Here is a 56,787-nt window from a genome sequence, read left to right as displayed (position 1 = left end):
TCCAGATTACTGATAATGACGCAGATGCTGCTGGTCAAGTCGAGATTAGCGAGATTTCCGCTCCTGTGGAAGAGGGAGAGCTTGCAGAGTTTACTATTAATCTTGACACTGTTCCAGCCGGGGCAGTCGAAATCACTATCAAAGCTGATGACAACAGTGAAATCAGTCTCGATGGAGAGAGCTTCTCAAACCAAGTGGTGGTCAGTCTCACCAATACTAGCCAGGAAACCATTAAGGTCAAGGCAGTGGATGACGATTTACCGGAAGGTGAGCAGACCAGCACCATCAGCTACGAGATTACTAACACCGAGGATTCCGAGACATATCCATTGACTCTCGAGATCCCATCCACCGAGATCACCATTACTGATAATGACGCAGTTGTTCCTGGTAAAGTTGAGATTAGCGAGATTTCCGCTCCTGTGGAAGAGGGAGAGCTTGCAGAGTTTACCATTAATCTCGACACTGTTCCAGCTGGGGCAGTCGAAATCACTATCAAAGCTGATGACAACAGTGAAATCAGTGTCGATGGAGAGAGCTTCTCAAACCAAGTGGTGGTCAGTCTCATCAATACTAGCCAGGAAACCATTAAGGTCAAGGCAGTGGATGACGATTTACCCGAAGGTGAGCAGACCAGCACCATCAGCTACGAGATTACTAACACCGAGGATTCCGAGACATATCCATTGACTCTCGAGATCCCATCCACCGAGATCACCATTACTGATAATGACCCAGTCACCCCTGGTAAAGTTGAGATTAGCGAGATTTCCGCTCCTGTGGAAGAGGGAGAGCTTGCAGAGTTTACCATTAATCTCGACACTGTTCCAGCCGGGGCAGTAGAGATCAAGATTACTGCCGATGATGACAGTGAAATCAGTCTCGATGGGGAGACCTTCGAGACTGAACTGATGGTCAGTCTCACCAATACCAGCCAACAAACCATTAAGGTCAAGGCGGCGGATGATACCCTTGTCGAAGGTGACCACAGCAGCACAATCAGCTACGAGATTACCAACACTGAGGATTCCGAGACATATCCATTGGATCTCGATATCCCATCCACCGAGATCCAGATTACTGATAATGATGCAGATGATGTTGGTCAAGTTCTGATCAGCGAGATTTCTGGTCTCACGGAAGGGGGAGAGCCTGGCACTTATACCATTGCTCTTGACACTGTTCCAGCCGGACCAGTAGAAATCAAGATTATGGCGGATGAGGACAGTGAAATCAGTCTCGATGGGCAGAGCTTCGAGAACGAAGTGATGGTGAGCCTGAGCGATCTCACCCCCAAAACCATTACGGTAATGGCGGTGGATGACAATTTCCTCGAAGGTGACCATAATACCACGATCAGTTATACCATTACCAACACCGGGGATGAGGTCAAATATCCTGATACTCTCAATATCCCATCCACCGAGATTACTATTACTGATAATGAGAGTGTTACCACAACCCCAGAGATTATTATCAGTGAGAGCCCGATACTATTTGAGGGTGGTACTGGTATCTACACTGTTGCGTTAACTAAGACTCCCACCGGTGAAGTAGAAATTACTATCAAAGCTGATGATCAAACTGAAATCAGTTTAGATGGAACTACCTTTGCTTCAGAGCAAGTGCTTACCTTCAATGAGGCAAAAGTTCAAACTATCACAGTGCGAGGGCTGGATGATCAAGAGGTTGAAGGGGATCACGAAAGTACCATCAGCCACGAGATTACCAAATCCGAGGACACTGTGAACTATCCCCTGGGGGATGTTGGGTTAGTCACTGCCAGTATTTTTGATAATGACATCCCGATTGTCACGATCAGTGCTAGCGACCTTGAGGCAGCGGAAAAAGACCAAGACCCAGGCAGCATCACCATCACTCGTTCCGGGGACACTACTGAAGAACTCACTGTCAGTTACATGACCTTTGGTAGCACTGCTACCGCAGATGACTACAGTGAAACCCTGAATGGATCAGTCACTATTGCCGCTGGTGAGTCCTCCGTCGAGTTGAAAATCACTCCAGAAATCGATTCCCGAATCGACGAAGGTGATGAAACGGTTAACTTGGTCTTAAACACCAGCGAAGATTATAACTTAGTTGGCAAAACTTTTGCTCAGATTACCATTGCTGATGACATCTCGTCAGTTCCTGACAATAGTACCAGGTTTGTCTGGCGTAATCCACTGACAGGAGATAATATCCTGTGGAAAATAGATGATACTCAGCAAGTAAATACAGTTACCCTTCCTGCGGAAACCGATCTCAATTTCGAAATCCAAGGTACTGGAGACTTTGATGGCGACGGTGAAAACGATGATGTATTCTGGTTTAACAAAGTAACCGGAGCCATTCAATACTGGCAAGGGCAAGGTGAAGAGATCAAGGAGATGGTGCTTGATGCCGGTGAGGTCAACCTCCTGGAATGGGAACTAACGGAGTTTGCTGACTTTAACGGTGATCTCAAAGATGATATTCTCGCCTACAAGCCAGATACTGGAGAGCTTGCTATCTTGACAATAGATGGTGAGACACTGGTGAATCAGGGGATCATTGAACGGAATGGTCAGCCTTTACTGATAACCGAAGACAGTGGATGGCAAATCGAGGGTTCAGGGAACTTCAGTGGTGGAGATCAACATCAGATTCTCTGGCGCGAGCAGAATACTGGAGAGGTTGGCATATGGGAGATAGATGGCAACGAACTAGTGGATGCTGCATCTGTCACACGAGACGATCAGCTTGTACTAGCACCATCATCAACTGGATGGCAAATCGAAGGTGTGGCGGACTTCAGTGGCGATGGCCAAGAGCAGATTCTGTGGTACAACTCGGATAATGGATACATTGCCACATGGCAGATGTCTAATAAGGAACTAGTCCAAGGTAATATCATTACACGGGATGGTCAGCCCTTATCAATACTACCTTCAGATGAATGGACCATTCAGGGTGTTGCAGACGTAAATCAGGACGGCCAGTATGATATCGTCTGGAACAACAATAATACTATTGCTGTTTGGGAGTTGGATGGCCCTGAATTGACCAATGCAATGCTCATCGACCAGCCACCCGAGGCTGGTTTCAACCCTACGCTTATCTAAGGTATACTGCACAGGGTCATAACCTGAGCTGATTAAACATCAGAACTACCACCCTGAAACAGCGGAATTGGTATCAGTAGTTCCAGTGAGCTGAGCCGAAAAAACCCCTTACTTCAGTAAGGGGTTTTTCTATGTTTCTCAACCTTCCTGTTGATCAAGCCTTCTTGGGTGTGTTTCCCGTTTTAGAATTGCTGAAAAGGATTTGGATTAAACGCGATCGCCAATTTCTGCCAACTCACGTCCACCAAAAATTGCTGAACTATCAGAGTAAAACTTAAACTCCATTAAGTTATAAAATGGATCTTGGAGGAAGAAGGTGCGATGCTCTGTCAGTTGACCAGGAAAGCGGGTCTTGGGTTGCTCGTAAAAGGGTAATTGTTTTTGTTGAGCACTCGACAGTAAGGCTTCCCAATCACCCAGGGATGTAAAAACTAACCCGAAATGTCTAGGATAAATACCCCGCTGAGGTGTCAGAGGTTCTTTGGTTAGGTGAGCTACGAGTTGATGACCGTATAAATTCAGAATCACCGCATGGCGCGATTCTCTACCGATTGCGCAACCAAGTCCATCACCGTAGTAAACTTTAGTTTGCTCAATGTCGGTAACGGGAAATGCGAGATGAAATAGGACTGGTTTCATAAGTTTTGCTTTGAAGGTTGAACGCGATTGCGTGGCCTTTTGGCCAAGGTTGAAGGTTTAAGGTTTTGAAGGTTTTGAAGGTTGAAGGTTGAAGGTTTTGACTGTTGAAGGTTTTGACTGTTGGAGGTTTTGACTGTTGAAGGTTTTGACTGTTGAAGGGTTTTTTTGCCCAGGAATCTCTTTTAGGGTAGGTTGAACGCCATGGACGTTCGCGTAGCGGAGGCCGTAGGCCAGAGTCCCGCTTTCAGCGAACGCATGGCCTTTTGGCCAAGGTTTTAAATAAATTCAACTTTATTTGGCTCTACCGAACCTAGTATGCATAAAAACGCGCTTATTTACCACTAAATCTGATTGGGAAGTCTATTTATAAAAAATCATTCTATCAAAAACTAAAACTCTTACCCCATAAGGATTAGACTAATTATTTTTTAAAAGTTTTACATAGCAAGTTCGATAGAGCCCTTTATTTAAGGATAATCTGAGGTAATCTGGTATCCGGTTGCTTCAGTAGTGTGCTTTGTGATTGGTTTTTTGGATAATGGGGAATGGGGAATAGGCAATGAGTAGTGGGGTAATGGGTCAGAAACAATCACAATTACCAATTACCACTTACCAATTACCACTTACCACTTCTATCAATTCTCATAATGATGAGGTACACATGTTTGTTTAGCACTACCTACCTAACAGCTTTATAAATTGCTAATCCCTACTCCCTAACACCCAGTATTGTACCTCACAAATTTGATAATTGATAGAGAAATTATCAATTACCAATTACCCATATAACTATTTTGCTATGCTTTATGATAGTCTTTCTTTAAATCCTTGGCTAGTTGCTGTTGGAGTAAACACAGTTTTCCTCGCCATGGTATGGATTGCTCCCAAAAAGTTACTCACCCCTGCTGGGATCGTCCACGCTTGGATATTAGGGGTACTGATTTGGGGTACTCTGAACTGGCCGGGTTACACAGTAGTCGGATTTTACTTTTTGGTAGGGTCTGGTGTCACCCGCATTGGCATGGCGCAAAAGGAAGCGGCAGGAATTGCGGAAAAGCGTTCCGGTGCTAGGGGACCAGAGAATGTTTGGGGTTCAGCACTGACTGGAGCGATTTGTGCCTTGGGTACACTACTACTTGATGCTCCTTATCAGCAGTTATTGTTACTAGGTTATGTCGCTAGTTTTGCTACTAAGCTGTCCGATACCACTGCCAGTGAGGTGGGTAAGGCTTACGGCAAACGGACTTTCCTGATTACTACTTTACAGCCAGTAGCTCGGGGAACAGAAGGAGCTGTAAGTCTGGAGGGAACCCTAGCTGGAGTAATTGCATCAGCTGCGATCGCATTTGTGGGTTGGGGCGTTGGTTTGGTTAACTTGACAGGAGTATTTTTCTGTGTTATTGCTGCCTTCATCGCCACCAATCTGGAGAGTGTAATTGGTGCGACACTACAATCTAAATTAGAATGGCTGACCAATGAAGTCGTGAATATTATTAATACGATGATTGGTGCGATCGCTGTTGTGCTGTTAGCTCTAGCATGGCAGTGGATCAGCCAGGTATGAAGCATGAAGCATGAAGCATGAAGTATGAAGTGTTAATTGCGAAGCATGAAGTGTTAAGTGTTCAGTCTGAAACATTAAGGATGAAAACATACAACAAGCTCAAGCAACTAATAGATTTAATAAATTGAGATAGGGTGAGACTTCCTACTTCCAAGTTTCCACTTCATAGCTTCATAATTCATACTTTATAATTTATTCAGATAGTGGTCCAAAGACCATCTGTAGAACCATTGGTTCACCACCTTCCCGGTGATACCTATCTGCCCACTGGCGGATAATTTCATCTAACTCTTCCATGGCCTGATTGATTTTCTCTGGCGGGATATCTAGTTCCTCCAACCCTCGCATGACTTGCGGCTGACGCTCTGCCCAGTTTCTCATTAACCGGAAGTATCGCGCTGTTTCGTCAATCATGGTGTAGGTGCGGGCTTTGTCATCTACTGGTGAGTAATATGAACTGGTTAGAGCGTAGTAGGGTAAGCCACCGGTGTGATCGATTCTGGTGACAGTTCCTGAATAGGTTAAGCGACGCTTGATGTGTTCAGCTAGAGCTTCACTCAAGGGCAGACGTCGCTTTGGTGGTAAGTCTTCTTGGGATCTCCGGTGGAGAAATTCTATTAATTCAAAGAATTGTAAGGAATTAATGATCTGGGCATCCGGCAGGTGATCTGGCAGCTTGATCTCAAGATTGCGCTTTTCTTCCAGGTCAAGGCTGGTGCCATTGATACGAGATTGCCCTGGTTGCCAGGGATAGTGTTCCATCCAGACATAGGGAAACTGAATCAGATAGCGAGGTTCCTGAGACCCCAGCATCTTGAGCAGTTTCCCTTCTGTTAACGCTTGTCGAACTTCCTCAACAATGACCTTTACCCGCTTTGGCTCAATGTGATGCAAATGCCCAGTCATGCGGATATTGCCATCTTGCTCCAGATAGGTCATGTAAATGGCACATTTGGCAGCGGTTGCTGCTGCATCTAAAAACGCCCCATGTCGGTGTCCACTCGTCCGCAGGGCGCTGAAAGCCAGGTATAGCATGATCTGATCCATTGCACTGGGGCTTAGGGTTTTGATCAGATCGGATTGGTTGATCATCTTAGGGGCAATCACATCTACTTCCGTTGGTTATCAAGCTTATTTAGTTTCATTTTTCCACACTAGAACAATCTCACTGTCATCGAAGAAAGCGAGCTGAGGTTGCTTGGCAGAAAATTGACGAATTAAGAGGCACCCTAATCATGTCTTTTCCAATATATTATATAAAATAAGTCAACTACAAGTAAACTATATTGAATTAGCACTTTCCCACTGTAGCCCGCTACTCGTACCCAACAGTGGGATTGAAATGCAGCCAGATATGCCCTCAAACTGAATCCAGTCAGTTGACTCTCACACAAGAGACAGACGTCCGCTACCACGATGGGCGATCAGGGTAGTTGGAATTACTGGTGATGAGACAAATTTGTGGTTTTCTTTTCTTCCATAAGAAAAAATTTGTCCTGTTTGCTCTACTAAACTGGGACAATCATTACTATAGTTTAGTGGTGCATTTGAGCCATGGGCAATCATCGGTAAATTAACCCCAAACCAGATGGTTAAAACAGTAATTAAAGCAATAGGAGTGTAAATTCGCATAACCGATATCCGTATCAATGTTCCTCTAATTACTGATACATATTGCTCGGTAATGGTTCAGGAAAAAATATAAACTATAAGCGAACTTTAAAAAAAGACCGATATTTTAAATTTATAGTTAAATTCTTTATTCAAAAAAAATATAGTTGAATAAATTATGTCAAGCTAGCGAATCTAAGGCGGGGGCGCGGGTATTGTGGGGCGGGGGCGCGGGTATTGTGGGAATTATGGAGATTTTATTAGAATTTTTGCCTAATTGCATATTGATATGCACCCAATGTAATCCTTATCATATAAAGATTATTCTAATCTTAATAAGTTATTTATTTCCCGCCATGAATCTTATTGAGCGAATTATGATGGCAATTACCTTTCCTAAAAATAAAGATAGGTAATCCTGCTGATTATAGGTCTTTAAATAACTGCAAACTTGCTAAGTAGGCAAAGGCGATTACCTAGCCACTATTCACATTGCCAACCGCTTATGTAGCAATCCTAAATTGTTTGTTAAAAATTCCCAATGGTGATCTATTCGATTCTCTTCTGCTACTGCCGGTCTCTCACCTTGTTTGGAAGTTTTACAACTCAAATGGAAGGCTGTATAAAGGAGCAGGTTTTTCTTGAATCCGTTCGGCAATCGGTCTTACCTTCTGAACCACATCAATTAAGTAATCATAATCAGGTGCTTTAGCATTGGGGATGTATCCTACTGATGCTGCCATGCTGCTGGAGGCAGATTCTAGTGCCTTGTGGATCTCCTGTTGTAGATTTCTCTCGACTGTTGGTCCGATCAGGATAGAACCACTGGGAATTTTATGAGAATCTATATATAAAATCCGGAACCTAGTCTGACTAAAGCCTAGGCGGTAGCGTTCCAACTCTTCTAAAGACAACGCTCCAGCGACTACCTCCTCAGAGGCAATCCACTCTAAGACTTGTTTTGGTGTGGGGGCAAAACGCACTTCTGCTAGGGTCAGACCATAGAGATTGTAGATTGGCAGATAATATCCTGTGGCAGAACCAGGTTGACCTAAAGCAATGACTTTACCCACTAGTTCAGTCAAGTCTTGGATTGGGCTGTCGAGTTTTACTACGATGACTGAGCGTGACTTTGTCACTCCTTCGAGAGGTAGCACTGGTATGTACTGTGCCTCAGCAATGGCGATGGCTGCTAAACCAGGAGGAGCAAACACGATAGACAACTTGCTCTGGTTAATCAAAGTTATTGCTCTGCGCTCGTTGTAAATCGGTTCTAATTCTATAATCATCTTAAGTCGAGCACCAAGATATTCGATTAGCTTTGAGTATTGCTCTATAAAGCGATCGCTTTCCCCGTAACTTACGATCCCAATACTTAATTTCCCTAGCATAGGGGTATCGGGTGAGTTACAAGCTGTCAAAATAAATATAAGATTCAAGCAGAATAGACGGCGGGAAAACATAATTTATTACCTTAAAAACTAAAACAGCTGTGGCACTCATGATACTATGGGAGATGGCTAATGTTAAAAAAACTTAATTTAGGAATCAAGCTCAACTTACTACTGGTATTCATTTTTATAGGACTTGTACTGACTGGTGGCTTAGTTTTGTCTCAACTTTTAAAAGGCTATGCGGAAAAAGTCGTAACTGACCAAGCCCTAATTCTGATCGAAACCATGGGTTCGGTGCGGGAGTATACCAATAATCAAGTGAATCCAGAATTAGCTGATCGACTGGAAAATGAAGACCAATTTTTACCTCAAACAGTACCTGCTTATTCAGCTCGGGAAGTTTTTGAAAATTTACGTAAACGTGATAAATATGGTGATTTTTTCTATAAAGAAGCGACGCTAAATCCAACTAATCTCAGAGATAAAGCTGATAGTTTCGAGACCAAAATTGTGGAGAGTTTTCGACAGCAGCCAGAGCTAACAGAAACAACCGGTTTTCGCTCTCTTCCTAGTGGAAGAATTTTTTATGTTGCCCGTCCTCTGGCCATTTCTGAAAAAAGCTGTTTACGATGCCATAGTACTCCTGAAGCTGCCCCTGCTAGCCAAATTGCTAGCTATGGTGATGACCATGGTTTTGGTTGGAAGCTCAATGAAATTGTTGGTGCCAAAATTGTATCAGTTCCAGCGTTTAAAATCTTTAATTCTGCTAAGCAGTTACAGCGATTGGTGATTGGGATTATTAGTGTTTTTTTCCTGGTAGGCATCTTGCTGATTAATGGTTTCCTCAAGGTATCGGTGACCACACCTCTTAAGCAGATGGCTCAATTAGCTAAGGAAGTTAGTACTGGCAATATGGCTGGAGAATTTGACCATGATTCAGAGGACGAAATCGGTATACTAGCTAAATCTCTGAATCGGATGAAAGTTAGTTTAGAAATGGCGATGAATATGCTGAATTCAGAAACTAATTATTAGTCATCTAAAATTAGTAATTTATTGCTCCGTTGATGGCTGAAGGATTACTAATGATTACTTATAAATGACCTGATGACAGTAAACGCCGTTTAAAGTCTTGGGCATATTTTTGATTGGGAATTTGTTGAGATAAAGCTTTTACAAATTCTTGGGCGGAAGAGTTAGGATTCTGAATAAGAGTACGCTGGCAGACAATGGTAGCCATCGGACCAATTAACTCAGCGAGTTCCTGTTGGCAAAGAGCTACAAAATTGGGGTCTAGTAAATTACTATTCCGATTAGGGGCAGAAGAAATTGGCAGTGGTGTAGTACTAACCCAGGGTTGAGTTGTACTGGCTGGCCGTCTTGGAGAAGAACCATTACTGATTCTTGACTGATGGCTTTTTGTTTCTTTGGAGGCTTGGCTAGTTTTGGGGTGGAAAGGTATCTTGGTGGGATACAACGAATTGTTAATATCCACTAATTGCTGATAAATTTCTTTAGCAGTTTGGGGACGCTGATTAGGTAAACGAGCCATCAGATAGTCGAGGAAATCTGCCAGTTGTGGCACAATATTGGGAACAGTGTCACGCCAGCTTAAGTGATCAGTATAGGTTTCATAAAATTGACTCGGGTCTTGACCAGTGAGTAGATAAACAAAGGTGCGCCCCAAAGCAAAAAAGTCTGATTGGGGGACTGCCTGACCGTTAAGCTGCTCTAATGGGGTATACCCTGCGGAAACTACCCCTGTTACCATGCTAGTGGCTTTTTTGGCCACAAAGGTACCGGTGATTTCCCGGGCAGTGCCAAAGTCAATTAACACCAGTTGTCCATCTGTCCTGAGCATAATGTTAGAGGGCTTGATATCCCGATGGAAAAAGTGATGACTGTGTACTGCCTGTAAGATGGTAGCTAGCTGGATCAGCCACCGAATGGCAATTTTTTGGTCAATGGGAGCACCCCGCTTTTGGATGTATTGCTTTAGATTCAATCCTTCAATTTTTTCCATCACCAGACAATGAACTGGCTCGTCGCTATCTCTGGGGTAGACTGTGAAGTAGGCATCAGGTTCTACTTTGGGAATGCCACTATTCTCTAGTCGGGCAAGGACTTCGGCTTCTCTTTGGAATAGTTCAATATACTTGGGACTATTTTTAATCAGAACTTTCAGAACTCTAGGGTTGCCTTGACGATCAACAATTTCATAGGTTTTGCCAAAACCACCACTTCCCAGTTGACTTATCACTCGATAGCGCCCTTCCAGCAACAACTCAGAATCACAACTCTGACAGAATAGTTCACTGTCAGGGTTGCGGGGATTTGAGCAGTTGGGATTAATGCACAGACTCATCTGAAGCACGCTGGTACAGGAGCAAGGTAGGAGCAGGTAAAGCACTTAGGCATCTAGTCAATAGAGTTCTAGCAACAGTCAATTTTGGCTAGGTATCTATATTTACTTATCGGCTGAGCCGTGCCAATTTATGCACCAACCATGACACAACAAGTTATACACATGATATTTTAAAGGGCTATTTGGATTTTGGGTTTCCAACTTGACCAGATGGTGGTTTGGTGGTTTGGTTGAAGGTTGTTTGGTTGAAGGTTGTTTGGTTGAAGGTTGAAGGTTGAAGGTTGTTTGGTTGAAGGTTGTTTGGTTGAAGGTTGTTTGGTTGAAGGTTGTTTGGTTGAAGGTTTAATCACCTGTAACCTTCAACCTGTAACCTTCAACCTGTAACCTTCAACCTGTAACCTGTAACCTGTAACCTTCAACCTGTAACCTTCAACCTGTAACCTGTAACCTGTAACCTTCAACCTGTAACCTTCAACCTGTAACCTTTAACCTGTAACCTTCAACCTGTAACCTTCAACCTGTAACCTTCAACCTGCAATTTTCAACCTGCAACCTTCAACCTGCAACCTTCAACCTGCAACCTTCAACCTGTAACCTTCAACCTGTAACCTTCAACCTGTAACCTGTAACCTGTAACCTGTAACCTTCAACCTGTAACCTTTAACTTTTATAGCTTCCCCGGAATTAAGTATCCCACCGTAGGCGATACAGTTGGAGGGGCTGGTCTTTACCTTTAACCTTAACCGGGGACATTTTTTCCAACGGTAGAGTTTTATTCCTCAGCTTGTCTAAGGTGCTTTGGGAAATTAGAATCTCTCCCTCCTGAGCGGCACTACAGATGCGGCTAGTAACATTGGTAGTGTCACCGATAGTAGCGTATTGAATCAGCTTCTGTGAACCGATATTACCTGCTGCTACTTTCCCAGTATTGAGTCCAATGTGGATTTGAATCTCTAAATTGCGCCGCTTGAACCAATCCTGATTTAGGTGAATAACTGCTCGTTGCATTGCGATCGCAGCTTGAACGGCTCGGTCAGCATCGTCTGGTTGGCAATAGGGGGCTCCCCACACAGCCAGTAAGGCATCCCCAATATATTTTTCTAAAGTGCCTTCGTATTCAAACACAATATCCTCTACCATCACCTGGAAGTACTCATTGAGCATCTCAATCACTTGGCGTGGCTTCATCCGAGAGGACATTTCGGTAAATTTACTGATGTCGGCAAACAGGGCGGTTACTTCGGTATCTATAATTTCTAAGTGGCCTTCTTCCTTGAGCTTTTTACTCACAGCTTCCGGAAAGAAAAGCTCAAATTTACTCCGCATTACTGCTTCTTCCTGCATCTTATGGTAAAGTTGAGCATTGTCAATTGCGATCGCAGCTTGGTTAGCCAGAGCCGTCAAAAATTCCAAGTCTTCTTGAGAATAAATATTGGCTCTAGAGAGATTATCCGCATACAAGACCCCAATCACTTCCTCTCTGGGTTTTAGGGGTACGCACATGGAGGCATGGATTTCTTGCTGGAGTACTGACTGGGAATTGCTGAATCGTTGGTCAATGGCAGCATCAGCAATTAAAACCCCATCCCCCTTCTGGTGTACGAAATTGGTGATTCGTTTGCTATAAAATCGCTCATGGGTGGGTATGCCTGTTCGGGAGTTGACAGCTTTTTCCTCTAGCATTCCCGTTTCTTGATTAACCATGAGGATGATTGCCCGGTCTACATTCATAATCTCGAACAGCAGGTCAAGAATTTTTCTCAACAAGTGATCCGGCTCATCGGGAGAGGAAAGTTGCTTACTCACCTCCAATAAGATTTTTAACTTGTCTACTGAGCGTTGACCTGTCTCTTGCTCTCGCAGCTTCAGGGCTGAGCCTTGATAAGCTAAACTGTCATGGTGCAGTAATTCCTGAATTTCGACACGGGTTTGTTCTGGGGATAACCGGCTGACAATCGAAAAGTTTGAATCATTATCCTTGAGAATATTTGGGGTTATTCTGTCATCATCACTCACAAATTCAAAGATTACACTGCCCAGACGTATTAAGTCTCCGTCTTTGAGTTCACACTGGTCAATTTTGGCGTCATTAACAAACGTGTGATTTAGGCTACCTAAGTCTTTTAGGATAACCCGATCATTCGTGATTGTAACCTGAGCATGATGACGGGAAAGACTTTTATGAATTACGGTAATACTATTATTTATTTCCCGTCCTATGGTATTGGATCCACTGCTCAATTTATAACTTTCTTGGTTATTCGGCTCTGATTTAGCAATTAAATAAGGCACAATTTAGCTCTCGTCATTAGTTCTTATCTCAGACAAGTATAATCGACTAAATTATCAAACTACTAATTTAAGGGTCTAGGTTAATGGTTGAATGGCTCTAGGTTGAATGGCTAAGGGGGTTATGACAAGCCTATGCTCGCAAGGAGGTTATCAAATGCCCCTGTTGTAACTAATACCTAATACCTATCAGCTAATACCTAGATTTTCGAGTCTGACCTAGTTTCCTAGCTCCGTGTCAAGCAGTGAGGCTGTCAAATGCTTGTATTGTAGCTAATGCCGAATCCCTAAGCCCTAACCTCTAATCCCTAGAATTGGGTTGATAACTGTTTTAAAAACTGGTGAGATAAATTTCGTGGTAGTAGGATAAAACTTGATATTAGGTTAACACTTGCAAGACTGGTAGTTTCCCTCGGCAATGGGTTGACGCTTTTTAAAAGTGTATCAAACTATTAAGCCATTTTGGCCAAAATAAGTCATAGTGAAAATACTTAGTTATAATCAAAGAATTGGAAGTACTATCCCCATTGGGGGGAGGAGGAAGCCATGGGGATCGCTACAGTTAACCCAGCAACCGGGGAAACCATCAAAACCTTTGAGCCAGAGAGTCCGTCGTCGATTGCGACCAAGCTAACAGTTGCCCAAGAGGCGTTTGAGCAATACTGCCAAACATCAATGGAGCAAAGAGCAGAGTGGCTAAACGCAGCGGCGGAGATTGTAGAGCGGGATCGATTAAAATTCGGCCAGCTGATGACCACGGAGATGGGAAAACCCCTCAAAAGTGCGATCGCAGAAGCGCAAAAATGTGCTTTGGTTTGTCGGTACTACGCTGAACACGCAGCTGAATTCTTGGCAGATGTCCCAGCCTCTACCGATGCCACCCAAAGCTTTGTGCGCTACCAACCTCTAGGAGTAATTCTAGCAGTCATGCCCTGGAATTTTCCATTTTGGCAAGTCTTCCGTTTTGCTGCTCCAGCATTGATGGCGGGAAATGTGGGGTTGCTCAAACATGCCTCTAATGTGCCTCAATGCGCCTTAGCCATTGAGCAAATCTTTGCTGAAGCAGGATTTCCGGAAGGGGTGTTTCAGACCTTACTGATTGGTGCTGACCAAGTAGAGGCAGTAATTCAGGATCCACGGGTCAAAGCTGCCACCCTAACTGGTAGTGAGCTAGCAGGAGCCGCTTTAGCCGCTGCGGCTGGGACACAAATCAAGAAAACTGTCCTGGAACTAGGGGGAAGTGACCCGTTTATTGTCCTAGAAAGTGCCGATTTAGAAGCAGCAGCTACTACGGGTGTGACTGCTAGGATGCTCAATAACGGTCAATCGTGTATTGCAGCGAAACGGTTTATTGTGGTGGACGCAGTAGCCGATGAATTTCAGCAACGCCTACTGGAAAAATTCCAAGCCCTGAAAGTGGGAGATCCCATGGCGGAAGATACGGATATTGGCCCGTTGGCAACCCCTGGTATTCTTAGAGATTTAGACCAACAGGTACAAGCCTGCATTGAACAAGGGGCAAAGGTTCTTACCGGTGGCCATCCTTTAAGCGATCGCGCTGGTAACTTCTACCCCCCCACAATTCTAACTGACTTCCCACCAGGCACTCCAGCCGATAACGAAGAATTTTTTGGCCCTGTTGCTCTATTGTTTAGAGTTCCGGATATTGATGCTGCTATTAAGCTGGCCAATTCCACAGTATTTGGATTAGGAGCCAGTGCCTGGACCACCAATGAGGAGCAAATCCCCAGGCTGATTGATGAACTTGAAGCTGGAGCAGTGTTTATCAATGGCTTAGTCAAATCCGACCCCCGTTTACCCTTCGGTGGGATCAAACGTTCTGGGTATGGGCGAGAACTAAGCATTCAAGGGATACATGAGTTCGTAAACATCAAAACTGTTTGGGTGAAGTAAAAATTCTAGGTATTAGGCTAAAACCATTAGTAAGCATATGCGCTATGCGCACGCTGCTTGAGGTGCTATCAGCTATCAGCTATCAGCCTATGCGCTACGCGCACGCTACTTGAGGTGCTATCAGCCGTGCTTATGGGTCAAGTCCCAGCGTCGAAGCCTGTGCCACACTAGTTGAGGTACTTTTGAATAAAATAAGCTGACAGCTGACGGCTGACTGCTGAATGCTTACAACCATTAGCCTATAGCAATTCTATTTAAATCCTGAACAGTGACAGTTACTACTGACGGATTCTCCGACTCAGGAATCAGGAATCAGGACTCAGAACTATTCTTAAAATTAACCTTGTTGGTGAAGCTATCTGTGTATCCGTCTCTATCCCTGTGGTGCTGGTGAAGGGGAAAATAAAAAGTTTTTATGTAACATTTTTAACTTTTTTATATCAACTTTTTACTGTTAACTTTTATTAAAGTTACCCAGATAGAAGCCAGAATTGCCATACAACTCAGTACTCTGCTTCTTTCATGGTTATCAAAAGCTTATCAAAAGCTACTTTAACATTGCCCCAACCCCACTTAACTTCTGATAAATTGGCATACACCGGATATCAAATGCTAAATCTTTGTCTTGATGCAGTCGCTCATGGGGGAAACCCCCAAGACCGCGCTGCATCGCTTGTCATGAAATAATAACAAATATGGACGAAAGCTAATAGAAAAAGCTAAAAAGGAATCTCAAAATAAATCTAAAAATTATTTTTTACAATCAAAGATTATTTTGATACCAAAAACCTATATACCAGGGATGATTAGATATGGGTGACATGAATACCGCTGAACTATTGGTACATTGCTTAGAAAACGAAGGAGTCGAGTACGTTTTTGGACTACCTGGAGAAGAAAATCTCCATGTTCTAGAAGCTCTCAGACATTCTTCAATTAAATTTATTACCACTCGTCATGAACAGGGAGCAGCCTTTATGGCAGACGTTTACGGACGGCTGACAGGAAAGGCTGGAGTTTGCCTGTCTACCCTTGGTCCAGGGGCAACTAACTTAATGACTGGGGTTGCTGATGCCAATTTGGATGGAGCACCCCTAGTGGCAATCACTGGTCAGGTGGGAACGGACCGGATGCATATTGAGTCCCACCAGTACTTGGATTTGGTGGCAATGTTTGCTCCAGTGACTAAGTGGAACCGGCAAATTGTTCGCCCTGATACGACAGCAGAAATTGTCCGTAAAGCCTTTAAAATCGCTCAGACCGAAAAACCAGGAGCGGTACACATAGATTTGCCAGAAAACATTGCGGCTATGTCAGTCAATAGCCAACCCCTAGGCAAAGATGGTCGGGAAAAAACCTTTGCGTCTTTCCGTAGTTTGGGTAAGGCAGCTGTGGCAATTTCTAAGGCGAAAAATCCCCTAATCTTGGCGGGTAATGGCACAATTCGTGCTGGTGCTGCTGAAGCCTTAACCGAATTTGCCACCCGGATGAATATTCCAGTGGTCAATAGCTTCATGGGTAAAGGGTGTATTCCTTACACTCATCCCCTGGCCTTGTGGACTTTGGGATTACAACAACGAGACCACATCACCTGTGCTTTTGAGCAATCGGATTTGGTGATTGCGGTGGGATATGATTTGATTGAATATTCTCCGAAAAAGTGGAATCCAGAGGGCAAGATTCCTATTATTCATATCGGTGCCAGTCCAGCAGAAATTGATAAAAGCTACATTCCTTTAGTGGAGGTAGTAGGGGATATTTCTGACTCTCTCAAGGAAATTATGAAGCAGGGAGACCGGGAAGGTAAACCGATACCATCCGCTGCTGAACTTCGGTCGGAAATCCGAGAGGACTACGAACAGTATGCTAATGATGAAGGCTTTCCGATCAAGCCGCAAAAACTGATCTATGACCTACGCCAAGTCATGGAACCAGAAGATATTGTGATCTCTGATGTAGGAGCTCACAAGATGTGGATTGCTCGTCATTACCATTGTGATTGTCCCAATACCTGTATCATTTCTAATGGTTTCGCAGCGATGGGGATTGCTTTGCCAGGAGCAGTAGCGGCTAAGCTGGTTTATCCGGATCGGAATATCGTGGCAGTCACTGGTGATGGGGGCTTTATGATGAATTGCCAGGAACTTGAAACAGCACTCAGAGTAGGGACTGCCTTTGTGACACTGATTTTCAATGATGGTGGCTATGGCTTGATTGATTGGAAGCAACAAAATCACTTTGGTGAGTCGGCTTTCGTGAATTTTGGCAATCCAGATTTTGTCAAATTTGCTGAAAGTATGGGACTAAAAGGCTATCGTGTCAATTCAGTGGATGAGTTGATTCCTATCCTAGAAGAAGCATTAGCTCAAGATGTGCCTGCGGTGATTGATTGTCCGGTGGATTATGGCGAAAACCTGCGCTTTAGTCAAAAGACTGGTGATTTAACTTGCAAGATTTAAGGTTATTTGGGTTGGAGGTTGGAGGTTGGAGGTTGAAGGTTGTTGAAGGTTGAAGGTTGGAGGTTGAAGGTTGAAGGTTGAAGGTTGGAGGTTGTTGAAGGTTGTTCGCGTAGCGTGGCCTTTTGGCCAAGGTTGAAGGTTGCATGTTGAAGGTTGCAGGTTGCAGGTTGCAGGTTGTTCGCGTAGCGTGGCCTTTTGGCCAAGGTTGCAGGTTGCAGGTTCTAATCTTCCAGTTGTGAACCCTCTGTTCCCTGTTCCCTGTTCCCTGTTCCCTGTTCCCTGTTCCCTCAACAGTGAATAATTTTAAACCTACCCTACAAGGGATGCCAAGGGCAAACAACCGGTTAACTTTCAACCGGTTAATCTTCAACAGTGAAGAACCTTCAACCGGTTAACCTTCAACTTGTTAACCTTCAACTTGTTAACCTTCAACTTGTTAACCTTCAACCTATTAACCTTCAACTTGTTAACCTTCAACCTATTAACCTTCAACCGGTTAACCTTGGCCAAAAGGCCACGCTACGCGAACAACAAACCTTTGCGCCACAATGGCGAGACAGCAGCAATTTATATAGTTATCTTAAATTACATACAACTAGGTTGGTTTCAACAACCAATCATTGCATCAATGAATTTGGCACTAGAGAGTTGATCCAGGAAGAATAGGTGAAGGATTTTACTCTGGATTGGCAAAGTCTACTTTATCCTTCGCCAAACCTCTAGGGCTTAGAAAAAAACTCTTCCTAACTGGGAAGGAAAACTGCTTTACTGGCTGCGGAAGGAATAACTAAACTTTGGGCGATATATATATGATTGCCCTGATGTTTAATGCCTATCCATAATGGTCATTACTGGCTCGATTCTCTAGAGCAAGTTTAACCCAAATTAAACCTTTTGAAAAGGGAGAGTACTCAATATGGATGAGATGGAAATTTATAATTAGCGTCCTGCTGGTTCTGCTCTGTTTTCAACTTCGGAAAGCTTTATGGATTCCATCAAAGATTTGGACTTCATGACAGATGTGTCAGAAGATCAGCTCGACAAGATTGAAGGAGGCAGCGACAGCGGACGCCGCCGCGTTGTTGACCCCAAAGGCTTTGTCGGCGGAGGCCAGCCTATTATCATTAGTAATGACGTGGACTTGCAAGGACTTGCGATCGCTCAGGACGGTGGTACTGCAGTCGTTAACCAAAACGTTATTATCAAGCAATTTTTCGTATTATTTCCAGGCTTATTTAAAAAGCGTGCTGGTACCACTACCTGATCGCAATTTACGCTTTTAGTTGCTACAAATACGTCCTGGTTGGGAATGGGTAATGGGTGATTTAGTTTAAAATGCCCATTGCCTTCTTAAAACTTACCATCTCATAAAACTAGGATTATCTTGGATTTAGTTATGATAGGTTAGTTGGAAATCGTAGTTTTTAATGACTTTTTTATTAAGCTATAAAAACGTTTTTCAGTATCTAGTCGAAGAGGAAATTTGTGAAGCAAATCAGGAATCTCTGCTCCAGATTGAACCAAAATCTGGTAAAAACTTTAATTTGCTCGTGAGTTTGACTGAGGATCGCTATTTTCTGATTAAGCAAGAGCGTCACGATCATGAAGGGAAAACTAATGGTGATTTTTGGTACGAATGGCTTTTTTATGAGTTTTTACAAGAGTTTCCAGAGCTAAGCTCTATTCGCCCACTAATATCAGAGGCGATTCATTTTGATTTAAGTCGCTCAATTCTGGTTTTTAACTATCTTAATGACTATTGTGATTTAGCGTATTTTTATAGTAAAGAGCCGGTTTTTCCCACTAATATCGCTAGCCAGATCGGAGCTACTATAGCCACAATCCATCGCACGACTCTATACTGTCAGCAATATAAAGACTTCTTGAACTCTAATTATAAACAGCTACCGATTGACGAAGAGGTTGACTTTCTTGAAAGGCTAGAACGAATTGAACCAGACGTTTTTGGGATCTATTCTGAAGATTCTCTTGAATTCTTTAGACTTTATCAGCGCTACGAGAGTTTAGGGCAAGCGCTCGCAGAACTTAACGAAACTTGGGACCCTTGCTGTCTGATCCACAATGACCTAAAACTGAAAAACATATTACTGCACCTTGAGTGGGAGCAATGCCTCTCTAAAAATAAACTAGAAGCGAGAAGCATTGTTAGAGTAATTGATTGGGAGAAATTCACTTGGGGAGATCCAACCTTAGATTTAGGAACCATTATTGCTAGCTATCTACAAATTTGGCTGAGTAGCTTGGTGATCAGTACAGCAATCGATGTTGAAACTGCTTTGCGTCTAGCCACAACTCCCCTTGAGGTAATTCAACCTAGCCTTGTTGCTCTAACTCAAGCTTATTTGGCTCACTTTCCAGAAATTATTGAGCGACGTCAGAATTTTTTGAGACGAGCTATGCAATTTGCTGGGTTTGTGTTGATTCGCAAAATTCATATAAAGATCAATAACCTCAAACCCTTTGACAACAGAGGTATCTGTATGCTTCAGGTTGCTAAGACCTTGTTATGCCATCCAGAGCAATCAATCGAGATTGTTTTTGGCATCACAGAATCTGAACTCATTTGTCCTAGCCGTATTCCTGCCTAAATCCTAAGGTGTTGATTATGCAATTACTGGATGCTTTACGAACTCAACGACTGGATTCTTCTATACCTGGATTGCTTGATGTTTTTTCTGACATTCTTAACAATGTTCAGATTGAATCTAATTTCTATATTACTCATCCAGAGTACAAACCCCTGGAACTTCCTGATGAAGTGGTAGCTCGTTTTCAGCAACTACCCTTAAAGATCCAGAATAGGTATCTGAGCCTGCAACTGCGAACGTTTCTCTACCGTATCTACTACAACGGCTCTTATCAAACTACTCTTGCAGCGGATCACAATTCAAATGGTTGGGCAGTTGACGAGGATTTAGAGAACAATACCGTAAGGGGGCTTAACCTAGAGTTTTGCCAGCGATTGTGCGAAAGTAATCGCTCTCAAGGCTACTTTGATCCAGGGTGGTTAGTGGTAAGGCAGGAAAGTGATGGTAGTCTGGCTGTGGAAAAGAAGGGTCTAATTCTGCACATTAGGCCAGATTTCCATTTACAACCGATTGATAGGGCTGCTACTATAGGGAGCTTAGTGGCAATCCGGATGCCCCCTAATTTAGTTCAAAACGGATTCTATGTAGCGGTTGGGAATGCTGGTCGAGTTAATCCTTGTCATTCAGATGGTGACCACCAGACAGTAAATGTCTATTTTAATCTCAGTCCTGAAGGTGCAGTTGCTGTTATGAAAGCTATCACTGAGGGATTGAACCGAGTCAAAATTCCGTTCACGTTTAAGGTGCTATACAATCCTTCTGACTACGGGCGTTATGATTCAGGGATTCTGTGCTTTGAAAAGGCTAATTATAAAACAGTCAAACCCATGCTTAAGACTGTTTATGCTCAACACAAATCCCATTTTATGCAAGGGGTGCCTCTGTTTACCAAGCAGCTGTTACCAGGACTGGCTCTATCAGAAGAACCGGATTATAAATTTACAGCTAAAGAAGATTTTGGGATGAATCGCTGCCAAATTGTTGCTAATGCGTTACTAGAAGCTTGGCTACAAGGTCACGACTCCCCAGAAGGTCGGATGAATTTTATCCTCCACAACTTTTCTTTGCTTGGAATTGATATCAAGCGTCCTTACTTGAATGCTAACTCGAAAGATATTTATAGCGCTACGCGCAAGTGAGAAGTCAGAAGTCAGAAGTCAGAAGTAAGCTATGATTAAGTTTCGGAGTTTAGTAATGTCCTAATCTTAATGGGTAGTGCTATACTAAAGCCTAATCGCACACAAGTAGTAATTTTAGCTTCCGTTACCTTTACCAGACCGTAGCCAAACCACTACATGTTGACCAATACCAAGGCTATATCATCTGCTCGATCGCAAGAAAATCCTGTTCTATCTGAGCACACAGAGACTTATTGTAGGGGTCAGTCTTGAGGGCTTTTCTGAGATAATTTCTAGCTTTATCGAGCTTGTGCTGTTTAAGCAAGTGTCTTGCCCAACTTTGATAAGCGATCGCTTGCCACTGGCGCACTTCTGGGTCTTGGGGCATTCTTTGGGCCAAGGCTTCGACTAATGCGATCGCTCTCATCAACCGTCGCTCTCGAAGCAATTGCTGGAGTTGATGATAGGAATCCCACTTCAGCTGTTGTTCAACTGCTGAGAGGGGTTGATTGAATTCAACGGATGGTGGCTTAGGCGTGACCCAAGTTGAGGTTGCCGGATGTGAGTCCTCAGGCTGATTAGTGTGATTACCAAAGCTAGTGGCGGAGGTTAAGACTGGTTCACGGTCAGACTCATCAATAGCAGTGAGGAGAAGCTTATAAGCCTCCGTAAACCGAATAAACTTTTCTTGGGCAAGCTTGTCTCCAGGGTTAATATCAGGATGATACCGACGTGCCAGACGCCGATAAGACTCCTTTACTTCAACCTGCTTTGCTCCTGGACCGACACCCAATAAGCGATAGCAATCAGCCAGATTCATCAATGGGATAAGTAATCAATAAGCGTTGAGACAGATTTACCTGTTTTCTATATATAGATTACCCTGTTCAATAATGTCACTACTTTTCCCTTTATAATACTTGATCAGCTGATCATCAAACAGCCATTACCCACCAAGACGGTTACAACCCAGTTTCTGGTTATAAATCAAAGTGTAATTACGGTTAATAACCGGCTTGGGGGCGTAAGTACTGATCAAATTTACCAGACCAAAACTCTAGAGAGCTCTCTGGTCAATGACTTGGTCAATCAAGCCATACTCCTTGGCTTCATCGGCTGACATGAAAAAGTCCCGATCCATGTCTTTTTCAATTTTCTCTAGGGCTTGACCAGTATTTTGGGCGTAGATTTCATTGAGTTGATGGCGGATCCGCAAAATTTCTCTAGCTTCAATCTCAATATCCGTAGCTTGTCCACGGGTTCCCCCAGAGGGTTGGTGAATCATAATCCTGGAGTGAGGCAAAGCTATCCGTTTTCCTTTCTTACCTGCAGCTAGCAGGAAAGACCCCATGGAGGCAGCTAGACCAACACAAACGGTTACTACATCGGATTTGATATGCTGCATGGTGTCATAAATAGCCATGCCTGCGGTGACTGAACCACCAGGAGAGTTTATGTAGAGGATAATATCTTTGCTATTATCTTCAGAGTCGAGATATAGCATCACCGCAATGATCTGGTTGGTGATTTCGTCATCAACCTCTTTGCCTAGAAAAATAATCCGTTCCCGGTAGAGACGGTTGTAGATGTCAATCCATTCAGTATACTGACTTCCTGGCATCTGGTAGGGAACTTTGGGCACACCAATTGGCATAATTTGCTCCGAGTTATTAATAGATTATGGGAAGCTGATAGCTAATAGCTGATACGCGACACGCTGATAGCTGATAGCTGAATGCTTACAACTTAAGTAATACCAGCAGGAATTGGAGTATCAAGCTCTTGAGGTTCTAACACCCTGTCGATCAGACCATACTCTTGGGCTTGGTGAGGTGTCATGTAAAGGAACCGATCCATATCCTTGGCAATTTTTTCTTGGGCTTGACCGGTATTGCGAGACAAGATATCCAGCATCGTCTTCTTATTGGTCAGAACTTCTTGAGCACGAATTTGGATATCCGTGGCTTGACCCTGGGCATAACTCCTGGGCTGATGTAGGACAATAGTGGCATTGGGTAAACTTGCCCGACAGCCTTTAGTTCCTGCGGAGAGTAGCATCGCTGCCATCCCGAGGGCTGAACCAATACAAATGGTGTGGATAGGGGGCTTGATGTAATTGATGGTGTCACAGATGGCAAACGCTTCGGTTTCAAAACCCACAGGTTGGCCATCGTAACGGGATGTGCCGGTGGAATTGATGTAAATTTTAATGGGCTTGTCTGGGTCGTCGTACTGTAAATACAGCAGTTCGGCAATAATTAATTCAGTTACCGCACTCACCAAGGGCATACCCAAATATACAATCCGCTCACTTAACAACAGCGAGGGTAAGTCTGGTGGCGGTGTGCGGTAGGCAGGTCTACCATAGTAGGTAGATTGAACAGCCTGGATGGGTCGTTTCATGATATTTGGGGCTGCAATAATGGCACTATCTTTAACCAGTGTAGCTTGCCATACTTTCTTCGTGATTTTCTTCGTGTCGGTTAGCCCCCTAAAGGTTAAAACTGTAACATAGGGGAAAACTTCCTTATTTGGGGCTTATTGTAAGCAGCTCAATGGCTACAGCCATGCTGAGCGATAGCCTCTACACCCATTATCAATTACCCTTGCTGCCTGAGGAGCTATCTAAAATGAAAGTTGGTTTGCACCCAGCCCTTAACGATACTAATATTGATGCTAATCAACCGAGTAGTCAGCGTCAATTATCCGTGGCGATTTCTGCGATCGCTGCTTCCTCTAGTCGAAGTGTACCCTTGAATTTGTGTCTGGTACTCGACCACAGTGGCTCCATGCATGGGCAGCCCCTGGAAACTGTCAAGCAAGCAGCAGTGGGGTTAATTGAGCGCCTGCAACCGGATGACCGCCTCTCGATTGTGGCCTTTGACCACAGAGCCAAAGTGCTAGTTCGCAATCAACCGATGGGCAACCTAGACCAAATCAAACGAAAGATTAACCGACTTGCGGCTGATGGGGGTACCGCCATTGATGAAGGTCTAAAGCTAGGGGTTAAAGAATTAATTAAAGCTAAACAAGACACGGTATCTCAGGTGTTTCTGCTCACTGATGGGGAAAACGAACATGGAAATAATGAAAGCTGCATAAAATTAGCTGAACTGGCTGCTGAAAATAACTTGACTATCAACAGTCTGGGATTCGGTTCCAACTGGAACCAAGATATTTTGGAAAAAATTTCGGATATTGCTACTGGTAGCTTGTCTTACATTGAAGAACCAGAGCAAGCCCTGAGTGAGTTTGCACGTTTGTTCAACCGCATGCAGTCTGTGGGCTTAACTAATGCTTATCTGTTGTTGGATTTAATGCCAAAAGTGCGGTTAGCAGAACTCAAACCCATCGCCCAAGTAGAACCAGATGCGATTGAACTGCCAGCACAATCACAAGGCGATCGCTTCATGGTACGTTTGGGAGACTTGATGACTGATTCAAAACGGGTGATTCTCGCTAACTTGTATGTTGGTAAAATGCCAGAGGGTCGTCAAACCATTGCCCATGTACAAGTCAAATATGATGACCCATCCAGTGGTGCCCAAGAGTTACTCTCGGAAATCGTGCCAGTTCAGGCGAATTTCCAGGAGGCTTATCAACCAGTTCCCAATCCTGAGGTACAGAAGCATATTCTAGCTTTAGCTAAATACCGTCAGACTCAAATTGCGGAAACAAAATTACAGCAGGGCGATCGCGCTGGGGCTGCCACCATGTTACAAACTGCGGCAAAAACCGCTATCCAGATGGGGGATAAAGGAGCTGCAACGGTACTGCAAACCAATGCTACGATTTTGCAAACTGGGGAAGAGCTCTCAGAAGCTGATCGTAAGAAAACCAGAATTGTGTCTAAGACTCTGTTACAAGAGTGATCAATTGCAGGAGTAATCAAAAGGGTAGGGCATGATGGTTGCCCCCCTTTGCCAAAATATTTGCTTATACCAACAGGAATTACCCAGTCAGTCCTGTCCAAATATCTTGCTACACATCGGATCAGCCTATAAACTCCTCATCTAAAGGCTGACTAGGATCGGGCTGGGGGGATGCCATCTATGCCTAAAGATATAGGCCGAAAGTAATAACTTAAACAATCACACTTAAACCCTTAGACGTAAACACTTAGATTTAAACACTTATAAATAAGGATTATCAGCCATTATTTGGTTTTATAGGCGTAATTAGGATTAATTACGCCTATTTACTGCTGTTTACTATTCACACCTTAGGCTTTTTACCTTTTTGTCGGGTTTTTACACCTGAACCTGTACGGTCAACCCTACAGCCAGTCCCTGTCAAGCTATTGCAACAAAAATTTACAAAGTGTTATATTTATTTACAGAAAGACGAAAGGAGAAAAAAAGCAAATGACTTTCAGCACTAACACCATGACCAAGTCCACTATGTACACCACCGTTGATGAAACTGGAGTGCTCAATAACTACGCTCCTGAAACCGAGATTTACTACGCAGATTTCCCTTCACCAGAACAGCAACGTAATTATATTTCCCAAGGTGCTATAGCTAGCTTCTTAGTCAGCTTGTTAATTTTGACCGCCTTCGGTATCAGCTAAGACCATTCCTTACTTGTTAGACCCAAAGCTTGTAAAACACAAAGACGAAAGGAGAAAAAACCAAATGACTTTCAGCACTAACACCATTACCAAGTCCACTATGTACACCACCGTTGATGAAACTGGAGTGCTCAACAACTACGCCCCTGAAACCGAGATTTACTACGCAGATTTCCCTTCAGTAGAACAGCAGCGTAATTATATTTCCCAAGGTGCTATTGCTAGCTTCTTAGTCAGCTTGTTAATTTTGACCGCCTTCGGTATCAGCTAAACCATTCGTTACTTATTTGACCACTACCTCGTAAAACACAAAGGAGAAAATGATGACTATTGTAATTGCACTGTTAATTGTGGGTTGGACTGCTGCAGCTCTAATTGGTACTCAAGCTTACTTCCGTGGTGAGCAAACCAAACCCATCCATGAGCGCAACTGGCGTAGTGAGTCTTTCAACAAACTGGCCAAATCCGTGACTGGTCAAGAAACTGACTATAGCGATCGCACTCCGGCCTATGCCATGGATGCTTTTGCTAGCAACTCTCTGCCCAATTCCTAATAACAAAGCATTTGACACTTTAATCAAGCAATGCTTTAAGGGTTTGACCCAAACCTCGTAAAACATAGACGAAAGGAGAAAAAACCAAATGACTTTCAGCACTGACACCATTACCAAGTCCACTATGTACACCACCGTTGATGAAACCGGAGTGCTCAACAACTACGCTCCTGAAACCGAGATTTACTACGCAGATTTCCCTTCAGTAGAACAGCAGCGTAATTATATTTCCCAAGGTGCTATAGCTAGCTTGTTAGTCAGCTTGTTAATTTTGACCGCCTTCGGTATCAGCTAAACCATTCGTTACTTATTTGACCACTACCTCGTAAAACACAAAGGAGAAAATGATGACTATTGTAATTTCACTGTTAATTGTTGGTTGGACTGCTGCGGCGCTAATTGGTACTCAAGCTTACTTCCGTGGTGAGCAAACCAAGCCCATCCATGAGCGCAACTGGCGTAGTAAGTCTTTCAACAAACTGGCTAAATCCGTCACTGGTCAAGAAACTGACTATAGCGATCGCACTCCGGCCTATGCCATGGATGCTTTTGCTAGCAACTCTCTGCCCAATTCCTAATCTTGAAGCATTTGACAGATTAAGCAATGCTTTAACGGTTTGACCCAAAGCTTGTAAAAAACACAAAGGAGAAAATGATGACTATTGTAATTGCACTGTTAATTGTTGGTTGGACTGCTGGGGCGCTAATTGGTACTCAAGCTTACTTCCGTGGTGAGCAAACCAAGCCCATCCATGAGCGCAACTGGCGTAGTAAGTCTTTCAACAAACTGGCCAAATCCTTCACTGGTCAAGACACTGACTATAGCGATCGCACTCCGGCCTATGCCATGGATGCTTTTGCTAGCAACTCTCTGCCCAATTCCTAAACCAGAGGTCGATGCAGTCTTCAGTGCTCACTAAATTGATTCGCTGGTTACAGGAAGAGTTACAGATTCCTGGGGCTTCCATTGCCCTGGCCCTACGCCAGGGCGAACCAAGCCCAAACTTTTTACCCATGATTCTTTGGCAATACGGACTAATTACATTAGATCAATTAGATCAAATCTTTGATTGGTTGGAAGCCGTCTAAGTCTATTTCTGAATAGAAAGCTTTGCCTAGAGTTGACCATATGATCACTCTATGATCAACTCATCTAAATTTTAGAAGCCTTACTAACAAAAGATTGCATAACTAGTAAGCATAAATACTTATCTAATCCATCTAAATTTTAGAAGCCTTACTAAGAAAAGATTTCACAACTAGTAAGCAAAAATACTTATCGTAGGTATTTCAAAATAAGATGGGAATACCGCTGAGCAAGTAAGTCACGGATTTTAGAGTTAATACCAATTCTCAGGGCTGACACCGCTACACGTCAATTTCATATCCCCATCACCCCATCTGAATCTGTAGTCCTGCTTTGAACAATTTGTATAACTTTTAACCCTACCCTGGTAGGCTAAGAATGAGGGCTTTCACCCTCTATAAGAAAAAGATTTTAAACAAAGACTACGTTGCATCTATGAGTATTAAAGACAAACCTCAACCCCCTCGATCTCGCCTAATTGGCAATATTCTCTTGTTTTTAGGGGGTTTATTTCTCGTAGCTAACTTATTCTTGCCTGGGTTTTTTGGACCGAAAATCCCTCGGGTACCCTACAGCTTGTTTATTGACCAAGTCCAAGATGGAAAGGTAGCGCGGGTTTATGTTGGGCAAGACCAAATCCAATATCAGCTCAAAGCTGATACTGAACAGCAAGGACAAATTCTGATCACGACCCCAATCTATGACCTAGAGTTACCCCAACGGTTAGAAGATAAAGGAGTAGAATTTGCTGCTGCTCCTCCCCCTAAACGAAGCTGGTTTACCATCGTGCTCAGCTGGGTGATACCTCCACTAATTTTTGTTGGCATTTTGCAGTTTTTTGCAGGGCGTTTTGGTGGTGGTGGACCCCAAGGTGCTTTGTCTATTAGCAAGAGTAAAGCTAAGGTTTATGTGCAAGATGATACCACTAAAGTTACCTTTAATGATGTGGCTGGGGTAGAAGAAGCCAAGACTGAATTACAGGAAATTGTGGATTTTCTTAAAACGCCCCAACGGTTTACTAACATAGGAGCACGAATTCCAAAAGGAGTGCTATTAGTTGGACCTCCTGGAACGGGTAAAACCCTAATGGCTAAAGCAGTAGCTGGGGAAGCTGGTGTACCATTCTTTAGTATTTCTGGATCTGAGTTTGTAGAACTGTTTGTTGGTGCTGGTGCTGCCAGAGTCCGGGATTTATTTGAACAGGCCAAAAAGAAAGCTCCCTGTATTATTTTCATTGATGAGTTGGATGCTATTGGTAAATCCCGTGCTAGTGGTTCTGGTTTTGTTGGTGGGAACGATGAGCGGGAACAAACCCTCAACCAGTTGCTAACGGAAATGGATGGGTTTGCTGCTGGTGATGCTACGGTAATTGTGCTAGCAGCCACTAACCGCCCTGAAACCCTAGATCCAGCTCTGTTACGACCAGGACGATTCGATCGACAAGTGTTAGTAGACCGTCCCGATTTATCCGGTCGCTTGAAAATTCTAGAAATCTATGCTAAGAAAGTGAAGCTGGGGGAGGATGTGGATCTAAAAGCGATCGCAACTCGTACTCCTGGTTTTGCTGGTGCTGACCTTGCTAATCTGGTTAATGAAGCAGCGCTGTTAGCTGCCCGCAACCGCAAAGAAAAAGTAACCCAGGCAGACTTTGCGGAAGCGATTGAGCGAGTAGTGGCTGGTCTAGAGAAGAAAAGCCGGGTACTCAATGACAAAGAGAAAACCATCGTTGCTTACCATGAAGTCGGTCATGCTCTAGTTGGTGCTTTGATGCCTGGTGGAAGTAAAGTCGCTAAAATCTCGATTGTGCCACGGGGGATGGCAGCACTAGGCTACACCTTGCAAATGCCTACAGAAGACCGCTTCTTAATGGACGAGAAAGAACTCCAAGGTCAGATTGCTACCTTACTTGGTGGACGGGCAGCAGAAGAGATTGTGTTTAATAGCATTACCACTGGCGCTTCCAATGACCTCCAACGAGCTACGGATTTAGCGGAGCAGATGGTAACCACCTATGGCATGAGTAAAGTTCTCGGACCGTTAGCTTACCAGAAAGGTCAGCAGTCAAGCTTTCTCGGAGATGGGATGATGAATCCCCGCCGCAATGTCAGCGATGAAACTGCTAAGGCGATTGATGATGAAGTCAAAGAGATTGTCGAAACAGGTCATCAACAAGCATTAGCGATTCTGAACGAGAATCGGGAGTTGCTCGAAACCATTGCTAAAGAAATATTGGACACGGAAGTAATTGAGGGTGACAAATTGCAAGAGCTTTTGAGTAAAGTTAAGTCTGCCGAGCAGGAGCCTGCTGTCGTTTAATCGCAATTTTCAATTGCAAGGATTACAAGGGTTGGGTGCGGAGTTTCCCCGTGCCCAACCCTTGTTTATTCAAGTAATATGGGATATTAGGCAAAATTAAAAGGATAATATGACGATCACAGGTGAGATGAAATCCAAGGTTGATAAGCTTTGGACAACTTTCTGGAATAATGGCATTAGCAACCCTCTTTCTGTGATCGAACAGATTTCCTATTTACTGTTTATCAAACGTCTGGATGACCTGGAACTGCTGAAGGAAAAGAAGAAAGCAAGGGGTTTGGGAGAGCGAGACAACGATCCAATTTTCCCAGAGGACAAACAGCGATCGCGTTGGTCCCATTTTAAGAACAAGAGCGATGCAGAGGAAATGTTGGCCATTGTTCGGGATGAAGCATTCCCCTTTATCAAGAATCTGGGGACTACTGGGGGCGGTAATGCTTACACTCGCCACATGAAGGATGCGGTGTTTTTAATTGCTAGTCCGGCATTGTTGGCTAATGTAGTGACTCAGATCGATAGTATTCCGATGGAGGATCGGGATACCAAGGGCGACCTCTATGAGTATATGCTGTCTAAGCTGACTACAGCAGGAACTAACGGACAGTTTCGCACTCCCCGCCACATTATTAAGATGATGGTGGAACTGATGGAGCCAGGAGCAAAGGGAATAATTAAGGAAATAATTTGTGACCCTGCTTGTGGTACTGGGGGGTTTTTGGTTGCTGCTGCTGAGTACTTACAGCAGTTGAAAGATGATGGTAAGTTGCTTCTTAATGCCCCAGGAAACAGGGAACACTTTAATAGGGAGATGTTCCACGGGTTTGATTTTGATGGGACAATGCTGCGCATCGGTAGCATGAACCTGATGTTACACGGTATTGAAGACCCGTCTATTGAAGCGCGGGATTCTCTATCAGAGGATTATGCTGATCGTAAAGAAGCGTTTACGTTGATTTTAGCTAATCCACCCTTTAAGGGTTCGGTAGAGAAGTCTACTATTGCTAAAGATTTAACTAAAGTTATTTCTACTACTAAGACAGAGTTACTGTTTTTACCTTTGTTTTTGCGGCTGTTGAAAATCGGGGGACGTGCTGCTGTAATTGTACCTGATGGGGTATTGTTTGGTTCATCTAAGGCTCATAAGAAGATTCGCAGTATTTTAATAGAGAATCATGAGCTAGAAGGGGTGATATCTATGCCTTCTGGGGTGTTCAAACCCTATGCAGGTGTTTCAACAGCGGTGATTATTTTTACTAAGGTTGGAGTAGAGGCGGATGGCACGGATTTTGTTTGGTTCTATGACATGAAGGCTGATGGGTTGTCATTAGATGATAAACGTCAGCCCGTGGAAGAGAATGATATCCCGGATCTGTTGGAGAAGTGGAAGCAGCGGGACAGTAGTCAAGAGTCGGATCGGAAGGCTAAGGCATTCTTTGTACCCAAGGATGAGATTAAAGCAAATGGGTATGATTTATCTATCAATCGCTACAAGGAAATTGAGTATGAAGAGGTGGAGTATGAACCACCCAAGGTTATTTTAGAAAAATTGCGGACGCTTGAGGATGAAATTCGGGCAGATCTTGATGAACTGGAGGGGATGTTGGGATAAGTTGCAACACAGTTGAATTCTTTTATCATTGAAACCAAAATGTAATTAATATCTGAGGAATGAAAACAAAAGAGGAAATTTGGCAAGGTGTTAGTCAAATTGTAGCGGGTTATCCTCTGCTAGAGTGCGATCGTTGTGCTATGTCGGTGATGGAGTGGTTAAGACAGAATGGAGTAGAAGGCAAAATTATCAGGTTAAGAACAAAAAGACGAAATGAAGTCTTTATCATCAGCGATCGCTATGGAACAGGGGAGTCAATTACAGAAAATGGAATTCATTATGGTGTAGAGGTTTTCGGAAAAGTGTTTGATAATTTATCTAGGGAGGGTTTATCGAGAGAAGCTTGGTTGAATGACTTTCATTGTCCTAGTGGCAAGTTTATTGTGGACGAATTAACATCGTTATAACTTAAATAGGTGAATAGTAGTGTTGTTATGAATGGATTATTTGATGTTCTAGAAAAAATCGAAAAATGCCCTGGTATGTATATTGGTCGTCCTTCGGTAACCGATTTATTTATGTTTTTAGTTGGCTATGAATTTGCTCGCAGTGAGATGGATATTGAGTTGACTGAAGCAGAAGCAAAATTTTATGAGGACTTTCAACCTTGGCTACAGGAAAAACTGGGGGTTAAGTCGGTTACCTCATGGGCTAAGTTAATTATGCTTTCTTGTCATGATGAAAAAGTAGGTTTTGAATATTTTTTTCGGTTGTTGGCTGAATTTAAACAAAACCATGGCTTGTTAGCTACAGAATCAAGTTCTGAATTTGTTCGTCAATCATGATTATTGCTGAAGGTCAAAAAAAATTAGAAACTTGGCACCAGGCATCAGCAGTTTCAGTACCTGCATATAGCCCTTCGCATCAGTAGGGTTCTCGAACCGAGCGAAAAGCACTGGTGGCATCGGTCGTAACAACCTAACAACCACCCATGTCTTGATGCAGTCGCTCATGGGGGAAACCACGCCAGTTGCTCATGGGGAGGGGCTGTGTGCGGAACTTGCTTCCGCACCTTGTAAGCCCCGTGGGAACCCCCAAGACCGCACTGGCTCCCCAAGACCGCGCTGCATCGCTGGGTATAGGCGTCTATGGGACATAATATTAAGTTATCTCCTGTAAAGGGGACCCAGAGCCAGCCTGTGGCCTTGGAAAACTCTAAGGCTGGCTCTTCCCGTGGATTTTATTTTCCACAATTTCATTTTAGCACAAAAATTTTAATATTGTAGCATATTTTGAAAATTTTTGTAACAAACTTTTTTTTAGGGAGTAGGGAGCAGGGAGTGTGGTTAATATGGTGAGTGTCCCCCTCTTTTTAAAGACCAACGGGGGATCGTTATCACTTAAATAGGTTAAGAGTATAGCGGTTTTTATCATAATGAGGTACACAAAAATTTTTGCCCTGCTCCCTGCTCCATAAAACCGATAACTTTGTCCCTCAACCAATTGAAAACTGCTATAGGAGATAGCAATGTTAGTTAAGTACAAATTAATCATTTATTGGAATGAATCAGATCAAGCTTTTATTGTAGAAGTGCCAGAATTACCTGGATGTATGGCAGATGGTCAAACTTATCTAGAAGCAGTGAGTAATGCTGAGGTGGTAATTCAAGAATGGATCCAAACGGCTCAGGAGTTGGGGCGTGATATTCCTAATCCTAAAGGACGGTTAATTTATGCTTAGTAGATTGATGTTAGATGAGATTCGGGCGGATCTTGATGCGCTAGAGGGGATGTTGGGGTGAAAAATTGGTCATCAGTCGCATTAGGAGATATATTTGATATCTCTCGTGGTGGTTCACCTAGACCTATTCAAAATTTTATTACGGATGATCCAGATGGAATTAACTGGATCATGATTGGGGATACTTCTGATAGTTCAAGATATATCACCAGTACAAAGAAACGTATTATGAAGAGTGGTGTCAGTAAGTCACGGATGGTTCATCCAGGAGATTTTTTACTTACCAACTCAATGAGTTTTGGTCATCCCTACATCATGAAAATATCTGGTTGCATTCATGACGGTTGGCTAGTTCTTTCTGCTAAGAAGAATAATATAGATCAAAATTACTTTTATCACTTATTAGGCTCTAATAATTTATATTCAGAATTTTCCCGACGTGCAGCAGGTACAACAGTCAAGAACTTAAACATTAACTTGGTCAGTGGTGTAAAAGTTAACCTACCGCCCCTAGAAGAACAAAAGCGGATAGCTGCCATACTGGATAAAGCTGATTCAATCCGACGCAAGCGAAAAGATGCGATCGCACTAACTGAAGAACTCTTGCGCTCGACTTTCCTCGATATGTTCGGCGATCCTGTAACTAATCCGAAGGGGTGGGAAATAAAACAATTAGAAAACTTGCTGGCTGAACCATTCCAAAACGGAGCTTATTTTCCAAAAGAAAAATACAGCACAAGCAACAATAGCGTTGAGATGGTTCATATGTCTGATGCTTTTTATGGTGTTGTCAAAACTGGTCATCTTAAAAGAGTTTTAGCTACTGCTGAAGAGATAAAAAAATATGAAGTTATAACTAATGATGTACTAATTAACAGACGATCTTTAAATTACGAAGGTGCTGCCAAGCCTTGTTTGATTTCTACTTTGAATGGACCATTAATTTTTGAATCAAGTTTAATAAGAGTCAGAGTCAATCAAAAAGTTATGGATCCAATTTTTTTCTTTTCCTATATGCTACAACCTCAAGCAAGAGCAGCTTTTGTTTTTCCTTTTGTCACTCAATCAACAATCTCAGGAATAAATCAAGCAGGATTAAAAAAAATTAAAGTAATAGTTCCGCCTATCGATTTACAGCTTAAGTATAAGCAAATCTATCAAAAAACTACATCTAGTATATCCAATTATAAAAACAATTTTGATCGTACAGACAACCTTTTCAACTCACTGCTCCAAAAAGCCTTCCGAGGTGAACTATAACCATGAATAAACTTAATTTTAATGAAATTAACCAAATCAGTCAACTATTTAAACAAGCAGTAGACAAAGCCATCGAAAACCACCGTCAAAAAGGGGAATCTATTGCTATCAGTGACAAACAAGGGAACGTAAAAGTTATTCCTGCCAGCGAAATACCCAAATTACAACAAAAACAAGATATTGTTTGATTCGATTTCGGGAACTCTAAGAATAAAACAACAAGAACAAAACAATGACATCTAACTTTGACTTTCTCAGCAACCAATTCCCCCAACTCCACAACTACGCCAAAGAAGCCGAAAGCCTAACTTACTCAGCCCCCCGTGCCAGTTGCTTCTATACTCGCTTCACCCTAGAACAAGCAGTGATTTGGCTCTACGATAACGATGCTTATCTCAAACCGCCCTATGAAAATAACCTGGGCGCACTTATCCACGAGCAAACCTTTAAAGACAATCTCAAACCCGGACTATTTCCCAAAGTTCGCCTGATCCAGAAAATAGGTAACTTAGCCGCCCATAGTTCCAGTAAAATAACCAAAAAGGATTCCCTTAGGGTTGTTGAAGACCTGTTTCATTTCCTTTACTGGCTATGTCGCTACTACTCTGGATCCCCCCTAGCCCCCCTTAATAAGGGGGGAACTGGATCCCCCCCTTGTCAAGGGGGGTTAGGGGGGATCATCTTCGATCCTACTCTCATCCCTGACCCCAAAACTCAACAAGACTTATCCATTGCGCAGCTTCAAGAACTAGAAACGAAGCTAAACCAAGCTTCGGAAATGCGCAGCATTGCAGAAAAGCGGCAAAAACAAACAGAGGAAGAACTTGAAACCCTTAAAGCAGAAATAAAAAAACTCAAGCAGCAAAATCAAACAGTTCCAGATAAGCACAACTACAACGAAGCTGATACACGGCGCTACACTATCGATGTATTGCTGAAAGAAGCAGGATGGGACATTGATCAACCTGAGTGGAAAGAGTACCCAGTTCAAGGAATGCCCAATGATACGGGTAAAGGTTATGTTGATTATGTACTCTGGGGGGATGATGGCAAACCCTTGGCTTTAGTTGAAGCAAAACGCAGCAGTGTCAGCCCCAAAACAGGGAAACATCAAGCGGAGTTATACGCCGAATGCTTAGAGAAACAGTTTAACCAGCGTCCAGTCATATTTTATTCCAACGGTTACGAACATTGGATCTGGGACGATTGCACTTATCCCCCTCGTAAAATTCAGGGCTTTCTAAAAAAGGATGAATTAGAAAGAATCATCTTTCGCCGTAGCCATCGCAAAAGCCTTAATGTAGTCATACCTAATAAAGATATTGCTGGGCGCTGTTATCAACGAGAAGCCATTCGCCGCATTACGGAAACCTTTGACCAAGACAAAAAGCGCAAAGCACTGTTAGTGATGGCGACTGGTACGGGTAAAACCAGAGTTGCTATCTCCCTAGTTGACTTGCTGATGCGAGGGGAATGGGTGAAACGAGTGCTATTTTTAGCGGATCGTACACCACTGCTAACCCAAGCCTTTCGTAACTTCAAGAAGCACTTACCCAATGTTACTGCTGTGGACATAACCAAGAATAAGAAAGATGCAGATAGCGCTAATGTAGTGCTTTCCACTTATCCGACTATGTTCAACTGCATTAGTGGTAATAAAAGCTCCAACTTACAGTTTAGTCCGGGATATTTCGATCTAGTAATTGTCGATGAAGCCCATAGGAGTATCTATAAAAAATATCGAGCTTTATTCGACTATTTTGATAGTCTGCTAGTGGGACTTACTGCTACTCCTAGGAATGAAATCCATAGAGACACTTATGGTATATTTGACCTAGAGGCTGGTGTTCCCACTTTCGCTTATGAATTAAATGATGCGATCGCGGATAACTATCTAGTGCCACCCCAAGGTATTAAAGTCCCTTTCAAGTTCCTGCGCCAAGGAATAAACTATAACCAACTTTCGGAAGCTGAACGGGAAGACTATGAGGAAAAATTCAGGGATGAGGAAACAGGAGAAATTCCCGACCAGGTCAACGCAGCAGCTATAAACAAATGGCTGTTTAATAGTAATACAATAGACCAAGCTCTAGAGTTATTAATGGAGAAAGGTCTAAAAGTAGAAGGAGGCGATCGCTTAGGTAAAACTATCATCTTTGCCCGCAACCACAGCCATGCCGAGTTTATTGTGGAACGCTTCGATCAGAATTACCCCCATTATAAAGGTAAATTCGCCCAAGTCATTGATAGTCATAACTCCTACGCCCAAAGCCTACTTGATGATTTTTCTGAGTCTAACAAAGAGCCAACCATAGCCGTATCTGTTGATATGTTAGATACTGGGGTAGATGTTCCGGAAGTCGTTAACTTAGTCTTCTTCAAGCCCGTCTATTCCCGAGTTAAATTCAATCAAATGATTGGACGGGGAACTCGTCTGTGTCCAGAACTCTTTGGAGTAGAAAAACATAAAGATAATTTTTTGATATTCGACCTCTGTAGCAATTTTGATTACTTCAGTCAGGATATCAAAGAATCAGATCCAAAGCCACCAGAAAGCCTAACCGCTCAAATCTTTAACGCTCGTCTTAGGTTAAATGATGCTATCAGAGAAAGCAATAAGCCAGAGTATGATCAACTAAAGGATTCATTACTAGATAAACTCCATCACCATGTGGCAACAATGGAGAAAGGTAACTTTCTAGTACGCCGACATCTACCGACAGTAGAGTATTTTAGCGATCGCACAAACTGGAACAACCTCAACCAGCTCCCATCATCCAGTTCCGCCCTGGGATCCCCCTCCCGTCCCCCTTATCAAGGGGGAGGCCAGAGCAGGATTGAAACCCCATTAAATTCCCCCCTTACTCAAGGGGGGTTAGGGGGGATCCAAACCCTAGCATCCCTCCCCAACGGACTACCCAAAGAAAACGAAGGAAGCAAACGCTTCGACCTGCTTTGTCTAAAAATACAACTAGCCATCCTTAAGAAATCCCGTGATTTCATCCAACTCAGAGATAAAGTCAGAGACTTACTAGACCGCCTAGAGGAAAAACAAACCATCCCGATGGTAAAGCAACAACTTCCTCTGATCGAAGACGTTAAAGAAGAAACATGGTGGTCGGATGTAACCCCCAGTCAGATCGAATCACTGCGAGTTTCCCTCCGCGACCTGATCAAATTCATAGATAAGAAAGAGCAAAATATTATTGTATACACCAACTTTGAGGATGAACTAGGGGAAATCGTAGAGGTAGATGTCCCCAGTCAGCAAACAGGCTTTAGTCGCGAACAATACCACAAGAAGGTAAAAACTTATATTAAGAATAATGAAGACCATATTACCATTGCCAAACTGAAGCGCAATGTCTCTCTGACAGAAGCAGATCTAACTGCCTTAGAAGAAATGTTGTTTACTGCTGAGGAGATTGGAGGACGCGATCGCTTCTTTGAAATGTATGGTCAAGATATAAGTCTCAAACTATTCATCCGTAAAATAGTAGGTTTAGATCGCAATGCTGCTAAGGAAGCCTTTAGCAAATACCTACAAGTAACCAACTTCAGTGCTAATCAGATCCGGTTTGTAGAGACAATCATTGATTACCTAACCCAGAACGGAGTAATGGATCCCGGACTGCTATACGAAACCCCCTTTACCGACCTCCATTATGAAGGACTCGATGGGGTGTTTAACGAGGATGATGCCGACCTAATTATAACCACAGTGCGATCGTTCAATGAAACAGTAGACGAAGGATTTGGTAGTGTAGCATAAACCAGCATTACCTTTACCACCAGCACAGAAACAAGCACTGCCAAGCTACCAGAAGCAACAGAAGTAATAAATAGCGATCGCAATGATGGCAATTGGGATTGCTACAGCTTTGATTCCGAGGGCAAACCCATCTAAATTCTCGAAACCTTAATCAGAATTAATAAGCAAAAATACTTATTTTATTACTCTCATATTCATTAAGTATTTGTAACTAAAATTTGTTTACCCTGAACAAAATTTGGAAAGCGTGAACCACCCCAGTCCCTTTCACCACAGTTAATGCAGCTTAAAAAGACAATAAGTTAATGATTTTCGGAGATAATAGGATATAAGGATAGGTAAATGGCTAAATAAAACTAAATTTGATTAAAAATAAGCGAATAAGCACCTTTGACACCAGACTAATTAGTCTGCTTTAATCTACTGACGTGGGTAACGAAATGTTAAGTAGCAAAAATTAGTGTTCAACAAATTTGCCAAAAACCCCGACTATGACCTTTTCTTGATGCAGTTGCTCATCAAGAAAACCCGTAATACCAAGCCGGTAGTCGCTCATGGGGGGGATCCCCAACACCGCGCTACCTCCCTGCATCGCTTGTCGAAAATTATCCCCATCTAGACCACCCGACCATCTCCCTACCTATTTTCTCCAAGCTTGAAACGACCCTACTAGCACAACAGCTGTACCGGTCGCAATCGGGAATTGAGGAGGGTGATGATTACGGGTATGGCTACTGTGAGTGGGGTTAGCCCGAGCAGCAGGTTAGTAGTAATAAATACTTATCTTAATAGGATGGCCGCCTAATGTCAACCACAAGGAATGATGCCCTTCACCCTAGAAGAGACTCGTCCTGACTGCCTGTGTTGCCATCATTCGCAGTGCAGTGCTCCGGTTGTGTTAAACCTTTACCGTGAATTAAGTCTGTTCTTAGAAATACAGTTTTCTAAAAAAATTTGTCGCTACCCCTAGGAAAATTTGTAAATTTTTGTTACAATACTTAAGTAGCGATGCTAAGGTTAAGGTAGTCACTCCTTACAAAGCAAATCTAAAGAAAATATAAAATTAGCGTTGCTCAAGCAGTGCAGCGAGGTAGCGCCTTCATGCGGGGGTTCCCCCACCATGAGTGACTACCGGTACAGCCAAAGGGGTTTTTCCCCCCTCGCGCTTTGCATAAAGACATTCAAGAATGAATTTAGATGGTCTGGTTTTGGTAAATCCCCCGTTGCTTCCCTAATTTTCGGTGAAGTTGAGGCTTTTGTGCCCTGCCCCGGTGCCCTTGCAGTGGTCGAATTAAATTCGCCGCGAGTCGCACCGGCAAATTGGGGGGCTAGGGGGACGGAAATATACCTAGAAATCTGCCTTGCCATGTAAATTCTTTCAGATCGGAACATCCAAACAAGCAATCTCCAAACAACACAATTATGGTTCAAGCTAAACCTAATCCAAAATCACTAAAGCTCTCTCCTTCACACTCAGAGCAGATTATTCAATTCCACCACCCAGAAAAGTACCGCACCTCAGAGTGGTACACCGGTCATGGAGAAATCGCTGCTAGTGGAGACGGTCGCTCTTTTGAAATCTCTGCTACCTATGCGCTAAAGGCAACAGTTAAATTAGTAGACGGAGTTTTCAACCCTGCTAATCCCACTTTGGCGGAGGTTTACAGTCGTCGCGGTCGTTGTGTGGCAATTGTGGATCAGACCGTAGATGAGCTTTACGGAGCCTCAATTCGCCGCTACTTCGAGGAGTATGAAATTCCTCTAAACTTGCAGCCCTGCCGCGCTTGGGAATCTGACAAAACTCCCGAAACCGTCCACCGCTTGCTGAAATTTTTAGGTAAAGATGGCTGCGACGTGTCCCGCAACGAACCCGTACTAGTAGTAGGGGGCGGTGTGCTGAGTGACGTAGCTGGACTTGCCTGCGCCCTGCAGCACCGACGCACTCCTTATATTATGGTCGGAACCACGGTTGTGGCTGCTATTGATGCTGGTCCGTCGCCCCGCACTTGCACCAATGGTGCCCAATTCAAGAACAGCATTGGCTCCTATCATCCTCCAGTAATGACTTTGGTAGACCGCAGTTTCTTCCGTACTTTGGCGACAGGTCACGTCCGCAACGGTATGGCAGAAATTATTAAAATGGCAGTCACCGATGATCCGGTTCTGTTTGAGTTAATGGAACAATACGGTCCGCGCTTAGTAGAAACTCACTTTGCGACCATAAATGGCGATGAGAAACTCGCAGCGATCGCTGATACCATCATCTATCGGGCATTGTTTTCCTACATGAAGCATGAAGGAACAAATATGTTCGAGACTTACCAAGACCGTCCCCACGCTTATGGTCACACCTGGAGTCCTCGCTTTGAACCTGCTGCCAAATTGATGCATGGTCATTCTGTCACTATTGGCATGGCGTTCGGCGCGACTTTAGCTGCAGAAATGGGCTGGGTCAAACCAGAAGAACGCGATCGCATTATCGCTTTGTGTCGCTCTCTGGGTCTGTCTGTTTACCACCCCATCCTAGAAGATATTGACCTGATGCTTGAAGGTCAGAAAAATATGCGGCGCAAGCGGGGAGAAGGGGGTTTGTGGGCTCCATTGCCAACAGGGATTGGTTCCTGTGATTACGCTCAAGAAGTATCGTCAGGATTGCTACAACTAGCCATTGACAAGCATAAGGAATTATGTTCTTCTTTTCCTGATGATGGAAAAGGCACAGAAATGTACCTCAGCGACCTCGGCCTTGAATAAAAGGAGTAAAAATGACTAACCTATTACAAAGTCCCCCAACTCCAAGGCCCGTAACTCCCTTAGGAATTTTAGTGCAACAGCTGGAAGGAATCGTGGAGATGGCCGAACAGGAGAAAGTGCCCGCTTCTCTGATGGCGTCTCTCCAACAAGCACTAGCCCTAGCCGCTGGCATCGATCCTTACCTTGAAGAATGTGCGACTCCAGAGTCTCCTGCCCTAGCGGCCTTAGCCCAGAAAACGGCAAGAGAAGATTGGAGCAAGCTTTTCTCAGATGAAGAAACCGTGCGCCAGTTGGAGCAAGAGATGCTCTCTGGGCATATTGAAGGACAAACCCTCAAGTTGTTTGTCTACATGACTAAGGCAAAGCGCATCCTAGAAGTCGGGATGTTTACTGGATATTCCGCTCTAGCCATGGCAGAAGCCTTGCCTGAAGATGGGGACTTGGTTGCCTGTGAAGTCGATCAATATGTCGCCGACTTTGCCCGTGCTTGCTTTGAAGCATCTCCTCACGGCAGCAAAATTAAAGTGGAAGTCGCTCCAGCTTTGGAAACCCTAGAAAAGTTGGCAGATGCCCAGGAATCCTTCGATTTGGTATTTATTGATGCTGATAAGAAGGAGTATGTCGATTATTTAAAGGTCTTGCTAGACAGGGATGTATTGACTCCTGGTGGCTTTATCTGTGTGGATAATACACTCCTTCAGGGACAACCTTATTTACCCCCAGAGCAACAGACTGCCAATGGAAGTGCGATCGCTAAATTTAACCAGTTTGTAGCGGATGACCCCCGAGTAGAACAAGTGTTACTACCGTTGCGAGATGGTTTAACTATCATCCGACGCACCTAGATAAATTACGATCAGACAATAAACAAAAGGCAATGAACAGCTCCATTGCCTTGTTCTTCCCCTAGTAAATAATGATTGCTTTACTAAAAAATATCGGCACCTTAACCTTACTGTTAATTGCCTTACCTCTAAATGCCACTCTCGTCTTTATTTCCCTAGTAATCAATTGGATAACTTCCCCATTTCGCAGAGGACGAATACCTGTTGAAGGTTCCAAAAACATCTTGATTACCGGGGGCAAAATGACCAAAGCCCTGCAACTGGCTCGCTCTTTTCATAAGTCTGGGCACAATGTCTTTTTAGTTGAAACTCATAAATATTGGCTATCTGGTCACCGATTTTCTAATGCGGTTAAAGGGTTTTATACCGTGCCAGCACCAGAAAAATATCCCAATGGTTATTCCCAAGCCTTACTAAAAATTGTTCAAAAAGAAAACATTGATGCCTTCATTCCCGTATCTAGCCCAGTAGCGAGCTATTATGATTCTGTCGCTGGAACGTTACTCTCCCCCTACTGCGAAGTCATCCACTTTTCTCCTGACATCACCCAGATGTTAGACGACAAATTTACATTGTGCGAGCAAGCCCGTTGTTTGGGATTATCAGCACCAAAGTCTTTCCTAATTACCGATCCACAACAAATTCTAGATTTTGACTTCAAAGCAGATGGGAGTCGGTATATTCTCAAAAGCATTCAGTATGATTCAGTTTCTCGCTTAGACATGACCAAGTTTCCCTTTGAAGGAATGGAAGATTATGTCAAAAATCTTCCTATTACAAAGGAAAACCCTTGGACAATGCAAGAGTTTATTACCGGTCAGGAGTATTGCACCCACAGTACAGTCCGCAAGGGAAAAATTAGACTTCACTGCTGTTCCCCATCGTCTCCTTTCCAAGTTAATTATCAGCATCTTGATAAGCCTGAGATATATGCATGGGTAGAGAAATTTGTCAAGGAATTAAATTTGACAGGACAAATTTCCTTTGACTTCATTCAAACCGAAGACGGCACCGTCTATCCGATTGAATGTAATCCTCGCACCCATTCTGCTATCACCATGTTTTACAATCATCCAGGATTAGCAGATGCTTACCTAAAAGATAGTGATGAGGAAAATCAAGCACCGATTGTGCCCCGCCCTGACAGTAAACCAACTTACTGGCTCTATCATGAAATTTGGCGGCTGACTGAAATCAGATCATGGTCAGCTTTACAAGGGTGGATTCAAAAGATTGTCAAGGGTACAGATGCCATTTTTGAAGTCAACGATCCCTTACCATTTTTAACCGTACCCCATTGGCAAATTACCTTACTATTGTTAGAGAATTTACGGAAACTAAAAGGCTGGGTAAGAATTGATTTTAATATTGGTAAATTGGTAGAATTGGGTGGGGATTAAATAGCGTTCGGCTTAAGATTCGCCCTATCAAAAAAGTTAAGCAATCAACATATGTTACCAATTAACAACACTTCGGACAGAGGATATACCCTCAATCATCCCACCATCGGTATCATCGGTTGCGGCAATATTGGAGGGCGACAAGCTGCTAATTTTCTAGCCCATGGCTACTCGGTCTATGTCTACGACATCAATCCAGATGCCATGGCTCAGTTACAGCCCTTAGGTGCGTGTATTGTCCAGAGTTGTGCTGAAGTTGCGACTTATTCGGAAATAATCTTTACCGCCCTACCTACTCCAGCCGATGTCATAACAGCCGTGCTAGAGGGTCCGCAGAACCTCTCTCAAGGATTGCGCTCCGGCAGTGTTTACATAGACCTTACCACCAACTCTCCCAAAACAATACTCAGACTTCATCAAGCCATGGAGCAACTGGGGGTTGAAATGCTAGATGCCCCCTTTAATGATTGCCCTGTAGGTGCCCAAAGCAAAGGGGGTATGGGTTTAGCAATTATGGCCAGTGGCTCAAAAGTAACCTTCGAGCGAGTGCAGCCTATCCTGGAACTTATGGCTGATCGAGTTCTCTACTGTGGAGAGATTACCACGGGGACTAAATGCAAACTCATCCACAACGCAGTGAATGCTGTTGCAGTCCAAGCCGTGAGTGAAGGAATTACTTTAGGTTTAGCCCAAGGCATCCCCTTAGAAATTATCTGGGATGCCCTGCGCTTCGGATCCTTTGGTCAGAATGCTGGGGACATTCACGGTTTACCCCACTATTGGTTTTCCCGGCGCTGTGATGACAGCTCTAAGCACCCAGCCTTTACGGTTAAACTACTCCATAAAGATTTGCGGATTGCTCTAGGCATGGCTAATCAGAGTAATATCTGTGTTAACCACTTAAGCTTGACAGTCAAAGACTATGAAGAAGCAGAGCAACGGGGTTGGTCTAACTACGCTACCACCAAAGTCCGCTGCCTGCAAGAAGAGCGAGCTGGAGTGATCGCTAAAGGTGCTCTACCTGTAATCTCCAGTGACACCCAACAGCAACCCCAGTCTACCCCCACGGGGACAGAGGATTCTGGGATCAAAAAAGGGAGATTCTCTGTGTTTGCTGTGTTAGTCCTAGTGATAGGGAGTAACCTTTTTCAATTAGGATTACAGTGGCTATTGCGCAGCCTAAATTGATAGTAATAATTCTTACATATATCTAAGCTCACCCCGCTGGTAAGGTTTTTTAGCATCTGTAAATGCTAGATATTTTATAGATAATCAAGTCTAGATTAAAGCAAATTTTATTGCCTTTAGACTGTTATTCATCGTTGTTTTAATTTAGTTTGTAACCTGCAATAAAAATACCAATACTGATTACTTTATAGCTAGCATAAACATTAATTTATGAATAAAATTACTATCATAAATAGCATATTTTTTAGGGTTTAGGCTATTAATAAAGTCAACTCAAAATTAATTATATATTTTTAAAAAACTAAACTTTTTTACGGTAAGGGGTATAGATAATTATTATAGTAGTAATTAATTCTGTTGAGGTGCTCATTTTCTGTTTTGAATAATTCTATGAATAAAGATGAATCCTCAAGCAAAATTGCTAGGGCTACAATCCCTATCTCCATTACCAATAGATTCCTTCGCTGCATTACTAGGTAGTCTAATCTGTCTGTCTTTATCACCAATTTTTATCCGTTTGAGTGAACTGGAAATAGGACCAAATGCTACGGCATTTAATCGTTTCTGGATTGCGGCTGTTGCCTTTGGACTACTGAATAGCTGGTTAAATGTGGGTCAGCAACAGCAGGACGCTGAACCTAAACTACAGAAAAACTATCTGGGAGCAGAAAAAAGGCTACTGATTGCCGATGGGCTACTTTTAGCGATGGGTACAATATGTTGGACTTGGTCTTTAACCCAGACCAGCGTTGCTAACTCTAGCATTATCCATAATTTGATTCCCATATTTACTATCTTAGGAGGCTGGCTAGCGTTTGGTCAACTCTTTGACCGTAGGTTTATCGTGGGTATGTTTGTTGCGATCGCAGGAGTTACGTTACTAGAAATCAATGAGCTGTTGTCATTTAGAATAGGCCCACAACTACTAGGGGATTTGGCAGCGTTAGTCTCAGCAATATTTTTTGGGGTACACCCATTAATAGCTGAGCAACTTCGGACTAAATTTAACTCTGTGACGATTATGACTTGGTCTTCAACAACTAGTTGTCTGTTGCTATTACCTGTTACGGTGTTGTTTTCTAAAGAGCAACTTTTTCCGAGTTCCTTAACTGGGTGGTTTTCAGTAATCGCCCTAGCCTTCGTTGGTCAAATGTTGGGTATAGGACTTTGGACTTATTGCCTCAAAAAGATATCTTCAGGGTTTGCTAGCCTAGTTGGCTTGATTGTTCCTGTTTTCAGTGCCCTGGAAGGTTGGGCGATTTTATCAGAACCTCTTACTTTTTTAGCTTTAGTCAGTTTTGTGGTAATCTTAGTGGGAATGTATTTGGCTATTTCTAGCAGAGCTGCCATTAAACCTGCAATTGAATCTGCTAATAATTGAGTTTAACTACTGCATCTATCAAAATTTGATATTAGAAACATCGAAGTATTAACATTAAACACTTGTGGTGCCATATAATCAAATGAGCAGAGATTTAGTCAATAGGATTAACCATTCCTAGCAATCGCTCATTAACCCCTAAACAAACCTAATGGCTAAACAAGTTGGGATTGCACTCACGTTTATCATGTTCCTGCTGTTATTTACAGCAGTGGGCATTTACTCGGCAACCCGCAAACAAAATACCACCACCGATTATTTACTGGCTAGTCGCAATGTCAACCCTTGGCTGACAGCACTATCAGCAATGGCAACTGGTCAAAGTGGTTTATTATTCATCGGTCAAGTAGGAAATGCCTATTTTATAGGCATTTCCTCCCTCTGGCTGACCATTGGTTGGGCAATTGGGGACTATCTTGCTTGGTATTTTATTTTCAAACGGTTGAGACAGCTCTCTGAGGAAACTGCTTCAGATACTGTCTCTTCCTTTCTAAGTCAAAATATGAAAGGCTCCCGTTTGATTGCCATTATCTCTGCTATAATTACTATAGTATTTCTAGGTTCCTACGCCGCAGCCCAACTGGTAGCAGGAAGCAAAGCACTCAATGCTGTGTTCGGATGGAACTATAATTTAGGCATCATTATAGGAGCAGTAATTGTCGTTATCTACTGCTTTTCTGGAGGAATTCGCGCCTCAATTTGGACCGATGCTCTACAAGCAACAATCATGATCGGTTCCTTGTTACTGTTGTTAGTGGTGGCGGTTGCCAGTTGTGGTGGAACCGGGCAACTGTGGCAATCTTTGGCAGGCATTGATCCAGCTTTAATCAACTGGAATTATTCTCAGCAACCGTGGGGATTTGCGCCTTTCTTTATTGGTTGGATAGTAGCTGGTTTTGGTGTGGTGGGACAACCCCACATTATGGTGCGCGCTATGGCGATTGACTCAGCCGACAACATTGCTTTTGCCAGAAATCTTAAAGCTGCTTTGGGGTTAGTAACCTCGATCTCGGCTATGGGTATTGGCTTAACAGGGCGAGTGCTGATGCCAGATTTGTTGGCTTCCGGGGATCCAGAATTGGCACTTCCTTACCTATCGTTGAAATTGTTACCAGTGGTTTTAGTGGGATTGATGCTCGCTGGGCTGTTTTCCGCCACTATGTCCACAGCAGATTCTCAAATACTCTCTTGTTCAGCTGCCCTAACCCAAGATATTTTTCCGGCTGCAGCTAAATCTTACCAATTCGCAAAAGTAGGAACCCTAACTGTAACAGCAGTAGTTTTGGCGATCGCCCTACTTGGAAATAACAATGTCTTTGCTTTAGTAACTTTTTCTTGGTCGGCTCTGGCTTCAGGTTTGGGTCCTTTATTAATCTTGAGAGTTTGGCAGCGACCAGTCAATCTTACCACAGCGATCGCAATGATGGGAATTGGGATTGCTACAGCTTTGATTTGGAATTTAGGACTTGATTTGTCCAGTGCTATTTATGAAGTGCTTCCAGGTATGGCTGCAGGAATGGCAGTCTATGGAATTGCTCAGTTTTTGAAACATCCTAAATGATTCCGTTTTTAGTTGTTTAGTTTAGTTCTTTATAAGAGGAGATTAGTTATGTCAGTACTTCGCATTCTTCATTTAGTTGGGTCTGCAGACAATGACTTTTACTGCGATTTGTCACGGCTATACGCCCAAGACTGTATTGCCGCAACGGCGAATCCTTCTCTCTACGAATTTCATATTGCCTACATCACCCCCGATCGCCAGTGGCGGTTTCCCTCATCCCTCAGTAAGGAAGACATCGCCGCAGCCAAACCCATGTCCCTCTCTGAGGCTGTAAAGTTCATAACAGCAAAAACTATTGACCTAGTGCTGCCACAAATGTTTTGTATCCCTGGCATGACTGAATACCGTGCCCTATTGGACTTGCTTAATATTCCCTATGTGGGCAATACCCCAGATTTGATGGCACTAACTGCCCATAAAGCCAGAGCTAAGGCGATTGTGGCAGCGGCAGGAGTTAAAGTACCTTTTGGAGAACTACTTCGCCAGGGAGACATTCCCACCATTAAGCCGCCAGTAGTGATCAAACCTGCTAGTTCTGACAATTCTTGCGGGGTAGCTTTAGTCAAAAATGTCGCTGACTATGACGCTGCCCTGAAAACAGCCTTTGAACATTCAGATGAGGTCTTAGTCGAAGAGTACATCGAACTCGGTCGGGAAGTTAGATGTGGAATCGTTGTCAAAGACGGTGAGTTAGTGGGTTTACCCCTGGAAGAGTATCTGGTGAATTCCCATGACCACCCGATTCGGAACTATGAGGATAAACTAAAACGAACAGAAGATGGCAACTTGAGTTTGACTGCTAAGGATGGTGTTAAGGCTTGGATGCTAGACCCTAGTGACCCTGTAACCAAGCCAGTTCAGGAAGTAGCCAAGAGGTGTCATCAGGCGTTGGGCTGTCGCCACTACAGTCTTTTTGACTTCCGTATCGACCCACAAGGGCAACCTTGGTTTCTAGAAGCAGGGTTGTATTGTTCTTTTTCTCCTAAAAGTGTGATTGCTTCTATGGCGAAAGCATCGGGCATATCTGTAAATGAGTTGTTGATGACAGCGATTGATGAAACGTTAATTGATAAGGCTGCGTGTAGGGAATAGGGAACTTCGGATCAGGGAATAGTCTGAGGCGGGGGCGCGGCAGGTGTGGGGAAATGGGGATAATATGGGAAGTGTGGCAGGTGTGGGAGGTGTGGGAGGTGTGGTAAGATGGGGAGTCAGATTAGCAACTAGCTCCCTAAGGCAGTGCTGCGTAGGTATTCCCTACTCCCTATTCCCATTAACCCAGGACGAGGTACCTCCCATTGATAAATGTTGGTTATATGCTATTATGAGTTTAGTAATGTTCGAGTTTTCCGCAACAACAATGCCACTGCCGAGTTACCTATCCCATGTAGTCTTGGTTATGGCATCATACCATCATCGATCATACCATCATCATTGTTATTTAAATTACTCTCAATGGCCTCACCCCATTCCTGATCAGGATGTTCACCTGTGACACAGGAATTGGCTCAATGCTGATTTTACCCTACAGGTGACCGATCGGAGTGATTAGACTTCCCACTAGTAGCTACCTATATACAAAACCTGGCTTAAACCTGCTTTTTGGCTAATTATAGCAATTTAATCCCGATAATTTGATTAAAACGGTTGTTTTATCCTGATTACCTCCATTTTTGCTGAAAAAATGGCCTATCTCACCTAACCTTTATACCTTTATAAAGACTTCACATAAAATTTACAATTTGGTGGTACGATTCATAAGTAATTTACAGAAAATTGCTGATAGACATGGTTAACTTTAGAAGAAGCAAAAAGTGCAGCAGGTACTCAAAGCATGTAGTTTCTCCTAGTCACTGCTTAAACGCCAAGATGCTAACCAGAGTGAAAAAACCGTACCATGCGGAATTTCTCTAACAGCCCTTGAGGTAAATAGTAACACGAGTAGTTTTAACAGTTAACTATAAAACATGTCAGGCTCTCCTCTGAATAAATTCCTTTTTAAACCCGTTCTTCTTGCAGCAGCGGTATTGTCAGTACTGTCCTTACCAGTAGCAATTTTTGGCTCACAACCAGTATCCATTCGCATTCAGGGAGAACAGTGGATGGATGGTGAAATTAAGGATCTTGCTCCCCCTTACCTAGGCTTGGTTGGAGCCTTAAGTTTGGGAGTCGGTGTAGCCAGTTTGGCAATTTCAGGGTGGCAACACTCCGCCCATAAATTTTCTCAAACTCAGGACAAAGTTTCCACTCTAGCTGAGGATATCCAGGCAAAAGAAAAAGAATTAGAAGACCTTAAGCTTTCTCTGTCGAGTTTGGAAGCTTCTGGACTCAGTGATTTTATAGATCCGGGAGAAACCCAGAGAACAGTTACAGAAAACCTTCCGGAAAAAGTTACCGACAAAGTTACCGACAAAGTTATAGAAAACCTTCCGGAAAAAGTTACCGACAAAGTTACCGACAAAGTTATAGAAAACCTTCCGGAAAAAGTTACCGACAAAGTTACCGACAAAGTTATAGAAAAGGTTACGGAAACTCAGGATAACAGCATTGAATTCCAGCCAGTCTTTGAAACTATAGTGACTAGCTCGAATTTTGTTGAAGAGCCCTCCATAACAACCCCTACAAGGTCTGTAGAGGATGTAACCCAGAAGTTTGCCTCAGCACAAACGTTTCTAGGTTTTGTGCGCACAAAACCTGTAGTCACCCAACCTATCCAGGTGAGTTCACCAAAACCCGAGCAGCTGGATCAACTCAACACTCAACTTCAAACAATTATGACTCAGATGGCTTCTTTACAATCTGCCCTTGATGGCACACAGAAAAGTCGAGGGATTGAGGTACCTGTAGCCAATCGAGCATCCAAACAACTTGTTAAGTCCTGGTCTGTAAAGGGTTAGGAAGGTTTAAGACAAGTTGATAGACGATCAGGGTGCATTGTTATCCAACCATAAGCTAAAAAGCATCTACTGGAATTTACTCCAGATAGTTTGGTATAGATAGTTTACTGTTGGTAAGGAGTAAAAATTACTGAATTTGGTTGACTATTTCTGCCTTCCGAATTCACAATTATAAACTCGATTTATCGATGGACTAATTTGGCATTCGCTAATTACTGGATTGTCAAGATTCAGATGACCGTGATCGTTTCCACAAAAAGCGCCAACAAAACGCGATCATAGCGCTCATTAAATAAAACTGTTAAGATATTTCAGTAAGAGCGTGCACAGTTTGGCTGAGTATTATTATAAATATTATTTTGAGTATTATTCATGGTTCAGGATTGATAGTGACGAACCATGAACCATGACCATTAACAATAAACTAAGATAAAATTTTTGTCTTATCGGAAAAACTCTGACGGCGAGAGTGGAGTATCGCTTTGATTTTTTAAATTGGTTTGTGGGCTAATACTACCACTAACCGATCTTTGGGGTTTAAGTTCTGAGCGGTTTCCCCAGCCACCATTGCGTTCTGCTGCCCTAATGCTAGGTACTGATTTCCTGCCACTAGGTAGCGCTATCGGTAGAGTGTAACTTGCCTTTACGTAAGGTTGACCATCATTATTAAATCGGACGAGGTCACCTTCCATCTCTGGAATCTGCGGCTGTTGCTCTTCAGCCCTTCCTAGGTGACCATAGGGCTCATAGGTAGCTAAGAAAGAGACACTATTATTGGGGCTAACCGAGAATCGTCCTTGTGATTGATTGATTTGCCAAGCTTCCTGAAGGCGACCATCTGGTGCCACCTCCCATAGGTTAAGCCTAGCTTCCCATTGACCCTGCTCGTCTACCTCAACAACTTGGCGATCCAAAATGGAATAGGTGCCTAGGGGGTTAGAACCAAATAAAGGCTGTTGTGTCGGACGCAAATAGCGAATAGCAGCCACAGCAATTTGACTTTGGTTAGGTAGATTACTACTACCGGATACAGTGTAAGCACCAGGACGACTTGCCGGTTTCACACTGAGTTCTAACTCAAGGTCAGGGGGTTCTTTTGGGGAGCAGCTGACACACAATGCCATTAGCATTAGGAGCACAGTCCCCTGCCTATTAGAGTAAAGTGAGCGAACTGTTTGACTTAAAAATTGGTAGAATCGCATAAGCATACGTATACACAGATTAGATATTCCTTAGGGATAGCTTACAAAGAATGAGTAATTGTCAGATTAGGGGTTCAAAATATCGACTATCATAGCAAGTTGTTAAAAACGACCTAAGTTGATTGGTAGTTAGTGATGGATTTACCACGGAACCCTAATCAACGTCTAACATAATCAATACCTTGATTGTTTATAATTGAGCGTTTATAATTGATTATTTATAAAATTTTATCGACTAAGACTAGTTATGAAGCAGCAAAGTAGGTTTAGACATACATCTTTATTGAAATTTTGTACTACTCAGTTGGCAATTGCTGGCCTAGTAACCCTAGGGATTCCTCATGGTGCTGCCACTGCTGGGAATCAATTTGCTTTGTGTGCCAAAGATCTCAAAGCGGCCAATATCACTTCAGAAATCGCATCACAAGCTTGTTCAGAGGCACTACAACCTGAGGATTTATCGTTGTGTGTACTGAAAATCAAGGTACTGACCTCATTAGCAGGCCAAAAAGCTTTAGGTGCTTGTACACGAGTCCGACGACCTTTGGAATTGGCTAGCTGTGTGATTGATATTGACAAGCAGATTGAAAATATAAATGCTAACTCAGTGCTGGATCACTGCCGTCGTAGCCTCCTGCCAGAGCAATTTTCTGAATGTGTTATTGGCTTGAATAGTGCCAATGTCGCTAGCCCTGACAAGGCTCTAAACACTTGTATTTCTGTTGATCAATATCCCTCCCAATTGTCTCCGACCTTTGCGCCACCTCCGGCAAGAACCTTGGTTCAGTAATTTGCTTTAGCTGTCCGGCAAAATTAATCCCACACCTAATGCGTAGCATTAGGTGTGGGATTAATTTTGCACAGGGTATGTATGGAATTGCTATAATATATGTACTGATAAACAAAGCCGAAAATGCTGGTTTGTCAGCTATTTACAGCGCGAAAAAATCGAATTTTTGTATTGTTCCGGCGCGGAGGGGCATCCCGTGTCGTTAATAAAGCTTGCCGAGTATCCGTTCGCGCAGCGTCGGCGAAAGCCGATACCGTTGGGTGGAGTTGGCAAGAAGCCTACACTGAACTCGAAGAGTCAGTGTAGGAGTATGTCACTATTGTAAGCATATGCGCTACGCGCACGCTGCGCGAACAGCAGTCAGCAGTCAGCAGTCAGCTTTATGACACAGGCCACAAGTCCTGTGACAACACTGCAGCATTATTCCAATGCTTACCGATTTTATTCAAAAGCTGTTCGGTGTAGCTTGCCCTATGCTCATAAGCACATCAAGTAGCGTGGCACAGGCTTCTAGCCTGTGACTCATTAGCTGATAGCTGATAGCTGATAGCTGATAGCTGAATACTTACCTTCTGTTTATTGAAGCTTGTGTAAGTAATCAACAATTTCGTTAAATTTTTGCTCCACATTACCACTGGTGAATAAATCTTCAGCCTTGGCCAGACCTGCTGTTAAATCTTGGCAAATACCACAACGCCACAGATAAAACCCACCATTCCAGATAGCGGCTGGCATCAATGGGTTGGATTTACCCTTTAGGATTTCCTGGTACTGTGCCAGCAGTGTAGTGGTTGACTCAAACGGTAACTCCTTGCCAGCCAAACCGTATTCACTCGGATGGAGTAGCAAACGCTCAAACCCTTGACTGGCTGATGGTTGACTAATGGCTATGATGGCAGTGCGATCGCGTGGTAGGTCACAGCTACCCTCTAAGCCTTTGACAAAGGTAAAATTCTTGACAAGACGCAGCTGACATGTCTGTCTAAACAGATTTTCTGTAGGTGGATGAACATACCCGGCAACATGATGAGTTTCTCCTTGATCACCAGACCTATAGGCAGACCATAGAATTTCCATGGTTGCTATCGGTGGACGTTTCCCGATTTGGTCGCGGTAGCAAACTAACTGATCAGCTTGGGGAAAATGCTGGGGTAAATAGATAAATCCTAAGCCAGTTCTCTCCAATATTTGTTGCACCTGGGGCACAGAAAGTTGGGAGAAATCCATTCCCAATCCCTGCCAAATCTGAATTAAGGGGACTCCATACTTAGTGGGCATACAATCTCCCCCATGCATGACCACAGGTACCCCAGCAGTAGCTAAGACTAAGGCGGTCAGGGGTGTGACTGGTGCAGTACGGCTTCGTCCATCATAGGGTGTTCCTAACACTGTAATCCCCAGGGATGAAGCAGACGAAAGTGACCGAGAGGCATCTTGCCCATGGTTGATGTCCCAGGGTTCTAACCTTGGTCCAAGTTGATCATAAGCATCTAACATTCCTGCCAGTTCTTCACTGGTCGGTCGTTTGATGCGGTGGGCAATCATAAATGCTCCAATTTGCGCTGGTGTAGCCTCTTGTGTCAACATGAGGCGGATTGCAGTGGTGGCTTCCTCACGAGTTAACGCTTTCCCAGTGTGTACACCACTGCCCACTTTCTTTAATAATTCCCTGAAGGCATTACTCATTAGTGATTAGTCCAAAGCTGGAAACAGTGATCAAGCTTGAGCAAGGGCTGGCAGCTGGACGTTCCAAGCCTGAACTGTTGGCATGTCCAGCTGACGCACCAGTTTACAAAAATGCTGAATTGGTGGAATCTCTAAGCGATCGCGAGTCGTGACCAAGACCACCTGACGAGTCCACTTGGAATCCAAGGCAGAGATGCTACCTACTAGTTTGTTGGAGCTAGCCACGGATTCTGGTAGTTTTTCGAGGGATCGTACAGCCAGAGTAGAGTCTTGCTTTACATTGATCAGGGCTGATTTGGGCAATAGGGCAATCAATTCTCCTTGGCGCACTACTCCTTGGAATGCTTCTAGGGTATTTAACTCCATAACTGCCCGCAAATTAGCCCCTAGCCGGGCAAACTGCTGCTGTACTAAACGTTGCATCCCGTAGCCACTTTTAAAGACTACTTGTGGGTATTTAATCAGTTCTGACCAGGGCACTGGTTGATAGTTGACTAAGGGATGGTCTGATGCCATCAGGACTTCGATCGGCTCTTCATAGAGTACCTCAACTACCATCTCTGAACTAGTGGTCAAAAAGCGATTGTTCATGACAATGGCCACATCCACTAGACCATCTCGCAGTACCTTCAAAGAGCGATCGCTTCCGAGGGCCGTCACTCGTAACTGCACTTGAGGATAGGCCTGACAAAATTGCCTTAAGATCGGTGGCAAGTAGTGAGCGCAGACTGATTGGATTGCCGCTACACACAATTCTGGCTGCTTCCCTGCGATCAAATCTGCTAATTCTTGGGTAGCAGTTTGCCACTCTTGACAGATTTTACGAGCACGGGGTAACAGCTGTTCCCCTGCAAGAGTCAACTTGGCGTGAGCAGTGCGATGAAACAGTGGCATACCCAGATAGCTTTCCAGAGACTGAATTTGTCTACTGATAGTCGATTGTGTTACGCCGCATTTTTGTGCCGCTTGTCCAAAATTACCTGTCTGGGTGACTGCCAGAAATGCCTGCAACTGCTCAATCCGCATGATTTGTTTAAGGTGTATGAGGTTTCATCATAATTAATTGAACATAGTAGATTTTTTGAGGAACTTCGGTAGAATTTGATACATTGACGCTTTCCGATTTAACTAGATCCATAACTCAACTAATGTAATCTAATAAACCTAAGTACACCAATTTCAAATGGGACAGTTACGGTGAAAGGAGAACAGGGCGCTTTGGATCCGTCAACAATCCAGGATGTTAAGAAAGTATAAATAAATAGATCAATATATAGCAGTTCTCAATTGGGTGAGTTACTTTCGTTCTGGGTTTTAGGGAGTCGGGAGTCGGGAGTCGGGAATCGGGAGATAGGTAAATGGGCATAGGTGGAGTGGTAAAAAATCCTGTGTACCTGATCAGTATGAGAATTGCGAACGCGCCCCGCGTGACCAAACGCGATGGACTTCGTCCCGCTTTGCTGCGAAGCGCGTGGCCTTTTGGCCAAGGTCAATCGCGAAGCGGTTCCAAAGGAACATCGCGTTTCATAGTCTACTGACCTACACCAAAATTTTGGCGTTGCTTAATAATGGAATGATTTTAAGAGTGATTAGGTGCGCGCCTCCTAGGCCGGGGAACCCGGCCTTGGGTCGCACCTGTGGAATAGGCATCAGGCGTGGAACTGGCATCTTGTGTAGAACTGGCATCTTGCCAGTTTCCTCCTTATTTTGGGGCGGGCAGGATGCCCACTCTACCAATATTCATTCAAAGATTCAGCAACGCCAAAATTTTCTCAACCACTCATTTACCACAATCACAATATAAAGTCAATACTTATTTAATATAAGTTTTACTTATTTACATTATTTAATAACCTGAGGTGAAATTACTCGCAAAACCCTTTACAAAACTAAATATATTGCTTAATATATATACATGAAGGCACAAACAAGCCGGACGAACCTCGATAACTTCATATTCATACCCGCAATCATTAGAACATGACTACTGTATTACAGCAGAGCAACACCTCTGTGTGGTCTCAGTTCTGCAATTGGGTCACCTCCACCAACAACCGCCTCTATGTAGGTTGGTTTGGTGTATTAATGATCCCAACCCTGCTAGCTGCTACCACCTGCTTCATCATTGCATTCATCGCTGCTCCTCCTGTGGACATTGATGGTATCCGCGAGCCTGTTGCTGGCTCCCTGATGTACGGAAACAACATCATCTCTGGTGCTGTTGTTCCTTCTTCTAACGCCATTGGCCTACACTTCTACCCAATCTGGGAAGCTGCTTCCCTAGATGAGTGGCTCTACAACGGTGGTCCTTACCAGTTGGTAGTGTTCCACTTCCTGATTGGTGTATTCGCCTACATGGGTCGTGAGTGGGAACTGAGCTACCGCTTAGGTATGCGTCCTTGGATCTGCGTCGCTTACAGCGCACCGGTTGCAGCTGCTAGCGCCGTATTCTTGATCTACCCAATCGGACAAGGTTCTTTCTCCGATGGTATGCCTCTAGGTATCAGCGGAACCTTCAACTTCATGTTCGTGTTCCAAGCTGAGCACAACATCCTGATGCACCCCTTCCACATGCTAGGTGTAGCCGGTGTATTCGGTGGTTCTTTGTTCAGTGCAATGCACGGTTCTTTGGTAACCTCCTCCTTAGTACGTGAGACTACTGAAACTGAGTCTCAGAACTATGGTTACAAGTTCGGTCAAGAGGAAGAAACTTACAACATCGTTGCAGCTCACGGCTACTTCGGTCGTTTAATCTTCCAATACGCTTCCTTCAACAACAGCCGTTCCTTGCACTTCTTCTTGGGTGCATGGCCTGTAATCGGCATCTGGTTTACTGCGCTGGGCATCAGCACCATGGCATTTAACCTGAATGGCTTCAACTTCAACCAGAGCATCATTGACTCACAAGGTCACGTGATCAACACCTGGGCTGACGTACTCAACCGTGCCAACCTAGGTTTCGAAGTAATGCACGAGCGTAACGCTCACAACTTCCCTCTAGACCTAGCTGCGGCTGAAGCTACTCCCGTAGCTTTGACTGCTCCAGCAATCAACGGTTAATCTCAACTTGGCTTAATCTGCTAAGTTAAAAAAAAGCGCTCTCTTTTTGGGGAGCGCTTTTTTGTTTTTGACAACCTGCTCAAAACATCCATTACTGAGCTTTCATCCCG

The 56,787-nt window shown here is 43.5% G+C and carries 55 protein-coding genes; 39 read left to right on the top strand and 16 right to left on the bottom strand.

Features of this window, described 5'->3' with window-relative positions; genetic code table 11:
* On the top strand, positions 1-3,104 hold a 3,104-nt coding region (locus tag F6K46_RS01680), incomplete at its 5' end, for a Calx-beta domain-containing protein (protein WP_293052602.1).
* A 207-nt stretch (positions 3,105-3,311) separates the two neighbouring features.
* Here F6K46_RS01680 and F6K46_RS01675 read toward each other — a convergent pair.
* A complete protein-coding gene (locus F6K46_RS01675; RefSeq protein WP_293052599.1) occupies positions 3,312-3,743 on the bottom strand; it encodes a VOC family protein in 432 nt (143 codons plus the stop codon).
* Positions 3,744-4,542: 799 nt separating this feature from the next.
* Here F6K46_RS01675 and F6K46_RS01670 point away from each other — a divergent pair.
* Positions 4,543-5,307, top strand: coding sequence for a TIGR00297 family protein (locus F6K46_RS01670; protein ID WP_293052596.1), 765 nt, complete (start codon positions 4,543-4,545; stop codon positions 5,305-5,307).
* Between the two features lie 192 nt (positions 5,308-5,499).
* Here F6K46_RS01670 and hetR read toward each other — a convergent pair whose 3' ends face one another.
* From hetR to F6K46_RS01655, 3 genes are all read right to left on the bottom strand, one after another.
* Positions 5,500-6,399 (bottom strand): heterocyst differentiation master regulator HetR, encoded by a 900-nt coding sequence (hetR, locus tag F6K46_RS01665; protein WP_293052593.1) that lies wholly within the window; start codon positions 6,397-6,399, stop codon positions 5,500-5,502.
* Between the two features lie 294 nt (positions 6,400-6,693).
* Positions 6,694-6,939, bottom strand: coding sequence for a hypothetical protein (locus F6K46_RS01660; RefSeq protein ID WP_293018990.1), 246 nt, complete (start codon positions 6,937-6,939; stop codon positions 6,694-6,696).
* 578 nt (positions 6,940-7,517) lie between these two features.
* Complete coding sequence (locus F6K46_RS01655) at positions 7,518-8,381, bottom strand: PhnD/SsuA/transferrin family substrate-binding protein (protein WP_293052590.1); 864 nt, start codon at positions 8,379-8,381, stop codon at positions 7,518-7,520.
* A 60-nt stretch (positions 8,382-8,441) separates the two neighbouring features.
* On the opposite strand from F6K46_RS01655, the gene F6K46_RS01650 reads away from it, so the two are divergent.
* Positions 8,442-9,347, top strand: coding sequence for a DUF3365 domain-containing protein (locus F6K46_RS01650; protein WP_293052587.1), 906 nt, complete (start codon positions 8,442-8,444; stop codon positions 9,345-9,347).
* A gap of 58 nt (positions 9,348-9,405) precedes the next feature.
* On the opposite strand, the gene F6K46_RS01645 is transcribed toward F6K46_RS01650, so the two are convergent.
* The 3 genes from F6K46_RS01645 to F6K46_RS01635 form a co-directional block, all read right to left on the bottom strand.
* The gene (locus tag F6K46_RS01645) at positions 9,406-10,677 is read right to left on the bottom strand and encodes a serine/threonine-protein kinase (protein WP_293052584.1); all 1,272 of its coding nucleotides are present in this window, start codon (positions 10,675-10,677) and stop codon (positions 9,406-9,408) included.
* Between the two features lie 170 nt (positions 10,678-10,847).
* Positions 10,848-11,027 carry a hypothetical protein gene (locus tag F6K46_RS01640; protein ID WP_293052581.1) on the bottom strand — a complete coding sequence of 60 codons (180 nt, stop codon included), beginning with the start codon at positions 11,025-11,027 and terminating at the stop codon, positions 10,848-10,850.
* Between the two features lie 334 nt (positions 11,028-11,361).
* The gene (locus tag F6K46_RS01635) at positions 11,362-12,969 is read right to left on the bottom strand and encodes an adenylate/guanylate cyclase domain-containing protein (protein WP_293060506.1); all 1,608 of its coding nucleotides are present in this window, start codon (positions 12,967-12,969) and stop codon (positions 11,362-11,364) included.
* A 543-nt stretch (positions 12,970-13,512) separates the two neighbouring features.
* Between F6K46_RS01635 and F6K46_RS01630 the strand changes: the two genes are divergently transcribed.
* Positions 13,513-14,880: an NAD-dependent succinate-semialdehyde dehydrogenase gene (locus F6K46_RS01630; RefSeq protein WP_293060504.1), complete on the top strand. Its 1,368-nt coding sequence runs from the start codon at positions 13,513-13,515 to the stop codon at positions 14,878-14,880.
* Between the two features lie 547 nt (positions 14,881-15,427).
* Here the strand turns inward: F6K46_RS01630 and F6K46_RS01625 are convergent.
* Positions 15,428-15,550 carry a hypothetical protein gene (locus F6K46_RS01625; protein WP_269087008.1) on the bottom strand — a complete coding sequence of 41 codons (123 nt, stop codon included), beginning with the start codon at positions 15,548-15,550 and terminating at the stop codon, positions 15,428-15,430.
* A 151-nt stretch (positions 15,551-15,701) separates the two neighbouring features.
* Between F6K46_RS01625 and F6K46_RS01620 the strand changes: the two genes are divergently transcribed.
* Positions 15,702-17,339, top strand: coding sequence for an acetolactate synthase large subunit (locus F6K46_RS01620; protein WP_366510734.1), 1,638 nt, complete (start codon positions 15,702-15,704; stop codon positions 17,337-17,339).
* A gap of 2 nt (positions 17,340-17,341) precedes the next feature.
* Here F6K46_RS01620 and F6K46_RS01615 read toward each other — a convergent pair whose 3' ends face one another.
* Complete coding sequence (locus tag F6K46_RS01615) at positions 17,342-17,542, bottom strand: restriction endonuclease (protein ID WP_293060500.1); 201 nt, start codon at positions 17,540-17,542, stop codon at positions 17,342-17,344.
* A gap of 169 nt (positions 17,543-17,711) precedes the next feature.
* Here F6K46_RS01615 and F6K46_RS01610 point away from each other — a divergent pair, with 169 nt between their 5' ends.
* From F6K46_RS01610 to F6K46_RS01595, 4 genes are all read left to right on the top strand, one after another.
* Entirely contained in the window at positions 17,712-18,005 is a 294-nt protein-coding gene (locus F6K46_RS01610) for a hypothetical protein (protein WP_293060498.1), read from the top strand.
* A 319-nt stretch (positions 18,006-18,324) separates the two neighbouring features.
* Positions 18,325-18,603 (top strand): hypothetical protein, encoded by a 279-nt coding sequence (locus tag F6K46_RS01605; protein ID WP_293060496.1) that lies wholly within the window; start codon positions 18,325-18,327, stop codon positions 18,601-18,603.
* Positions 18,604-18,766: 163 nt separating this feature from the next.
* The gene (locus tag F6K46_RS01600) at positions 18,767-19,948 is read left to right on the top strand and encodes a phosphotransferase (RefSeq protein ID WP_293060494.1); all 1,182 of its coding nucleotides are present in this window, start codon (positions 18,767-18,769) and stop codon (positions 19,946-19,948) included.
* A 17-nt stretch (positions 19,949-19,965) separates the two neighbouring features.
* On the top strand, positions 19,966-21,087 hold the full coding sequence (locus F6K46_RS01595) for a T3SS effector HopA1 family protein (protein WP_293060492.1): 1,122 nt from the start codon (positions 19,966-19,968) through the stop codon (positions 21,085-21,087).
* A gap of 175 nt (positions 21,088-21,262) precedes the next feature.
* Here F6K46_RS01595 and F6K46_RS01590 read toward each other — a convergent pair whose 3' ends face one another.
* From F6K46_RS01590 to F6K46_RS01580, 3 genes are all read right to left on the bottom strand, one after another.
* On the bottom strand, positions 21,263-21,886 hold the full coding sequence (locus tag F6K46_RS01590; protein ID WP_293060490.1) for a DnaJ domain-containing protein: 624 nt from the start codon (positions 21,884-21,886) through the stop codon (positions 21,263-21,265).
* Positions 21,887-22,123: 237 nt separating this feature from the next.
* Positions 22,124-22,720, bottom strand: coding sequence for an ATP-dependent Clp protease proteolytic subunit (locus F6K46_RS01585; protein WP_075900331.1), 597 nt, complete (start codon positions 22,718-22,720; stop codon positions 22,124-22,126).
* Positions 22,721-22,812: 92 nt separating this feature from the next.
* The gene (locus F6K46_RS01580; protein WP_075900329.1) at positions 22,813-23,469 is read right to left on the bottom strand and encodes an ATP-dependent Clp protease proteolytic subunit; all 657 of its coding nucleotides are present in this window, start codon (positions 23,467-23,469) and stop codon (positions 22,813-22,815) included.
* Positions 23,470-23,696: 227 nt separating this feature from the next.
* Between F6K46_RS01580 and F6K46_RS01575 the strand changes: the two genes are divergently transcribed.
* The 27 genes from F6K46_RS01575 (at position 23,697) to F6K46_RS01445 (ending at position 49,939) form a co-directional block, all read left to right on the top strand.
* Entirely contained in the window at positions 23,697-24,938 is a 1,242-nt protein-coding gene (locus tag F6K46_RS01575) for a VWA domain-containing protein (protein WP_075906155.1), read from the top strand.
* A gap of 492 nt (positions 24,939-25,430) precedes the next feature.
* A complete protein-coding gene (locus F6K46_RS01570; RefSeq protein ID WP_075900327.1) occupies positions 25,431-25,637 on the top strand; it encodes a ssl1498 family light-harvesting-like protein in 207 nt (68 codons plus the stop codon).
* 64 nt (positions 25,638-25,701) lie between these two features.
* On the top strand, positions 25,702-25,908 hold the full coding sequence (locus tag F6K46_RS01565) for a ssl1498 family light-harvesting-like protein (protein WP_075900325.1): 207 nt from the start codon (positions 25,702-25,704) through the stop codon (positions 25,906-25,908).
* Positions 25,909-25,960: 52 nt separating this feature from the next.
* Positions 25,961-26,191 carry a hypothetical protein gene (locus F6K46_RS01560; protein ID WP_198954070.1) on the top strand — a complete coding sequence of 77 codons (231 nt, stop codon included), beginning with the start codon at positions 25,961-25,963 and terminating at the stop codon, positions 26,189-26,191.
* Positions 26,192-26,279: 88 nt separating this feature from the next.
* Positions 26,280-26,486 (top strand): ssl1498 family light-harvesting-like protein, encoded by a 207-nt coding sequence (locus F6K46_RS01555; RefSeq protein ID WP_070393419.1) that lies wholly within the window; start codon positions 26,280-26,282, stop codon positions 26,484-26,486.
* Positions 26,487-26,538: 52 nt separating this feature from the next.
* Positions 26,539-26,769 carry a hypothetical protein gene (locus F6K46_RS01550; RefSeq protein ID WP_198954069.1) on the top strand — a complete coding sequence of 77 codons (231 nt, stop codon included), beginning with the start codon at positions 26,539-26,541 and terminating at the stop codon, positions 26,767-26,769.
* A 77-nt stretch (positions 26,770-26,846) separates the two neighbouring features.
* Positions 26,847-27,077, top strand: coding sequence for a hypothetical protein (locus tag F6K46_RS01545; protein WP_293060508.1), 231 nt, complete (start codon positions 26,847-26,849; stop codon positions 27,075-27,077).
* A gap of 11 nt (positions 27,078-27,088) precedes the next feature.
* Positions 27,089-27,280, top strand: a complete 192-nt coding sequence (locus tag F6K46_RS01540; protein WP_070393413.1) for a DUF2949 domain-containing protein — start codon at positions 27,089-27,091, stop codon at positions 27,278-27,280.
* A 433-nt stretch (positions 27,281-27,713) separates the two neighbouring features.
* Complete coding sequence (gene ftsH4, locus F6K46_RS01535; RefSeq protein WP_075906153.1) at positions 27,714-29,594, top strand: ATP-dependent zinc metalloprotease FtsH4; 1,881 nt, start codon at positions 27,714-27,716, stop codon at positions 29,592-29,594.
* Between the two features lie 109 nt (positions 29,595-29,703).
* Positions 29,704-31,203 carry a class I SAM-dependent DNA methyltransferase gene (locus F6K46_RS01530; protein ID WP_293060486.1) on the top strand — a complete coding sequence of 500 codons (1,500 nt, stop codon included), beginning with the start codon at positions 29,704-29,706 and terminating at the stop codon, positions 31,201-31,203.
* A 59-nt stretch (positions 31,204-31,262) separates the two neighbouring features.
* The gene (locus tag F6K46_RS01525) at positions 31,263-31,610 is read left to right on the top strand and encodes a papain fold toxin domain-containing protein (protein ID WP_075900313.1); all 348 of its coding nucleotides are present in this window, start codon (positions 31,263-31,265) and stop codon (positions 31,608-31,610) included.
* A 27-nt stretch (positions 31,611-31,637) separates the two neighbouring features.
* Entirely contained in the window at positions 31,638-31,988 is a 351-nt protein-coding gene (locus F6K46_RS01520; RefSeq protein ID WP_075900311.1) for a hypothetical protein, read from the top strand.
* Positions 31,989-32,142: 154 nt separating this feature from the next.
* The gene (locus tag F6K46_RS01515; RefSeq protein ID WP_293060483.1) at positions 32,143-32,322 is read left to right on the top strand and encodes a hypothetical protein; all 180 of its coding nucleotides are present in this window, start codon (positions 32,143-32,145) and stop codon (positions 32,320-32,322) included.
* Positions 32,323-32,671: 349 nt separating this feature from the next.
* On the top strand, positions 32,672-32,884 hold the full coding sequence (locus F6K46_RS01510; protein ID WP_293060481.1) for a type II toxin-antitoxin system HicB family antitoxin: 213 nt from the start codon (positions 32,672-32,674) through the stop codon (positions 32,882-32,884).
* Between the two features lie 57 nt (positions 32,885-32,941).
* On the top strand, positions 32,942-34,144 hold the full coding sequence (locus F6K46_RS01505) for a restriction endonuclease subunit S (RefSeq protein WP_293060479.1): 1,203 nt from the start codon (positions 32,942-32,944) through the stop codon (positions 34,142-34,144).
* 2 nt (positions 34,145-34,146) lie between these two features.
* Complete coding sequence (locus tag F6K46_RS01500; RefSeq protein ID WP_293060477.1) at positions 34,147-34,332, top strand: hypothetical protein; 186 nt, start codon at positions 34,147-34,149, stop codon at positions 34,330-34,332.
* A gap of 44 nt (positions 34,333-34,376) precedes the next feature.
* Entirely contained in the window at positions 34,377-37,916 is a 3,540-nt protein-coding gene (locus F6K46_RS01495) for a DEAD/DEAH box helicase family protein (protein ID WP_293060475.1), read from the top strand.
* Positions 37,917-38,376: 460 nt separating this feature from the next.
* Complete coding sequence (locus F6K46_RS01490; protein WP_293018944.1) at positions 38,377-38,535, top strand: hypothetical protein; 159 nt, start codon at positions 38,377-38,379, stop codon at positions 38,533-38,535.
* 803 nt (positions 38,536-39,338) lie between these two features.
* Positions 39,339-40,670, top strand: coding sequence for a sedoheptulose 7-phosphate cyclase (locus F6K46_RS01485; protein WP_293037139.1), 1,332 nt, complete (start codon positions 39,339-39,341; stop codon positions 40,668-40,670).
* Positions 40,671-40,681: 11 nt separating this feature from the next.
* Positions 40,682-41,515 (top strand): class I SAM-dependent methyltransferase, encoded by an 834-nt coding sequence (locus F6K46_RS01480; RefSeq protein ID WP_293037136.1) that lies wholly within the window; start codon positions 40,682-40,684, stop codon positions 41,513-41,515.
* A 71-nt stretch (positions 41,516-41,586) separates the two neighbouring features.
* Positions 41,587-42,915, top strand: a complete 1,329-nt coding sequence (locus F6K46_RS01475; RefSeq protein WP_293060473.1) for an ATP-grasp enzyme — start codon at positions 41,587-41,589, stop codon at positions 42,913-42,915.
* Positions 42,916-42,966: 51 nt separating this feature from the next.
* Positions 42,967-44,103 (top strand): NAD(P)-dependent oxidoreductase, encoded by a 1,137-nt coding sequence (locus F6K46_RS01470; RefSeq protein WP_293037130.1) that lies wholly within the window; start codon positions 42,967-42,969, stop codon positions 44,101-44,103.
* Positions 44,104-44,503: 400 nt separating this feature from the next.
* On the top strand, positions 44,504-45,484 hold the full coding sequence (locus tag F6K46_RS01465; RefSeq protein WP_293060471.1) for a DMT family transporter: 981 nt from the start codon (positions 44,504-44,506) through the stop codon (positions 45,482-45,484).
* Between the two features lie 151 nt (positions 45,485-45,635).
* Positions 45,636-47,045: a sodium/proline symporter gene (locus F6K46_RS01460; protein WP_293060468.1), complete on the top strand. Its 1,410-nt coding sequence runs from the start codon at positions 45,636-45,638 to the stop codon at positions 47,043-47,045.
* A gap of 48 nt (positions 47,046-47,093) precedes the next feature.
* Positions 47,094-48,137, top strand: a complete 1,044-nt coding sequence (locus F6K46_RS01455; RefSeq protein ID WP_293037121.1) for a D-alanine--D-alanine ligase — start codon at positions 47,094-47,096, stop codon at positions 48,135-48,137.
* Positions 48,138-48,201: 64 nt separating this feature from the next.
* The gene (locus tag F6K46_RS01450; protein ID WP_293060466.1) at positions 48,202-48,537 is read left to right on the top strand and encodes a hypothetical protein; all 336 of its coding nucleotides are present in this window, start codon (positions 48,202-48,204) and stop codon (positions 48,535-48,537) included.
* 472 nt (positions 48,538-49,009) lie between these two features.
* Positions 49,010-49,939 carry a hypothetical protein gene (locus tag F6K46_RS01445; protein WP_293060464.1) on the top strand — a complete coding sequence of 310 codons (930 nt, stop codon included), beginning with the start codon at positions 49,010-49,012 and terminating at the stop codon, positions 49,937-49,939.
* Positions 49,940-50,382: 443 nt separating this feature from the next.
* Here the strand turns inward: F6K46_RS01445 and F6K46_RS01440 are convergent, their stop codons facing one another.
* The gene (locus tag F6K46_RS01440; protein ID WP_293060457.1) at positions 50,383-51,078 is read right to left on the bottom strand and encodes a hypothetical protein; all 696 of its coding nucleotides are present in this window, start codon (positions 51,076-51,078) and stop codon (positions 50,383-50,385) included.
* Between the two features lie 346 nt (positions 51,079-51,424).
* On the opposite strand from F6K46_RS01440, the gene F6K46_RS01435 reads away from it, so the two are divergent.
* Positions 51,425-51,931, top strand: a complete 507-nt coding sequence (locus F6K46_RS01435; RefSeq protein ID WP_293060455.1) for a hypothetical protein — start codon at positions 51,425-51,427, stop codon at positions 51,929-51,931.
* Between the two features lie 123 nt (positions 51,932-52,054).
* Positions 52,055-52,237, top strand: coding sequence for a hypothetical protein (locus F6K46_RS01430; protein WP_293060453.1), 183 nt, complete (start codon positions 52,055-52,057; stop codon positions 52,235-52,237).
* Positions 52,238-52,507: 270 nt separating this feature from the next.
* On the opposite strand, the gene F6K46_RS01425 is transcribed toward F6K46_RS01430, so the two are convergent.
* The 3 genes from F6K46_RS01425 to F6K46_RS01415 all read right to left on the bottom strand — a co-directional run bounded on the left by F6K46_RS01425 (position 52,508) and on the right by F6K46_RS01415 (position 55,104).
* Complete coding sequence (locus F6K46_RS01425) at positions 52,508-53,617, bottom strand: anthranilate phosphoribosyltransferase family protein (RefSeq protein WP_293060451.1); 1,110 nt, start codon at positions 53,615-53,617, stop codon at positions 52,508-52,510.
* 30 nt (positions 53,618-53,647) lie between these two features.
* A complete protein-coding gene (locus F6K46_RS01420; protein WP_293060449.1) occupies positions 53,648-54,643 on the bottom strand; it encodes a LysR family transcriptional regulator in 996 nt (331 codons plus the stop codon).
* Positions 54,644-54,900: 257 nt separating this feature from the next.
* Positions 54,901-55,104, bottom strand: coding sequence for a hypothetical protein (locus tag F6K46_RS01415; protein ID WP_293037106.1), 204 nt, complete (start codon positions 55,102-55,104; stop codon positions 54,901-54,903).
* Between the two features lie 493 nt (positions 55,105-55,597).
* Here F6K46_RS01415 and psbA point away from each other — a divergent pair, with 493 nt between their 5' ends.
* On the top strand, positions 55,598-56,677 hold the full coding sequence (gene psbA, locus F6K46_RS01410) for a photosystem II q(b) protein (protein ID WP_070393396.1): 1,080 nt from the start codon (positions 55,598-55,600) through the stop codon (positions 56,675-56,677).
* The last annotated feature ends 110 nt before the right edge of the window (positions 56,678-56,787 follow it).

The sequence above is a fragment of the Moorena sp. SIO3E8 genome (genome assembly GCF_010692445.1).
GTDB lineage: Bacteria > Cyanobacteriota > Cyanobacteriia > Cyanobacteriales > Coleofasciculaceae > Moorena > Moorena bouillonii.
Note: the sequence above shows the minus strand (reverse complement) of the source record. Positions and strands in the feature narration are given on the sequence as shown.

What these genes read in the sequence shown, in the direction of transcription:
- F6K46_RS01565 (WP_075900325.1), top strand. Translation starts at nt 25,702, where the DNA reads ATGACTTTCAGCACTAACACCATTACCAAGTCCACTATGTACACCACC.
- F6K46_RS01620 (WP_366510734.1), top strand. Translation starts at nt 15,702, where the DNA reads ATGAATACCGCTGAACTATTGGTACATTGCTTAGAAAACGAAGGAGTC.
- F6K46_RS01550 (WP_198954069.1), top strand. Translation starts at nt 26,539, where the DNA reads ATGACTATTGTAATTTCACTGTTAATTGTTGGTTGGACTGCTGCGGCG.
- F6K46_RS01545 (WP_293060508.1), top strand. Translation starts at nt 26,847, where the DNA reads ATGACTATTGTAATTGCACTGTTAATTGTTGGTTGGACTGCTGGGGCG.
- F6K46_RS01465 (WP_293060471.1), top strand. Translation starts at nt 44,504, where the DNA reads ATGAATCCTCAAGCAAAATTGCTAGGGCTACAATCCCTATCTCCATTA.
- hetR (WP_293052593.1), bottom strand. Translation starts at nt 6,399, where the DNA reads ATGATCAACCAATCCGATCTGATCAAAACCCTAAGCCCCAGTGCAATG.
- F6K46_RS01575 (WP_075906155.1), top strand. Translation starts at nt 23,697, where the DNA reads ATGAAAGTTGGTTTGCACCCAGCCCTTAACGATACTAATATTGATGCT.
- F6K46_RS01420 (WP_293060449.1), bottom strand. Translation starts at nt 54,643, where the DNA reads ATGCGGATTGAGCAGTTGCAGGCATTTCTGGCAGTCACCCAGACAGGT.
- F6K46_RS01655 (WP_293052590.1), bottom strand. Translation starts at nt 8,381, where the DNA reads ATGTTTTCCCGCCGTCTATTCTGCTTGAATCTTATATTTATTTTGACA.
- F6K46_RS01560 (WP_198954070.1), top strand. Translation starts at nt 25,961, where the DNA reads ATGACTATTGTAATTGCACTGTTAATTGTGGGTTGGACTGCTGCAGCT.
- F6K46_RS01555 (WP_070393419.1), top strand. Translation starts at nt 26,280, where the DNA reads ATGACTTTCAGCACTGACACCATTACCAAGTCCACTATGTACACCACC.
- F6K46_RS01625 (WP_269087008.1), bottom strand. Translation starts at nt 15,550, where the DNA reads ATGCAGCGCGGTCTTGGGGGTTTCCCCCATGAGCGACTGCATCAAGAC.
- F6K46_RS01495 (WP_293060475.1), top strand. Translation starts at nt 34,377, where the DNA reads ATGACATCTAACTTTGACTTTCTCAGCAACCAATTCCCCCAACTCCAC.
- F6K46_RS01525 (WP_075900313.1), top strand. Translation starts at nt 31,263, where the DNA reads ATGAAAACAAAAGAGGAAATTTGGCAAGGTGTTAGTCAAATTGTAGCG.
- F6K46_RS01570 (WP_075900327.1), top strand. Translation starts at nt 25,431, where the DNA reads ATGACTTTCAGCACTAACACCATGACCAAGTCCACTATGTACACCACC.
- F6K46_RS01425 (WP_293060451.1), bottom strand. Translation starts at nt 53,617, where the DNA reads ATGAGTAATGCCTTCAGGGAATTATTAAAGAAAGTGGGCAGTGGTGTA.
- ftsH4 (WP_075906153.1), top strand. Translation starts at nt 27,714, where the DNA reads ATGAGTATTAAAGACAAACCTCAACCCCCTCGATCTCGCCTAATTGGC.
- F6K46_RS01585 (WP_075900331.1), bottom strand. Translation starts at nt 22,720, where the DNA reads ATGCCAATTGGTGTGCCCAAAGTTCCCTACCAGATGCCAGGAAGTCAG.
- F6K46_RS01590 (WP_293060490.1), bottom strand. Translation starts at nt 21,886, where the DNA reads ATGAATCTGGCTGATTGCTATCGCTTATTGGGTGTCGGTCCAGGAGCA.
- psbA (WP_070393396.1), top strand. Translation starts at nt 55,598, where the DNA reads ATGACTACTGTATTACAGCAGAGCAACACCTCTGTGTGGTCTCAGTTC.
- F6K46_RS01540 (WP_070393413.1), top strand. Translation starts at nt 27,089, where the DNA reads ATGCAGTCTTCAGTGCTCACTAAATTGATTCGCTGGTTACAGGAAGAG.
- F6K46_RS01470 (WP_293037130.1), top strand. Translation starts at nt 42,967, where the DNA reads ATGTTACCAATTAACAACACTTCGGACAGAGGATATACCCTCAATCAT.
- F6K46_RS01430 (WP_293060453.1), top strand. Translation starts at nt 52,055, where the DNA reads ATGCTGGTTTGTCAGCTATTTACAGCGCGAAAAAATCGAATTTTTGTA.
- F6K46_RS01480 (WP_293037136.1), top strand. Translation starts at nt 40,682, where the DNA reads ATGACTAACCTATTACAAAGTCCCCCAACTCCAAGGCCCGTAACTCCC.
- F6K46_RS01650 (WP_293052587.1), top strand. Translation starts at nt 8,442, where the DNA reads ATGTTAAAAAAACTTAATTTAGGAATCAAGCTCAACTTACTACTGGTA.
- F6K46_RS01660 (WP_293018990.1), bottom strand. Translation starts at nt 6,939, where the DNA reads ATGCGAATTTACACTCCTATTGCTTTAATTACTGTTTTAACCATCTGG.
- F6K46_RS01595 (WP_293060492.1), top strand. Translation starts at nt 19,966, where the DNA reads ATGCAATTACTGGATGCTTTACGAACTCAACGACTGGATTCTTCTATA.
- F6K46_RS01515 (WP_293060483.1), top strand. Translation starts at nt 32,143, where the DNA reads ATGCAGTCGCTCATGGGGGAAACCACGCCAGTTGCTCATGGGGAGGGG.
- F6K46_RS01675 (WP_293052599.1), bottom strand. Translation starts at nt 3,743, where the DNA reads ATGAAACCAGTCCTATTTCATCTCGCATTTCCCGTTACCGACATTGAG.
- F6K46_RS01500 (WP_293060477.1), top strand. Translation starts at nt 34,147, where the DNA reads ATGAATAAACTTAATTTTAATGAAATTAACCAAATCAGTCAACTATTT.
- F6K46_RS01605 (WP_293060496.1), top strand. Translation starts at nt 18,325, where the DNA reads ATGGATTCCATCAAAGATTTGGACTTCATGACAGATGTGTCAGAAGAT.
- F6K46_RS01510 (WP_293060481.1), top strand. Translation starts at nt 32,672, where the DNA reads ATGTTAGTTAAGTACAAATTAATCATTTATTGGAATGAATCAGATCAA.
- F6K46_RS01645 (WP_293052584.1), bottom strand. Translation starts at nt 10,677, where the DNA reads ATGAGTCTGTGCATTAATCCCAACTGCTCAAATCCCCGCAACCCTGAC.
- F6K46_RS01580 (WP_075900329.1), bottom strand. Translation starts at nt 23,469, where the DNA reads ATGAAACGACCCATCCAGGCTGTTCAATCTACCTACTATGGTAGACCT.
- F6K46_RS01450 (WP_293060466.1), top strand. Translation starts at nt 48,202, where the DNA reads ATGGGAAGTGTGGCAGGTGTGGGAGGTGTGGGAGGTGTGGTAAGATGG.
- F6K46_RS01670 (WP_293052596.1), top strand. Translation starts at nt 4,543, where the DNA reads ATGCTTTATGATAGTCTTTCTTTAAATCCTTGGCTAGTTGCTGTTGGA.
- F6K46_RS01455 (WP_293037121.1), top strand. Translation starts at nt 47,094, where the DNA reads ATGTCAGTACTTCGCATTCTTCATTTAGTTGGGTCTGCAGACAATGAC.
- F6K46_RS01485 (WP_293037139.1), top strand. Translation starts at nt 39,339, where the DNA reads ATGGTTCAAGCTAAACCTAATCCAAAATCACTAAAGCTCTCTCCTTCA.
- F6K46_RS01600 (WP_293060494.1), top strand. Translation starts at nt 18,767, where the DNA reads ATGACTTTTTTATTAAGCTATAAAAACGTTTTTCAGTATCTAGTCGAA.
- F6K46_RS01460 (WP_293060468.1), top strand. Translation starts at nt 45,636, where the DNA reads ATGGCTAAACAAGTTGGGATTGCACTCACGTTTATCATGTTCCTGCTG.
- F6K46_RS01475 (WP_293060473.1), top strand. Translation starts at nt 41,587, where the DNA reads ATGATTGCTTTACTAAAAAATATCGGCACCTTAACCTTACTGTTAATT.
- F6K46_RS01530 (WP_293060486.1), top strand. Translation starts at nt 29,704, where the DNA reads ATGACGATCACAGGTGAGATGAAATCCAAGGTTGATAAGCTTTGGACA.
- F6K46_RS01445 (WP_293060464.1), top strand. Translation starts at nt 49,010, where the DNA reads ATGTCAGGCTCTCCTCTGAATAAATTCCTTTTTAAACCCGTTCTTCTT.
- F6K46_RS01520 (WP_075900311.1), top strand. Translation starts at nt 31,638, where the DNA reads ATGAATGGATTATTTGATGTTCTAGAAAAAATCGAAAAATGCCCTGGT.
- F6K46_RS01630 (WP_293060504.1), top strand. Translation starts at nt 13,513, where the DNA reads ATGGGGATCGCTACAGTTAACCCAGCAACCGGGGAAACCATCAAAACC.